Raw genomic sequence first — 56,936 nt, forward strand, 5'->3', positions numbered from 1 at the left:
GGGACGGAAGGCGGCGAGGTCGTACTCGTGCAGCACCCGTGGTCGCAGCGCGGAGGAGGTGGTGCAGCGGTCGTCCTCGTTGTTGTAGCCGAGGAAGTGCTTGAGGATCGGGGCGGTGCGCAGATAGGTCGGGTCGTCGCCGGCCATGCCGCGGCAGAAGGCGTCGCCCAGCCGGGCGGAGTGCACCGGGTCCTCGGAGTAGCCCTCCTCGTTGCGGCCCCAGCGCGGATCGCGCAGCAGGTTCACCACCGGCGCCCAGGCCTGGAGGCTGTTGCGGCCGGTGCCGACGACGGGCGGGCGGTGGTAGTGGAAGGCCCGCTGCTCGATCGAGGTGGCGGTGGCCACCGCGTGCACCAGTTCCTCGTCCCAGGTCGCGCCCAGGCCGACGGCCTGCGGAAAGGTGGTGGCCGGGCCGAGCCAGGCGACTCCGTGCAGGGTCTCGGTGCCGGTGCGGAAGGAGGGCAGGCCGAGACGCGGCACCTCGGGGGAGTACTGGTGCAGCATCGCGACGCGCTCGTCCAGGGTGAGCCGTGCCAGCAGGTCCTCGACCCGTTCGCGGACCGGTAGCGCGGGGTCGCGGAAGGGGAGCTGGTCGGCTGCTGCGGCGGTGGGCTGCGACTCGGTGGGCAGGGACGTGGAACTCACGTGGTGAACCCCTTGGGAGGTGTCAGAGAGAGGGGCGGCGCGGCCGCAGTGGTGAAGCGTTTCGAAAGTGGCACGAGGTCGGGCGTGTGTCAACCGTGTTGCCCGGACTGCCGTCGGCCGGCGCCGACAGCGAACACACAGCTTGCCGACCCGGCCAGTAGCACCGGCTTGACCTGCAGGGATGGTGAGTTGACGAAACATCCGCAGGCGGCAGAGGTCGCCGGAAATAGGTTTGTTCAGCCCCTTGTCGAATCGGTAACGCGTCGTTAGTCTCACCGCAACGTCGAAGCGCTTCAACACCTGGCTTCGCAGACTCTTGAACGTCAGACATCGGACCTCAAAGGCGAAGGGCCGCCCCACCATGAGCTTCCAGATGAACCGCAGATCCCTGCTCAGCTCCGCCGCCGCTGTGGCCGGTGCGGCGGCAGCCGCCCCCCTGCTCAGCGCCTGCGGCGGCAGCAGCGCCAGCAGCAAGGGCGGGACGAGTACCAAGACGGGCCTGCAGGCCGCACTGCCGAACTATGTCGCGAGCAGCACGCTCAAAGCGGACATACCCTCGGTCAGCGGGGCGGCCGGGTCGATGACCGACCCCGGCTTCCTCAGCTACCCGGCCACCCAGGTCAAGACAGTCTCCGGGGTCCCGGGCAAGGGCGGCAGCTACACCGCGGTCACGCCGCTGTGGGGCACGGTGCCGGACCCGGGGAACTCCTTCTACCAGGCGATGAACAAGGCCCTGGGCGTCAACCTCACGATGAAGCCCGCCGACGGCGTCAACTACGCCACCATCATCCCGACCATGACGGCGGCCAAGAAGCTCCCCGACTGGATCCAACTGCCGACCTGGTGGAACCCCAACTTCAACGTCGGCGAGCTGGTCGGCACCCAGTTGGCCGACCTGACGCCGTACCTGTCCGGCGACAACATCAAGCAGTACCCCAACCTCGCCGCCATCCCCACCGGGGCCTGGACCGACGGGGCCTGGGAGGACAAGATCTACGGCATCCCCTCCTTCTCCAGCGGCTTCGCGCTGGCCGGTACCACCTACTTCCGCCAGGACATCCTCGGCGCCAAGGGCATCACCGCGGACCAGGTGACCTCCGCCGCCGACCTCTTCAGCCTCGGCAAGGAGCTCACCAACGCCAAGGGCGGGGTCTGGGCCTTCGACGACGTCTGGACCTACCTGTTCCCCTACTTCGGGGTGCCGAACAAGTTCACCGTCACCGGCGGCAAGCTGGTCCACAAGTACGAGACCCAGGAGATCCTCGAGGCACTGGACTGGCACTACAAGCTCGCCAAGTCCGGCTACATGCACCCCGACGCGCTGGCCGGCAACAACAACGACGGCAAGACCCGCTTCTACGCCGGCAAGGTCCTGATCTCCGGTGACGGTATGGGCGCGTGGAACCTCGGTGACGCCCAGGCCGGGATCGCGGCCGACAAGAACTACCGCCGAGGCGCTTTCGGCGTCTTCGCCGCCGACGGCAAGTCCACCCCCGGCGTGTTCCTGGGCACCAACACCGCCGAGGTGAGCTACTTCAACGCCAACCTGAAGAAGGACCAGATAGAGGAACTGCTCGCGGTCGCCGACTACCTGGCCGCCCCCTTCGGCTCAGCCGAGTACACCATGGTCAACTACGGTGTCGAGGGCACCCACTACACCATGGTGAACGGCGTTCCCACCGCAACCGACGCGGGCAAGAAGTACGTCCAGCAGCAGACCTACCCGTTCCTGGCCACCTGCCCCAACGTGATCAGCAACCCGGGCGCCGACCAGGTCACCAAGGACTACGCCGCCTGGCAGGCCGCCGCCTCCCAGCATGTGTACAAGCCGGTGTTCCTCAACATGAACATCACCGTGCCGACCCGCTTCGCCACCGCGGACGCCGCCCAGGCCGTCGAGGACACCATCAAGGACTGCTACCACGGCATCAAGAAGGTGTCCGACGTGCAGGCCGCGATCTCCTCCTGGAAGTCCAGCGGTGGTACCCAGCTGGTGCAGTGGTACTCGGACAACGTCATGGCGAAGTACGGAACCGGGCAGTAGTCGGCAGACCCGGCGGAGAGAGGAAGAGCCAGTGGCAGCAACACTCGCCACCAAGCCCGACGCCACCAAACAGCGCAGGGGCCGGCGGAAGACAGTGGAGGACGGCACCCGGCCGGTGTCCGCCAAGCTGAGTTGGCGGATCAGGTGGCGCCGGGACAGGTCCCTGATCCTGATGACCCTCCCGGCTGTCGTGCTGCTGCTGGTCTTCAACTACGCACCGCTGTTCGGCCTGGTCACGGCCTTCCAGTACTACGATCCGCTGGTCGGGGTCTGGCACAGCAGCTGGGCCGGCCTGGACCAGTTCCGGATGCTGTTCCAGGACCCGCTGTTCTGGGGGGCGCTGCGCAACACGCTGTTCCTCAGCCTGGTCCAGCTGGTGCTGTTCTTCCCCATCCCGGTGGTGCTGGCGCTGCTGCTCAACACCGTGATGAACGAGCGGCTGCGCAACTTCGTGCAGTCGGTGGTCTACCTGCCGCACTTCTTCTCCTGGGTGCTGACCATCACCATCTTCCAGCAGATGATCGGCGGCGCGGGCATCCTCAACCATTTCCTGCGCCAGCACTCCATCGGGACCTGGGACTTCATGACCAACCCGCACACCTTCGCGCTGCTGATCACCTCCCAGGCGGTGTGGAAGGAGGCCGGCTGGGGGATCATCGTCTTCCTGGCGGCGCTGGCCGCCATCGACACCAACCTCTACGAGGCCTCGGCGGTCGACGGGGCCGGACGCTGGCGCCGGATGTGGCACATCACCCTGCCGGGGCTGCGCGGAGTGATCGTGCTGATGCTGGTGCTGCGCCTGGGCAACGCGCTCACCGTCGGCTTCGAGCAGTTCCTGATCCAGCGCTACGCCGTCGGCCACAGTGCGGCGGACGTGCTGGACACCTTCTCCTTCTACTACGGCATCGCCACCAACAACTACAGCTACGGCGCGGCGGCTGGGCTCTTCAAGAGCGTCATCTCGCTGCTGCTGATCCTGGGGGCGAACAGGCTGGCGCACGCCTTCGGCGAGGACGGGTTGTACCGCAAATGAGCATGGCGACGACACTGCGGCTGCGCCGCAACCCCGCTTCGAAGGCCCCGGCCCGTGCGCCCTGGGAGGAATCGCCCACCGCCGTCGGCCAGGCCGGCAAGGGCGTGGTCCTCTTCGTGGTGATCGCGGCGGTCCTGGTGCCGCTCTGGGTGGTGGTGCTGACCAGCCTCTCCACCACCGGTGCCATCGGCCGGGCCGGCGGCCTGGTGATCTGGCCGGACGGACTCACCCTGGACGCCTACCGGCAGATGCTGACCAACAGTCAGGTCACCCGGGCCCTGGTGGTGAGCCTGCTGGTCACCGTCATCGGCACCCTGGTCTCGATGGTGGTCTCGGTGCTCTGCGCCTACGGGCTGTCGCGGTCCCGGTCGATGGGGCACCGGATCATCCTGATGGTGCTGATCCTGACCATGTTCGTCAGCGGCGGCCTGATCCCCACCTACCTGGTGGTCACCGGCCTCGGCGGCTACGGCCAGTACTGGGCGCTGATCCTGCCGAGCGCCGTGTCGGTCTTCAACATCCTGGTGCTGCGTTCCTTCTACGCCAGCACCTCGGCGGAGCTCATCGACGCGGCCAAGATGGACGGCGCGGGCGACTGGCGCACCCTGTGGTCCGTGGTGCTGCCCACCTCCAAGGCCGTCACCGCCGTGATCACCCTGTTCTACGCGGTCGGCTACTGGAACTCGTTCTTCAATGTGATGCTCTACATGCCGGTGGACAGCGCGAAGTGGCCGCTGCAGTACGTGCTGCTGGAGTACGTGAACCAGGGGATGAACATGCCCGGGTCGGTCAACAACGGCTACGGCACCGGGCACGCCCAGACCGCGCCGCTGTCGCTGCAGATGGCCGTGGTGGTGCTGACCCTGGTGCCGATCCTGATGGTCTACCCCTTCATGCAGAAGCACTTCAGGACCGGGGTGCTCACCGGCGCGGTCAAGGGCTGATACCCGACAACCAGGGCCCCACCCGAAGCCGGACCGGCCCCGCGTACCTCTCCCCAGCCGTACGACGGGGCCGGTCCCACCGCACACCGCTACGCACCTGACAACCAGTCACTACGCTGCAGGAACCACACGCACAGTACGACTCGAGGGAGAGCTCCATCATGGTGACACTCGCCGAAGTGGCCAGGCACGCAGGCGTCTCGTCGAGCACCGTGAGCTATGTCATCAGCGGCAAGCGCACGATCTCCGGGGCCACCCGGAAGCGCGTCGAACAGGCCATCAGCGAGCTCGGCTACCACCCCAACGCCGGGGCCCGGGCCCTGGCGGGGAAGCGCTCGCACATCATCGCGCTGGTGGTGCCGCTGCGCACCGACGTCTACGTCCCCATCATGATGGAGATCGCCATCTCGGTGACCATGGCGGCCCGCCAGTACGGCTACGACGTCCTCCTCATCACCAATGACGAGGGCCCGGAGGGCGTTCGCCGGGTGGCCGCCAGCGGCCTGGCCGACGGCGTGGTGCTGATGGACGTCGAACTGGAGGACCGACGGATCGCGGTGCTCAAGGAACTGGACACCCATGCCGCACTGATCGGGCTGCCGGCCGACGCCACCGGCCTGGCCTGCGTGGACCATGACTTCGCAGCCGCGGGTGCGCTGTGCGCGGACCATCTGGCGGATCTGGGGCACCGCGACGTCGCCTTCATCGGCTACGGCCCCGCCGTCTACCAGCGGCACGCCGGCTACGCCGAGCGGACCCTGGTCGGGTTCCGCGAGCGCGCGGAGGAACGCGGGCTGCGGATGTTGCACCGCCCCTCCGAGGGCACCTACGAGAGCACGGCCGGGGCGTTCTCCCGCATCCTCGCCGACCGGCCCGGCACCACGGGCTTCGTGGTGCAGAACGAAGGGGCGATCGGGCCGCTGCTGAGCCTGCTGCGCACGGCCGGCCGGATCGTCCCCGAGGACGCCTCGGTCGTGGCCCTGTGCCCGGAGCCGCTGGCCGAGCAGTACTCGCCCCGGCTGACCGCGGTCACCGGACCCGCGCAGGAGCTGGGACGGCGCGCCGTGGAGCTGCTGATGCAGCGGATCGATGGCAACGAGTCGGACGAAGTCACCCTGCTGACACCCACTCTGACAGTACGTGAGAGCAGCGGTCCGGCCGGTCATCGGGTCGGCTTCGATGAAAGGACTTGATGGAGTGTCTGACCGGAACGAGGCGGGCGGCACCGTCACCAATCCCGTGATCCCAGGGTTTCACCCGGACCCCAGTGTCTGCCGCGTGGGTGCGGACTACTATCTCGCGTGCTCCAGCTTCGAGTACTTCCCCGGAGTGCCGGTCTTCCACAGCCGCGACCTGGTGCACTGGACCCAGATCGGCAACGTCCTGGACCGGCCGAGCCAGCTGCGGCTCCCCGTCGACACTCCGTCCTCCGGCGGGATCTACGCCCCGACGCTGCGGCACCACGAGGGCCGGTTCTGGCTGATCGTCACCAATGTCAGCGACGGCGGCAATCTGCTGGTCACCGCCACCGATCCAGCCGGACCGTGGTCGGACCCGATCCGGCTCCCCGGAGTCCCCGGCATCGACCCGGACCTCGTCTGGGACGAGGACGGCACCTGCTGGTGCACGGTCGCCGGGATCGCCCAGGTCCGCATCGACCCGTACACCGGGGAGACGTTCGGCCCACCGCGTCAGGTGGCGGCCAGCACACCGGGGGCCAAGGCGCCCGAGGCTCCGCACCTGTACCGGATCGGCGACTACTGGTACCTGCTCATCGCCGAGGGCGGCACCGAACGCGGCCACGGGGTCTCGGTAGCCCGCAGCCGCACACCCACCGGCCCGTTCGAGCGGTGCCCGGCCAACCCGATCCTCACCCATCGCAGTACCGACGAGCCCATCCAGAACACCGGCCACGCCGACCTGGTGCAGGCGCCCGACGGCTCGTGGTGCATGGTGCTGCTGGGCGTGCGACCGGGCGGCGGCACCCCCGGCTGGCATGTGCTCGGCCGGGAGACCTTCCTGGCGCCGGTGGGCTGGGAGAACGGCTGGCCGGTCGTCGGCGAGCTGGCGCCGGTCATGCCCGCGCCCTCGTGGCCGCTCCACCCCGGCCCCGAGCTGCCGCAGCGGGACGACTTCGACCTCAGCGAGCTGCAGCCGTGCTGGATCTCGCTGCGCGACCGGCCCGCGGAACACTGCAGCACCAAGGAGCGGGCCGGCTGGCTGAGCCTGCGTGCCCGCGGCGCCTCCCTGGACGACAACGACGTGGTGTTCGTCGGCCGACGCCAGCAGCACCTGTCGTGCCGCGCGAGCACCCGGATCGATCCGGCCGAGGGACGCGGCGGCCTCGCCGTCCGGCTGGACGAGCAGCACCACTACGAGATCGAGGCGGCCGCCGGTGAGGTGACGGTGTTCGCCCGGATCGGGCCGCTGCGCACGGAGGTCGCGTCCCGGTCGGTACCCGCCGGACCGGTGGACCTGGGCGTCCGGGTCACCGCGAGGCGGACGTTCGACGACCCGCGAACCGGGCCCGACACCGTCTCGCTCGGCGTCGAGGAACCGGACGGCGCCTTCACCGTGCTCGGTGAGCTCGACGGCAAGTACCTGTCGAGCGAGGTGGCCGGCGGCTTCACCGGCCGGGTCATCGGCATGTACGCCGCGGCCGGCACCGTGCACTTCGACTGGTTCGACTACGAGGCCACCTGACCGCTCGTCATTTCCACGCTCCCCTTCTCTTCTTCGCTTCGTCCTCTTCATGCATCGGAGATTCACCTCATGTCGCAGCACTTCCACGACCTCGGCCATGCCCTGGAGTGGCGCGCAAAGGGCGAGACCCTGCGCGTCGAGGCCTGGGGTCCGGACTCCGTACGGGTGCGGGCCACACCCGGCGGCGCGCTGCTGGAGGACCTGCCCGGCGCGCTGCTGGACGCTGCCCCGGCCGGGGCCAAGCCGGTGATCGTGATCTCCGAGCACAGCGCCACCCTGGTCAACGGCGCGGTCACGGTCCGCGTCGACGCCTTCACCGAGGGCAAGATGACGCCGGAACTCGGGGCCACCGCAGGCCAGTTGACCTTCCTGCGGACCGAGGACGGCAGTGAGCTGCTGGCCGAGGAGCCGGCCCACTTCTGGTGGCCCGGCACCCGCCTCTACACCGCCACCGGCAACGGCTACCACCGCATCGAGCAGCGCTTCCGCGCCCACGCCGGGGAGAAGCTGTTCGGCCTGGGTCAGCACACCCACGGGATGCTGGACCAGAAGGGCGCGGTCATCGACCTGGTGCAGCGCAACGCCGAGGTCACCGTCCCGCTGCTGGTCTCCGACCGAGGCTACGGGCTGCTGTGGAACTCGCCCGCCATCGGCCGGGTCGAGCTGGCCGAGACCGGCACCCGCTGGGTCGCCGACAGCGCCCGCCAGATCGACTACTGGGTGACGGTCGGTCAGCCGGCCGAGGTGCTGGCCCACTACGCCGACGCCACCGGGCACACCCCGGTACTGCCCGAGTGGGCGGCCGGCTTCTGGCAGTGCAAGCTGCGTTACCGGACCCAGGAGGAACTGCTGGAGGTGGCCCGCGAGTACAAGCGCCGGGGGCTGCCGCTCGACGTCATCGTCTCGGACTTCTTCCACTGGACCCACCTCGGCGAGTGGAAGTTCGACCCGGCCGAGTGGCCTGACCCGGCCGCCATGGTGCGGGAGTTGGACGAGCTCGGGGTGAAGCTGATGGTCTCGGTCTGGCCGTCGGTCAGCCCGGTCAGCGAGAACTACCACGCCATGCTGGACCAGGGCCTGTTCATCAACACCGAGTACGGTCCGGTCGCCCACGCCGACTGGCCGGACAAGGGCCTCGGCGCCTACTCGGCGCAGGTCGCCTTCTACGACGCCACCAACCCGGCCGGGCGCGCCTTCGTCTGGGACCGGATCAAGCGCAACTACCTCGACCACGGCATCAAGGTCTTCTGGCTGGACGCCTGCGAGCCCGAGCTCAAGCCCAACTTCCAGGGCAATCTGCGCTACCAGGCCGGTCCGGGCCTGGAGGTCGGCAACCTCTACCCGCGCGAGAACGCCCGCATGATCCACGACGGGATGCACGCGGCGGGCGAGACCGAGGTCGTCTCGCTCAACCGCTCCTCCTGGGCCGGCGCCCAGCGCTACGGCGCCGCGCTGTGGTCCGGCGACATCGGCACCGACTTCGCCTCGCTGCGCACCCAGATCAAGGCCGGCCTCAATGTCGCGCTGTCAGGCATCCCCTGGTGGACCACCGACATCGGCGGCTTCCACGGCGGCGACCCGGCCGACCCGGCCTACCGGGAGGTGCTGGTGCGCTGGTTCCAGTACGGCGCCTTCTGCCCGCTGTTCCGCCTGCACGGCTTCCGCGGCGCCGAGCAGAAACTGGAACCGGCCATGACCGGCCTGCCCAACGAGGTCTGGTCGTACGGCGAGGAGGCGTACCCGATCCTCGCCTCCTACCTGCACCTGCGCGAGCGGCTGCGCCCCTACGTCATGGAGCAGATGCGGGCCGCGGCCGAGACCGGGGTCCCGCCGATGCGGCCGCTGTTCCTGGAGTTCCCCGAGGACCGCGCTGCCTGGACGGCGGACGACTCCTTCCTGCTCGGTCCCGACCTGCTGGTCGCTCCGGTCACCGAGGCCGGGGCCCGCTCCCGCCAGGTCTACCTGCCGGCCGGCGCGGAGTGGACCTGCGCCTGGACCGGGGCGGCGTACCGGGGCGGCGAGACGGTCATCGCCGGTGCCCCGCTGGAGCGGATCCCGCTGTTCCTGCGGGACGGCGCGCAGCTGCCGATCGTGGAGGCCTGACGATGCGTCGGATCACCGAGCGGCTTGGGGGCCTTGCCTTCGGGGGCGACTACAACCCGGAGCAGTGGGACGAACAGGTCTGGAAGGAGGACGACCTGTTGATGCGTCAGGCCGGGGTCAACCTGGCCACGGTGGGGGTGTTCTCCTGGGCGCTGCTGGAGCCGCAGCAGGGGCGCTTCGACTTCGCCTGGCTGGACGCCCACCTGGACCGGCTGCACGCCAACGGCGTCGCCGTCGACCTGGCCACCCCGACCGCCTCCCCGCCGCCGTGGTTCACCCTGGCGCACCCGGACGCCATGCCGGTCACCGCCGACGGCACCCGGCTCACCCACGGCAGCCGCGACACCTACTGCCTGGCCGCACCCGGCTACCGGCAGGCGGCGCGGCGGATCGCCGCCGCACTCGCCGAGCGCTACGGCGCGCACCCGGCCGTGGCGATGTGGCACGTCCACAACGAGTACGCCACCGTCTGCTACTGCGAGCATGCCGCCGCCGCCTTCCGGGACTGGCTGCGGGCCCGGTACGGGACCCTGGACGCGCTCAACGCGGCCTGGGGCACCGCGTTCTGGAGCCAGCGCTACGGCGCCTGGGAGCAGGTGCTCCCGCCGCGCGCCACCCAGTGGCACCACAACCCCGGGCACACCCTGGACTACCGACGGTTCTGGTCCGACGAGGCGCTGGCCGCCTACCGGGAGCAGCGAGACGCGATCCGCGACCACAGCGCCCTGCCGGTGACGACCAATCTGATGCTTCCCGGCTACCAGGTCCTGGACCTGTGGAAGTTCGGCGCCGAGGTCGACTTCGTCGGTATCGACCACTACCCGGACGCGCCCGGCATCGACGCCGCAGCCGACACCGCCTTCGGCGCCGACCGGGCCCGCTCCTTCGGCGGCGGGAAGCCCTGGCTGCTGATCGAGCAGGGCACCAACACCGTGTACAGCCCGAGCGGAACGCTCCCCAAGGAGCCCGGCGACATCCTGCGGCACTCGCTCGGCCATATCGGCCGCGGCTCGGAGGGCGCGCTGTTCTTCCAGTGGCGGCAGTCCAGGGCGGGCGCGGAGCTGTGGCACTCGGCGATCGTCCCGCACGCCGGTCCCGACACTCGGATCTTCCGGGAGGCGGCGGCCACCGGCGCCGCGGTCGCCGGGCTGGGCGAGCTGGCCGGGTCGCGCGTCCACGCCGAGGTGGCCGTGCTGCACGACGCGGACGTGTGGTGGGCGCTGGACACCCGGGGACTGCCGCAGGTCGACTACCACGCCGCCCTGCGCCGGGCCCACCGCGCGCTCTGGGACGCCGGGGTGACCGCCGACTTCGCCCACCCCGAGCACGACCTGAGCCGGTACCGGCTGGTCGTGGCCCCCAGCCTGTACCTGCTCTCGGACGCGGGCGCGGCCTCGCTGCGGCGCTATGTGGAGGGTGGCGGAACGCTGCTCGTCCAGCACTTCAGCGGCGCGGTGGACGGGTCCCACCAGGCCCGGCTCGGCGGCTACCCGGGTCCGCTGCGGGAGGTGCTGGGGCTGCGGGTGGAGGAGTACCGGCCGCTGGGGGCCGGGGAGTTGCTCACCCTGTCCGACGGGTCGTCGGTGGAGGGGTGGAGCGAGCTGCTGCGGGCCGAGGGAGCGGAGGTGGTCGCCACGTACACGTCCGGGGTGATGGACCGTCAGCCTGCCCTGACCCGGCATCGGTTCGGCGGGGGGACCGGTTGGTACGCGTCCACCCGGTTGGACGACGCCGGGTACGCGGCGCTGATCGGGCGGGTGCTGGGGGAGTCGGGGGCTGATCCGGTGCTGGCCGGGCTGCCAGCGGGGGTGGAGGCGGTGCGACGGTCGTCGCCCGACGGCGGCTCGCGCAGCTGGCTGTTCCTGCTCAACCACGGGACGGAGCCGGTCGAGGTCGCCGTCCAGGGATACGACCTGCTCACGGCCGTCGATGTCGGCCCCGCCGGGCTGACCCTCCCGGCCCGCGGCGCGGCGGTACTGCGCCAGGGCTGAAGCCGTCCTGAAGATCTTCTCGTTCCGCACGTCTGGTTCCGCACGTCTTCTCAGCGTCGAGAAAGGACAGTCCATGCCCAGCCCGAAGATCTCCCGTAGAGGCCTGATGGCGGTCGGTGCTGCCGCCGTGGCCACCCCGCTGCTCTCCCCGGCAGGCCGGGCGCTGGCTGCGACCAGTGCCAACAGCAATAGTGCCCAAGGCAGTTACACCTGGAAGAACGCCCAGATAGTCGGCGGCGGCTTCGTCCCCGGCATCATCTTCAACCAGTCCGAGCAGGGGCTGGTCTATGCCCGCACCGACATCGGCGGTGCCTACCGGCTCGACCGGACGACCAAGCGCTGGGTTCCGCTGCTGGACTGGATCGGCTGGGACACCTGGGGGCACACCGGAGTCGTCTCGCTCGCCACCGACTCGCTGGAGCCCGACCGGGTCTACGCGGCGGTCGGCACCTACACCGTGGGCGGCTGGGACCCCAACCAGGGCGCGGTGCTGCGCTCCGAGGACCGCGGGCGGACCTGGAAGACCGCCGACCTGCCGTTCCAGCTCGGCGGCAACATGCCGGGCCGGGGGATGGGCGAGCGCCTCGCGATCGACCCGCATCGCAACCGGATCCTCTACCTGGGTGTGCGCGGCGGCCACGGACTGTGGCGCAGCGAGGACTACGGGAAGTCCTGGGCCCAGGTGACCAGCTTCCCCAACGTGGGCAACTTCGTGCCCGATCCCAGTGACAGCGGCGGCTACAACAGCGACAACGCGGGGGTGCTCCAGGTCGTCTTCGACCCGCGCGACGGCCGCACCGGGCGGGCGACCAAGACCGTCTACGTCACCGTCGCCGACACCGAGAACATCCTCTACCGGTCCACCGACGCCGGGGCGACCTGGGCGCGGGTACCGGGCCAGCCGACCGGCTTCCTGCCGCACAAGGCGGTCTTCGACCACGTCAGCGGCTCCCTCTACCTGGCCACCAGTAACACCGTGGGCCCGTACGACGGCTCCAAGGGCGACGTCTGGAAGCTCGACACCGCCACCGACACCTGGACCTGCATCAGCCCCGTCCCCTCCACCAGCGGCAACGACGGCTTCGGCTACAGCGGGCTGAGCATCGACCGGCAGAACCCGGACACGCTGATGGTCGCCACCCAGGTCAGCTGGTGGCCGGACATCGTGATCTACCGCTCCACCGACGCCGGCGCGAGCTGGACCAGGGCCTGGGACTTCGGCAACTACCCCGAGCGAACCTTCCGCTACTCGCTGGACATCTCCGCCGCGCCCTGGCTGGACTTCAACGCCACCCCCGCGCTCCCGGAGACCTCGCCCAAGCTCGGCTGGATGACCGAGGCCCTGGAGATCGACCCGTTCGACTCCGACCACTTCCTCTACGGCACCGGCGCGACGATCTACGGCGCCGACAATCTGACGGCATGGGACAAGGGCGGCACCGTCGCCATCTCGGTCCGGGCCCAGGGGCTGGAGGAGACCGCGGTCCGGACGCTGCTCAGCCCGCCGGTCGGGCCGCCGCTGCTGTCCGGCGTCAGCGACGTCGGCGGCTTCGTCCACACCACGCTGGACCGGGCCTACCCGATGTACGCCAACCCGACGGTGGGAGCGACCAACTGCCTGGACTACGCCGAGCTGGTCCCGACCACGATCGTGCGCTCCGGCAGCGGCGGCTCCGCCTACCTCGGACTGTCCACCGACAGCGGAGCCACCTGGACGCCGGTCACCGCCCAGCCCAGCGGCACGACCGGCCCCGGCCCGGACGAGGGCGCGGTCGCGCTCGCGGCCGACGGCGGCCGCATCGTCTGGGCCCCGAACGGAGCGGCGGTCAGCTGGTCGGCGGACAGCGGCGCCACCTGGAAGGCCTGCACCGGGATCCCCACCGGAACGGCGGTGCGGTCGGACCGGGTCGATCCGAAGACGTTCTACGGTTTCGCGGCGGGAGCCTTCTACCGCAGCACGGACGGCGGCGCGAGCTTCACCGTGACGGCGGCTGCCTCCAGCAGCGGGCTCCCCGCTGTGGGCCCGGCCCGCTTCAAGGCGGTTCCCGGGCTGCGCGGTGAGATCTGGCTCGCCGGCGGCGCGGACTCCACGGTCACCGGGGGAGGGGTCTACGGACTCTGGCGCTCCACCGACGGCGGCAGCACCTTCACCCGGATCTCCGCCGTCGAGGAGGGCGACACCATCGGCTTCGGCAAGGCCGCCCCGGGCCGCTCCTACCCCGCCGTCTACACCAGTGCCAGCATCCACGGCGTCCGCGGCCTCTACCGCTCCGATGACGCAGGCCGCCACTGGGCCCGCATCAGCGACGACCGCCACCAGTACGGCTGGACCGGCAGCTGCATCGCGGGCGACCCGCGCCTCTACGGCCGCGTGTACGTGGGGACGAACGGACGGGGGATCGTCTACGGCGACGTGGGGTGAGGGTGGGGGCGTCGGTTTGACAAACTGACTTGCCGAGGTGGCAAATGGTGGCATGGACGCGGAGGGCGATATCCCCGAGGTGCTGACCGCGGTCGGCCCGCGGCTGCGGGCGCTGCGGCGCAGTCGGAACATCACGTTGGCGCAGTTGAGTGAGACGACCGGGATCTCGCTCAGTACGCTGTCGCGGCTGGAGTCGGGGAAGCGCAAGCCGACGCTGGAGCTGCTGCTTCCGCTGGCGCGTGCGCACGCAGTGCAGCTGGACGAGCTGGTCGGGGCGCCGGAGACCGGGGACCCGCGGATCCATCCGCGTCCGTTCACCCGGCACGGTCAGACCTTCATCCCGCTGACGCGGCACCTCGGTGGACTGCACGCCTTCAAGCACATCCTCCCGGCGGGATCCGGCCCGGACGTGCGGCCGGAGCAGGGGACCCATGAGGGCTACGAGTGGCTCTACGTCCTGTCCGGCCGGCTGCGGCTCGCCCTCGGGGAGCACGATCTGGTGCTCACGGCCGGGGAGGCCGCGGAGTTCGACACCCGGACCCCGCACGGGTTCGCCAATGCCGGGGCGCAGCCGGTCGAGTTCCTCAGCCTGTTCGGGGCGCAGGGCGAGCGCATGCATGTGCGGGCGCGGCCCGGAGGGACGCGATCGACCGCATAGGGTGGGAGGCGCCGGTACCTGTTTCCCTCGGAGGTCTGCAGTCCATGAATCGTCAACTGACGCTGATGGCCGTTCACGCTCATCCCGACGACGAGGTGCTGTCCACCGGCGGGGTGTTGGCGGCCGCCGCGGCCGAGGGCATCCGCACGGTGCTGGTCACCTGCACCAACGGGGAGCAGGGCGACGGTCCCGGTGGGATCAAGCCCGGGGAGCCCGGCCATGACGAGGCGCGGGTGCGGGAGATCCGGCTGGAGGAGCTGAAGGAGTCGGTGGCCCAGCTGGGCATCTCCGATGTGGAACTGCTCGGCTACCACGACTCGGGCATGGTGGGCTGGGAGGCCAACCAGCGGCCGGACGCGTTCGCCAACATCCCGCTGGAGGAGTCCGCCGGGCGGCTCGCCGAGCTGATGGAGCGCTACCGTCCCGATGTCGTCGTCACGTACGACGAGAACGGCGCCTATGGCCATCCCGACCACATCCAGGCGCATCTGATCACCATGGCGGCGATCAAGGCGATGAAGGGGGGCAGGGCGACCGGCATTCCGGCGAAGTTCTACTACACGGCCATCTCCCGGACCCGGATCGAGGAGATGTTCGACTATCTGCGGGCCAGCGGTGCCGAAATGGGGGACTTCGAGCTGCCCGACGACTTCGGCAACGCGGACGAGGAGATCACCACGGTCGTGGACGTCTCCCCCTACGTCGAGCGCAAGCGCAAGGCGCTGGAGGCGCACGCCAGCCAGGGGGAGAACATCTTCATGCTGCGGCTGAACGAGGAGGGCCAGCAGCGGGCGTTCGGCCAGGAGGCCTTCGTCCGCCAGTTCAGCGACGTGCCGGTGCCGGAGCGGGAGGACGACCTGTTCGCCGGACTGCGCTGAGCGGACTGTGTCCAGCGTGTGCCGACTGTCCTAGCCTGGAAGGGGTGCTCGTGTCCGCGAGGGAGTGTGACGGCGATGGCTGGGACAACGGGGCGGGTGGTGGTCGGCGTCAGCGGATCGCTGGGGAACCTGGCGGCGCTGCGCCGTGCGGTGGCCGAGGCCCGGCAGAGGAGCCTGGGCCTGGTGGCGGTGCATGTGTGGGCGCCGCCCGGGGGCGAGGTCGGGTACCGGAACGCCCCGTGCCCGGAGCTGGCCAAGGTGTGGGAGGGAGCCGCCGAAGGGCGTCTGCACACCGCCTTCGCCGAGGCGTTCGGCGGCTACCCGGCGGACCTGGACGTGCGGCCGCTGGTGGTGCGCTGCGAATCGGTCGGCCGGGCGCTGTGTGAGATCGCCGGACGCCCTGAGGACCTGCTGGTGCTCGGCGCCGGCAGACGCGGGACGCTGGCCCGGCTGCACCACGGCCACGTCGCCCGGCATGTCCTGGCCCACGCCCGCTGCCCGGTCCTGGCGGTTCCGTGGATCTCCCCGTTCGCAGCCCAGCAGAGGGAGCTGCGCCAGCTGCACCACATCGGCCCGGCCGGGGCCGCCTGACGGCGCCGAATTCCGCGAAGCCGCCAGGCTCCGCGCCGTCAGCTGCGGCCGAGGACGGACAGGGCCGTGGTCCAGTTGCTCGCGATGGCCTGCTGGGCCGGGGCGAGTTGCACGGTGCCTGCACAGACCGCCTGGTAGAGCTTGTACTCGACGGTGTCCTTGTTCGCGGCCGTCTTCGAGCCCACGCTGTAGCGGGGTTCGGGCCACAGGTTGAGCGGGCTCCTGGGGTTGCCGCCGAGCGAGAGCGGGATGAGGTGGTCCTCCTCGTAGTCGGCGGTGCTGGTGTCGCTGTAGCCGTACTGGGCGATCTGAGCGACCTTCAGGGCGTCGGTGTAGCTGGTCGGCGGGCGTATCGAGCTGGAGTAGCCGCCGACGCATATCGTCGTGGAGATGGTGGACTGGGTGACGGCGGAGTTCAGGGCGCCGGGCTGGCAGGTCGGGTCGGGCAGCGGCAGGTAGGACTGCGAACAGGCGGTCGCGGCCTGCGCGGTGGTGGAGACGGTGCAGGTGACGAGTCCGGCGGCGGCCAGGACGAGGGCGGCGGCCGTGGCCGGGATGCGGTTCGAGCGGGACATGGTGAGACTCCTGCCAGTTGGTGAACGTCAAGGGCATGACGGTCCAGGCGAGTGGACTGATCACGGCGGAGCTAGGATGGTCGCGCGGGCGGGCCGCCCAGACTGCGGCCCGCCCGCGCCGTCGTGCGTCCGGTCGTCAGCAGGTGAAGTCGATGTCGGAGAAGCTGGCGTAGTGGTCGGGGGTGTAGTACTCCTCGCCGTCCTCGGCCGTGATGATGCGTCGGGCGCCCCGGGTGCTCACCCCGGGGGTCTTGACGGTGTAGGCGTGGTAGTAGCCGGTGCTCTCGGCCGGCAGCAGCGCCTCGTTGTTGTAGAAGACCTCGCCGTCCTTGCTGTACGGGTACGGGCCGCCGGCGGCGATCAGGTCGATGGTGGTGATGGCCTGGCTGGGGAGGGCCGTCTCGCAGACCCAGGGGATGGTGCCGGCCGCATGGGCGGAGCCGGCGGTCAGGACGGTGGTGGCCGCGGCGGGTCCGAGGACCAGGCTGGCGGCGAGCAGGACGCGCGTAGCGCGGAAGTTGGTTCGCATAGGTGCAGACTGGCATCTACGCGCGTCGTGCAAAAGGCGTGCGCATGACATTTTCCCCAGTGTTAACGTGATGACCTCTGATCGACTGCGCCACAGCACAAGTGACGAGTGGTCACCGTGTGCGTGTGCGTGCCTGTAGCGGACCCCGGGGTGCGGCGGCGTGGCCGCGGGGGTCCGCTACAGGCAGGCAGGCGGGCAGGCGGCTACTTGCCGATGGCGGTGAGGACTTCGCCGGCGGCGCGGGCTCCTTCGACCGCGCCGCCGTTCATGTAGCCCTGGAAGTTGTAGGAGGTGTGCTCGCCGGAGAAGTGCAGGTTGCCCTGGGCGGTGCCCTCGTAGCCGGCGTAGGTGGTGAGGTAGCCGACGGGCCAGTTGGAGTAGGCGCCGTAGGAGTAGGGGTTGAGGTGCCAGGCGGAGAGCTTGGCCTGGCCGGTCCAGGCGGCGGTGGTGCCGGGGAATATCGGTTCGATCTGGCCCAGGTAGGTCTTGGCCAGGTTGCGGGTGTAGCTGGTGGTGGTGTCGGTGAAGGCGCTGGGCGGGGTGAGGCCCTTGGCCAAACTGCCGCCGCCGTACTGGACCAGGATGCCGTCGGTGCCGGACTGGCCCCGGGTGACGTCCCACACCTGCTGGAAGGGCTGGTCGCTGAACATCTCGCCGTTGGAGGTGCCGGGCCAGGGGCCGGTGCCGGCCCAGGGCCGGGAAGTGAACTGCATGTTGAGCTTGGTGCAGTAGCCCATGGTCATGTGGGCGAGGACGCCCTGCATCATGGTGTCCAGGTCGGCCTTGGAGAAGTCGATGTGCTGCTGGAGTATCGGCAGCGGTACGGCCAGGATGGTGTGATCGGCGGTCACGGTGGCGGTGCCGCCGCCGTCGAGGGCGAAGGTCAGGGTCTGGGTCCCGTCGCTGTTGGCGACGACGGCGTTGAGCGTGTAGCCCTGCTGGACCGTGCCGGCCGGCAGCGCGGCGGCGATGGCGTGCGGGAGTTGGTCGTTGCCGCCGGTGATGTGGTAGCGCTCGTCGGAGCCGCCCCAGATGTTGAAGCTGCCCGGGTTGGCCTGCCAGGCCAGCAGGCACAGCAGCGCGTAGGAGGACTGGTTGACGGTGTCGGCGCCGTACTCGACGGCGTAGGCGACGTCGAGGAACTGGCCCAGGTTGCTGGCGTATCCGCCCGGCACACGGGTGTTGATCCAGTCGCGGACGGACATCTGGTCCAGGGTGACGTTGGCGGCGTTGTGGCTGTTCCAGGTGGGGGTGTAGCCGTTGCCGCCGTTGACGTCGTTCTGGATGGCCTGCCAGACCGGTTTGAAGTCCGTGTCGGCCTGGGCGCGGTCGTAGTAGCCGCCGCCGAACCAGAGGATCTGGTCGGCCTGGGAGCCGTAGACATGGCGCACGGGGGTGGTGGCCAGGCCGAAGCGCTGGCACAGGCTGAGGATGGCCTTGTGGCCGGTGTCGACCAGTTCGCCGCCGTACTCGGAGACCTGACTCTGGTCCCAGTAACCGGGGTTGGCGGGGGAGCCCTGGGAGTACATCCGGCCGCCGATGCGGCTGGGGTTGGCCTCGTAGACGGTGCAGGCGACGCCCTTGTCGGCCAGCGTCAGGGCGGCGTTGAGGCCGGAGATGCCCGCCCCGATGATCGCTATCCGCGGGGATGAGCTGGTCGCCTTGGCCGTCGTCGTCGTGGCGGCGTGCGCGGTGCGCGGTGGCAGGCCCAGGGTCAGCGCCGCGGTGCCGAGGCCGAGGGCGGCGGCGCGGGTGAGCAGGGTGCGTCGGGAGACGCCGGTCGGATCGGCGACGGCCTCGGCCCGCAGGCCGCGGTAGTCGTCGAGGGGGAGCCGGAGCCGGCCCGCCGCTACGTGGTCGGCGGCCAGGCGCTGGAGTGCTCGTGCTGCTTCGCTGCGTGCCATGGAGAAGTCCTCCTGGTTCGATGAGCGTATGGGGGTGAGCGGCTCGGAGCGGGTGGGGCGGAGCGGGTGGGTCAGCTGCGGGCGGGCTCGGCCGCGGCCTGTTCCGGCTCGCGTTCGGCGGTGTCCTCCATGACGATGCGGCCCATCCGCTCGTAGCGGTCGGGGTGGCGGGCGCGCATGTACAGGGCGAGGGCGATCCCGATCGCGAAGACCGCGCCGACGATCCAGGGGATGAGCTTGAAGAAGAGCGTCTTGGAGGCCGCGCCGGCGGCGGTGTCGAGGTTGGCCATCAGCAGGTAGACGGCGGCCAGCATGCCCAGGCCGCCCAGCAGCGGCGCGGTGAAGGTGCGGAACCAGTGCCGGGTCTCGGGGTGGTTGCGGCGGAAGTAGGCGATGACCGAGAACGAGCACAGCGCCTGGACGATCAGCAGCGCGAGCGTGCCCAGGATGGCGGTGAGGGTGTAGAGGCTGCCGTAGGGGTCCTGGTTCTCCGCCCAGAAGCCGACCACGATGGCCAGCGCGATGGCGGTCTGGACGAACGAGGCGATGTGCGGCGAACCGTGCCTGGGGTGGGTGCGGCCCAGCGCGGGGCTGATGAAGCCCTCGCGGCCGATCGCGTACAGGTAGCGGGCGGCGCAGTTGTGGAAGGCCATGCCGCAGGCGAAGGCGCTGGTGCACATCAGCCAGCCGAAGACGGTCACCGCCCAGTGGCCCAGGTACTGCTGGGCCGGGACCAGGAAGAGGTCCAGCGGGCTGCTGCCGGCGGCGGTCGAGGCGGACTTGGCCAGGCCGTTGCCGGACAGCGTCATCCAGGTCACGAAGGTGTAGAGCACGCCGAGGCCGATCACGGCGATCAGGGTGGCCCGGGGGATGATCCGCTTGGGGTTGCGCGACTCCTCGCCGTACATGGCGGTGGACTCGAAGCCGATCCAGGACCAGAAGCAGAAGAAGAGCCCGAGCCCGGCCGAGGGTCCGGCGAACGCCTTGAGCGGGTTGAGCGTGTGCGGCACCAGCCCGTCCGGGCCGCCGCCGTGGAACAGGATCGACCCGCTGAGCAGGGTCAGCATCAGCACCTCGCCGACCAGGAACACGCACAGCACCCGGGAGGCCACGTGCAGGTCGAAGTAGGTGAGCGCGGCGGTGACGGCGAGCATCGCCAGGGCGAAGACCTGCCAGGGCCAGTGGACGCCGAACTGGGAGGCGAAGGCGGCCTGGGCGAAGTAGGCGAAGATGCCGACGATGGAGGCTTCGAAGACCACGTAGGCCAGCACCGCGAGCAGCCCGGAGGCCATCCCCGCGACCCGGCCCAGGCCGTGCGAGATGTAGCCGTAGAACGCGCCTGCGGCGGTGATGTGACGGGCCATCGCCACATAGCCGATGGTGAACACGGTCAGCACCGCGGTCACGAAGATGAACGCGGCGGGTGCGGCCGAGCCGCTGCCCGCACCGATGATGATGGGCAGGTTGCCGGTCATCGCGGTGATCGGGGCCGCGGTCGCCAGCGCCATGAAGACGACACCGGTCAGACCGACCGAGTTCGCCTTGAGACGTTGTGTGGCGGGTGGCTCCTGGGTGGTGCCGACCTGTTCGGCAGCGGACATGGCTCTCCCTCAGAGACAGCGAACGGGCTGGTGAAGGCTCCGCACCTGCGGAGTTGGCTTAGTGTGAGGTGCGTGACCCGGGCGCAGGGATGCGCATGCTGTAGTCATAGCTGTTAAAGGCTTGACGAACTGTCGGTTAACTTCCGTGCCGCGACGGGTCGGTCAGCGTGCCCGGCCGAGTTCGCCCAGACCGGTGGCAAGGATCTCCACCAGCAGGCGGGCGTACCGCCCGTCCGGGTCGAGGTCGGGGTCGAACACCGCGACCTGCGCCCCGACAGCCCGTGGGGCGAGTACGGCGAGCAGGTCGGCAAGGTGGGCGGCGTTGATTCCGCCCGGATCAGGGCTGTCGACCGCGGGCATGACCGTGGGGTCGAGGATGTCCACGTCCAGGTGCAGCCAGTAGCCGTCGAGCTCGGCCCGGTCGAGGTGCTCGCGGATGCGCCTGCCGTGGTCGGCGGCGCCGTCGCGGACGATCTCGGAGGCGCGGATCGTCAGGCCCACCGTTCGGTCCACTTCGGCCAGTGCCTCGTCCTCGTCGCGGCATCCGGCGTGCGCCACGTCCGCGGCGCGGAAGTACGGGCCCAGGCCGTCGATGTCGGCGATCGCGGGCCAGTGCCGGCCGATGGCGGCGGCAAGGTCCTCGCCGGCCAGGGAGGCGCACGCGGAGGAGTTGCCGGGGTGACGGAAATCGGTGTGACCGTCGAGGTGCGCCAGTCCGAACCGGCCCGCTGTCCGCAGCGCCAGGCCGGCTCCGACCAGCAGGCTGCAGTCTCCGCCGATGACCAGGGGAACGTCCCCGGCTGCCCGGACCTCGGTGATGCGCCCGGCCAGCCGCCGCGCATGCTCGATGATCAGCTCCTGGTTCCGGAGTCGGCCGGGCGAGGGGTCATCGGCGTACCGGCCGGGCAGGACGACTCCGGCGTCGCGCGCGCCGAGCTCGGCGAAGCGTGCGAAGAGCCCCGCGCCGCGCAGTGCCTCCGGCGCCTTGGCGCAGCCGGGAACGGTCGTCGGCAGCGGCGGGCGCAGGCCGAGATTGCTCGGCGCGGACACCAGTGCGATCACTGGTCCACCATCCCACGAGCCCGCGCCGACGGGCAGGCGGTTGCCATGGGTAGGGGTCGATTCACCCGCGCGCTACGTCGCCCAGAGCAGCGTGCCGATGCTCGGCTACACGATCACCTACACGCTGTCGAACTTCCTGCTGCCGCTGACCGGACCGCTGCTGGTCGGCATGCTCGGCCTGCGTATGGGCGGCTGAGCGCCCGCACCCAGCCGGATAAGATCCTGGCCATCAGCTCATTGGGACGGCCTGGCCTACCTTTTTCGAAAGGGGCGGTATCGACGACCGGCTAGCCGATCGCGTAGTTCCTCACATTCCGGGCTGTCCAGCTCCGCCAGTACCTGCAGGGACTCCTCCCACGCCGTGCTCGCCTGCGCCGCGTTCCCAGCCTCGCTCTCCGCGTCGCCGAGTTGCCGTAGCAGCCTCCCCGTGTGCAGCCGATCACCGTGGAAGCGTGCCGAGGCGAGTGCGGTTGTGGTGCCCTCAACTCCTTCCGCGTATTTCCCGAGAAGCAGGTACACCTCGGCCAGGTCGCCCCGGATGATGTAGATCTGATCGCCGGCCCCGGCCTTCTCGGCCATAGCAACGGCCTCTTCCAGCAACTCGCGGGCGGCCGGCATGTCGCCCTGGTCGGAGTAGGTGAGACCGAGATTGCCGAGGCAGATGCCAAGGAGCCGGTGCTCCCCAAGGCCGCGCAGCATCTCGGCCGACTGTCTGAGGTGCGCCCTGGCCTCGGTGAACTGGCCGAAGTCGTAGTGGAGGCTACCGAGATTCATCTGGCCTACAGCCGCACGGAAATGGTCCCCCGCCCGTAGGTACGCCGCGAGTGAGCGTTCGTAGGCAGCCACTGCCTCGGGGAACTCGCGACGCAGAGAGTGTGCGATGCCGACCGAGTTGGCCAGTTTGCCCACGGCATCGTCGGAGCCGCTCGCTGTAGCGGCTGCCTCTCCCAGTTTTTGGGTCTCCAGCATGTTGTCGAGTAGATGACGCCGCATCTGGTGGATCATTTGCACATCCGCCAGCTGCCAGACCGCAGTGTGCTGCCCCAGCGTGGCGCACTGCCTTGTCAGCGCCAGCATGTTCTCCGCCTCGTCGTCGAACCAGGCCATGGCCTGTTCGGCGTCGGTGAAGGGAATCCGGTCCGAGGCATGCCACTTCAGTTCGAATTGCGCCAGGGGACGCTCCGGCATAATCAGGCGGGTGCCGGCCTCGCCGAGAGCGACGTACCAGTCGGCGAGACGGGACAATGCCTCTCGCCGTTCCTGCGGTGTCTCCTCCGCCTCCGTGCGCGATAGTGCGTAGAGGCGCACCAGGTCGTGCATCGCACAGTGGTCCTGGGAGACGGTGCCGGAGCCGGAACGTGCGACCAGATGAACGGCCTCGAGCGCCCTGAGCCTTGGTGCCGCGATCGACGCCCCATCGGTCTCGCCGAGAAGCGCCCCGACCGCCCCCGGCCCGAGTCCCGGGCCGTTGTGCAATCCCATCAACCGGAACGTTCGGGCCAACTCGGCGGGGAGCCGCCGATAGGTGTGATCGAGGGTGCGAGCGACCGCACTCTCTCCGTCCGACAGCGCCAGCCCGTCCAATAGCCTGCCGTCGGCGGCGAGTTCGTCGGCGAGCTGCTTCAGCGACAGGGTTGGCTGCTCCACGAGTCGCGCAGCGGCGATCCGGAGTGCCAGGGGCAGTCCACCGCAGAGTCGGGCCAGGGCCAGCGCTGCCTCCGGGGCATCGGCTACCCGCGTGGCACCCGCCGACCTGCGCAGCACCTCGACCGAGTCGTCGAGCGGGAGCATTCCCAGACGCACGGTTATCGCACCGGTGCGAACCACCAGGCCGCCCAGGGCATCCCTGCTGGTCACTACCGTGAGACTGCCGGGCGAACCGGGCAACAGGGACTGGATCTGCGAGTAGTCGCCAGCGTTGTCGAGGAGCAGCAGGACTCTGCGGTCGGCCAGCCAGGAGCGGTAGAGATCCTCGCGTGCCGCGAAGTCGCTCGGGATTCCGGGACCGGGCACACCCATGGCCAACAGGAACCGTTCCAGGACCCTGACAGGCGAGTCAGGGCTGTCCTGGTCGTAGCCACGCAGGTCCGCGAAGAGGGTCCCGTCGGGAAAGAGATCCTGCTTGGCGCGCGCCCACCGAAGTGCCAGTGTCGTCTTCCCGCTGCCCGCTGGGCCGGTCACCAGTAGAACACCAGGTTCGCCTGAGAGCGCCTCAATGCCGTGGTCCAGTTGCTTGAGTTCCTCTGCCCGGCCTACGAAGCCGACAGTTCCAAGCGGGAGCTGGGACGGCACAGCACCGCTGGCCCGACCGCCCTTCGTGTCGCGACGAGGTACGGGCTCCGGCTTCGGCTCCGGATCAAGCAGAGCACGATCTCCGCGAAGGATCCCTTGTTCCAACTCGGCGAACCCCGCCCCGGGATCAAGCCCGTACTCACCAGCCAGTAGCGTGCGCAGTCTGCGGGCGACAGCAAGTGCGTCGGTGCGCCGCCCACTACGATAGAGGGCCAGCATCAAACGCTCACCGAGATGTTCGCGCGCCGGATATCGGTCGAGCAGCGCGGTCAGCTCGGGGATCAGCTCGTGGTGTCGGCCAGCGGCCAACTCCATGTCGGCCAGCAACTCGTGGGCCGCGAAGCGTGTCTCCTCCAGGCGCGCGCGGGCGGGCTCGGCGAACGGCGCTTCGATGCCTGACAGGGGTTCGCCACGCCACAGGGCTAGTGCAGTGCGCAGCTCGGCGATGGACGCACTGGTCGGGCCCGTCTTCACAGCGGCCCGGGCGGCGCGGACGCTCGCGATGAAGCGAGTAGCGTCGATCGCGTCGGGCGGCAGCGTGAGCTGGTAGGCGCCGTTGATGAGCTTAAGGTGTTCACCCGCCTCGGCCGGCAGGGCCTTGCGCAGCTTGGAGATGATGTTGTGGATCTGCGCTCGCGCGGTCTGCGGCGAGCGTTCGCCCCAGAGGCCGTCGATGAACTGCTCGACCGCGACCGGCGAGCCGTTCTGGAGCAAGAGCATGGTCAGGGCTGCGCGCAAGCGCGGACCCGGAATCTGGACCTGCTGACCTTCGGATTCGATGGTCAGTGGTCCGAGCAGCCCGTATTTCATCGCCATCCCCCTCCGGCAGCCGCGGTCGCCTGTGTACGGAGCGCGGGATCGCGTGAGAAGGCGAATCGTTCGGCCTCAGTGAATCGCGAGTTCCAGGATTCTCAACCGGACATGAGAAGCTTGTCAACTGTGGGCGCCGTGAACCGGTCCGACGGAGAGGCTTGGCAGTTCGGATGCTTTCCTGTGGCGACTGCGAGGCGCGAGGCCGCCCGCGGATACGCCGTCCACGGCGGCGTCGCGCGGAATCAGTTCAGCAGGTCCCGCTGTCCGGCTCGACGGATGGCCACACTCAACGGGAGTCCCGTCGCACGGCCGCGAGCACCCGCGGTCCGTGCCTTCGCCACCAGGCGGTCAACCAGAGTCCCTGCACGCCAACGAGAATCGTCAGGACCGCGCAGCTGTCCAGGAGCTGTGGCCAGCCCAGTCTGTCGGTGAGTCCATGGATCGCGTGGACGAACAGTACGAACGTCACCTTTGTGTAGACCTGGTAGGCCAGGAACAAGGCTGCGCCCGTTCCCGCGACCATGAGCACTGCATAGGCCCTGACTCTGCGCTGCTCCCGACGTCCGAGGGCTGCCAACGGGTTCGGAGCGTTGCGGCGTACCAGTCGCGCGAGAAGGAAGTGACAGTAGGCCGATGCATCGCCGTAGAGATTGCGACACCTCAGGAGATCCTGCAGCAGGAAGTAGACGTCGGTGCGCATGAAGACCAACAATTCGCAGAGCACGGAACCGACTTCGATCAACACGACCAGCGACAGCAGCCGGTTCGCCCCTGCCGCCGTTTCCCACAGCAGACATCCCGAGGCGAGGGCCAGGTTCAACCCGATTCCAGACATATAGACCGTCACCCGGGTGCGCCTGTCACACAGCCAGACGCCGGTGACCTCGGTCTGCACGACCAGGAACTGGAGGCGAGTGCCCAATCGGATGCGGCCCCCCACGCCGGCCGCGCGAGCAGTGCACAGATGCGCCAGCTCGTGGAGGAGGATCAACGGCCATGAGAGCGCTGCCTGGCCGAGCAGGATGAGGCTGCCACTGTCGCTCCAGAAGAAGTCCCGCCAGCGCGGCAGAACTCCAGGATCTGTGATGCCCACCGTGGTGCCCGCCAGGACCAGAGCAATCACGCCTACGTGCAGCCAGGGACTCAAAGTCCAACGCAGCCCAGCTGCTCGGAGTCCCGGCAGGCTTGACCGGTCTTCGGCGGGCCCGCCGACCGATTCCCGCTCTGTCCGGGCCACGAAACCCAAGGCGGCCAGCGAGGCGACGAAGGTCTCTACCGAGACCCGTCGGCCCCGGGTTCGCTCGATCTCGGCGCCGGCGGCTGAGGGTGAGAGCCCCTGCTGCAGCAGTCTGATGGCCAGTGCCCCTTCTTCGGGCAGAGCCACCACAGGTCCCGCGTCAAGACGGCCGACCAGCCAGTCTGCTCCGTCCGGCCGGAAGGCCAACTTGTGGAACACCACTAGCCCGTCTTCAGGTATGGGATCAGTCATGGTGTTCGCCCGATCGGTCGCCGCAGATCGAGCAGTCGGGCCGTGCGGGGTGGCGCACCAGAACGTGGTGGTCCGGGGCCACCAGGTTCACTCCGCGCAAGTAGCCGACCGGTACGGACGACAACCCGGTGAGCAGCCTGATCACCTCGTAGGCCACGAGTTGTCCGCTGATGCCGGCTGTGGGCGCTATCGAACCGGCTCCGCCCAGGTAAGGCGCGGGTTCGTCTCCGCCGAGTCGATCCTCCTCCCCCCTGGCCAGGCACTGGATGCATGGGCCTCCGGGGCCGAAGACCCCGACGGTCACCAGCGGACCCTGATAGCCGCCGCCGACCCACGGGATGCCCAGGGATGCACATGCGGAGGCGGTCCAGAACCGCAGGGTCTCGCCGTGCGGTTCATCCGCGCAGAGCGCCAGCGCGTCATAGCCCTCCAGGGCAGCGAGAAGCTCTGCCTCGCTCGCGACGTACTGTGCCCCGAAGGTGACGTCCACCTCGGAGTTCACGGACCGCAGCCGCTCGGCGGCGACCTCCGCCTTGTGGCGCCCCAGATCGGCCTCGGAGTAGAGGATCTGGCGGGTGAGATTGCTCAGTTCGATCCGATCGTGATCGAGCAGGTGCACCCTGCCGACCCCGGCCGCCACTAGGCCCCAGGCTGCATGACTACCTGTGCCGCCTGCTCCGAGCACGAGAACGCCGGCTTGCTTGAGCAACTCCTGCTGCTCCCAGGCACTTGACCGGGGCGTGAGGTCGGCGTAACGGAAGAATGCCTGGTTCCGCCGGTACCGATTGCGTTCACCTTCGGTGAGCAGGACGGAGTCGTCGGCGCCGAAGTCCTCGATGTAGCCCGATGTCATCAAGTCGGCCACCAGGCGGGCAGCCGCTCCCGGAGGGAGCTGAGGGCAATGCGCCTCCACACGCTCCGCCACCATGGCAACCGTCCTCCCGCCGTCCATCAGCTCCAATGCCGCCCAGACCGCTCCGTGCGGGTCGCGGATTTCCGCGGCAATCCCACAGACTCCGCCGCCGATGCGCACGGACCCGTTCTCGAGCCGATACGGCCGATGTTCCGGCTTGACCCTCGGATATTGCATGGATTCATCCTCACGCCATTTCGCAGTCGGTGAAGAATCCGGGTAGGCCGATCTCGGCCTACCCGGAAATCTGTCATCCTTCCGGTGCCTTGTGATTGACCGTCTCGATCGCGTCGAGGATCCTGATCTCGATCAGTCCTGTCTCCTCGGCGACGATCTCGGGTGTTGATTCCTCCAGCACCTTGTTCTCGTTCTCCATGGGTTTCCCTCCTCTCCTGACTGGATTCCCCCGTGGTCGGCGGAGCCGCTCACCTGAACCTCCGCAGGACACGTCCCCTCACCAGGTGGTCCGGACATGGACCCCACTGCTTCGAGTCGTCACTGCGCGGGTTGTCGCCCAGGATCAGCAGGGTTCCCGCCGGAACCCGCTCTCCCGGGTCGACTCGCGCCTGTGCCGCGAATTCCGCAGGGACAGGCTGGCCACCCACCGCGATCGCGCGCTTCACATACCACGCGACCCCGGTTCCTTCCGATTGGGATGCCGCCCCGGGAGCCTTCCAGCCGCTGACCGGGTCTGGACGGACGACGATGACGATCTCTCCCGCCCGCACCGAATGAGCTCGGCACCGACGGGCGAGAAGACGGTCTCCGTCCTTCAGCGATGGGGCCATGCTCATGCCCTCGACGCTGATCACCAGATACTGCGAGCGCAGGAAGAAACCCCCGAGTGCGAGCGCGGAAAGGAATCCGAAAATTGCCAGAAACATCATTCATCACCCGCCTGGGAATCAGTCCGGAATTCCCATCATCGCCAGCTTCCGATCTGGCGTTCCAATCGGACGCCGAAAACATACATACAGCTACCCCAGGAATGGCAAGAGGGCGGCCGGCAATGTGACCCACGTCACCGCCGCAGTGCGGATAGGCGTTGGATAGGAAATGGAGAGTTGCTTGTCGGAATATGGATCCAGTCACCGCGGCGGCCTGCCGGAAGCGAAATCAACGGAAGCCGCGCGACACATTTTGCGCACCTGGGCATCTCGAAGAGAGTGGGGCACGTCATGGTCATCGGGCTGTACGCAGTCGGTCTGCTTCTGGTGGCGGCGGTCGCGGTGGATCTGTCGCTCACCCTGGCCGTGATTCAGAGGCTCCGCGCTCTTGAGGTGAGTCGGGCCGGCAGCCGGACGGAGCACGCGCCGAAGATCGGACACACGGTGGAAGCGTTCACGACGACCAGCCTTGTCGACCGCCCCATCACTCTCGACGACGTCGCCATGGGCGAGCGGACAGTTGTCTTCTTCATGGTCGGCTGCGCGCCATGCGCTGCCCTGATCGAATCACTGGTCGCCGGAGCGAGCCTGGGTGACCCCAATCCGATCTTCTTCGTCGTCGGCAAGCCCGACAGTCCCGAGGCGCACGAGATCGGCGAGCGGCTACGGGGGCTGGGCGAGATCGTTCTGCTCGGCGACAGGGACCGTGGGGTGCTCGACGCCTTCGGCGGCGTAGCCTCGTTCCCGCGCATCGTCCGCCTCCAGGGCGGGGTGGTCCGTGAGTCCGAGAGTGCGCCGGCTCGGCTCACGTCGTGGCGGGCGGACGGCGCGGCTGCCTCTGTGGTGACTGCGTGAAGAGCGACCGCGTTCCCCGGATCCGCGTAGCAGCGGCTGCGCTTCGACTCGGCTGGCAGGCAGCTCCTGTGCTCGCCGGGGTGCAGATGCTGCTGGCCGTCCTGGCCGGCGTGGTGCCCGCGGTCACCGGTTACCTGAGCAAGATGCTCGTCGACGATCTCACACTCCGCTCGGCCTCCGGCGCCGGGCAGGTTGGCTGGCTGGCCGGCGGAGTCGCGGCAGGCGCGGGCCTGACGGCTGTTCTCACCGCGCTTGCCGGGCTGACCACGACAGCGTCCGGACGGTCAGTCAAAATGCTCGCGCAGGACCGTCTCTACCGCCGGATCAACGGCTTCAAGGGACTGCGGCCCTTCGAGGACCCGGCCACGCAGGACTCGATCAGACTTGCCGAGCAGGCATCCCAAGACGCACCGCGGCAGGTGCTGGACTTCTCCCTCACGGCACTTCGCGCCGCCACAACCATCGCAGGGTTCCTCGGCACCGTGCTCGCAGTCTGGCCGCTGATGGGCCTGCTCCTGGTCGGCTGCGTCGCCGCCTCGTCCGCCGGACAGCTCTGGCTCGCACGGCGGCAGGTGGACTCGATGCAGCGCTCCATGGCCGATGTGCGACGTCAGTTCATCTATCGGACGCTCCTGCTCGACCGGAGGTCCGCCACGGAGATCCGGCTCTTCGGAGCGGGACCCGAATTCCACCGCAGGACCCTGGACAGCCTGCGCAACATGCTCGATGTCGAGGTGGGCAAGGCTCGCCGGGACGCTGCCACCCAGTCCGCCCTGGCGTTGCTCACGGCTGTGGCTGCGGGTGCTGCGGGGGCCGCCGTTGCAGAGCAGGTCTGGCACGGCCACCTCACGATCGGCGAGATGGCGCTGTTCACGGCGGCCGTCACCTCGGTCCAGGGGGCGCTTGCGACGATCCTTGTGCAGTTCGGCCGGACCGACCAGGCTCTCAGGCTGTTCGCCGAGTACCTCAAGATCGTAGAGGCTCCCGATGACCTCCCCGACGGCGGTCGGCGCCCGGAGCGCCTTCGGCACGGCATCACACTCGAGGACGTCTGGTTCCGCTACGGCCAGGACGAGCCGTGGGTGCTTCGCGGACTGGACCTGCATCTAACGCATGGCGAGACCGTCGGGCTGGTTGGTGTCAACGGAGCCGGAAAGAGCACGCTCATCAAGCTTCTCTGTCGCTTCTACGAGCCGATACGCGGACGCATCCTGTGGGACGGCGTCGACATCCGCGAACTGAGTACCGAGGAGTTGCGCGCTCGCATAGGCGTCACCTTCCAGGACTACATGACGTACGACATGACGGCACGGGACAACATCGGCGTCGGGCAACTCGAGCACATGTCGGATCTGGAGCGGATCCGGGCTGCGGCCGGTCTTGCGGAGATCGACGACGTGCTCATCGGACTGCCGGACGGCTACCAGACCCTGCTCAGTCGGACACTCGTCGATCCGGGCCAGGACACTGGCGTCCTCTTGTCGGGCGGCCAATGGCAGCGGGTGGCTCTGGCCCGGTCTCTGCTTCGCGACGACGCGGATCTGCTGATCCTGGACGAACCGAGCTCGGGTCTCGACGCCCTGGCCGAGCGCAGGGTGCACGACACACTCGCCCGTCACCGCGCGGGGCGCACCAGCCTCCTGGTCTCTCACCGTTTGGCGTCACTGCGAAAGGCGGACCGCATCATCGTGCTCGCAGCCGGCAGGATCGCTGAGCAAGGGAGTCACCAAGAGTTGCTCGTTCTCGACGGCCGCTATGCAGAGCTGTTCCGTACCCAGGCCGAGGGCTACCAACTGCTCGAGTCGGCCCCCGCCGGGGCGGGGCTGTGATGGGCGCGCTGCACTTGAGCTGTGCAGTCCTGCTGAGCCTGGTCTTCGGAGCGGCAGTCGTCGGCAAGGCACGGTCGCGAGAGCGCCTGCGCGCCTTCGCGGCCGAGTTGTCAGGCTTCAGCTGGTTGGCGGCGAAGCTTCGGCAAGCGACAGCCGTGGTCGTCGTCGCCGGCGAACTGGCCTCCGTGGTGCTGATCTGGACAGCGGCCCGATGGGGCGGCCTGCTGGCCCTTGCGTTGCTCCTCGCCTTCTCGGTGGCGACGGTGTCTGCCGACAGAGCTGCTGACTGCCAGTGCTTCGGGGTGACCACAGGTGAACCTGCCGGAAGCACCGGTCTGTTCCTGACCCGCAATGCCGTCCTGACAACAGCGGCAGCGGTGGTGGCATTCACCCCCCTCGCGCAACCGGTGCTGCTGACAGCCATAGCCGCAGTTCTCGGTGGCGGCCTCGCCTCAGTGCTCGCCATTCGCACTGACGACCTCGCCTATCTCCTCGCCGGGCCACATCGCCATACGTGACCTGTACGCAGCACTCCGGCTTGCGTCACGCCGGACCCCAAGCCGCCTGCCGGATCCTCCGGCAGGTCATCCAGAAGAAATGGAGTACCAGAGATGCGCGCTTTCTACCGGACCATCGGTGAGCGAATCCTTGGCAGTCTGCTGCGTGAGGAGACGGCCTCCGCCGGCTGTGCCTACGAGTGCTGGTCGCAGCCCTCGATCGAGGGCAACGGGGTCTTCGAGATCACCTGCTGCAACTACAACAACTGCACCACGCACTGCTTCTGAGCCTGATCGACCACTGTCGCAGGTGCCCAGACGCTGGAGCCCCGGACTCGTCCGGGGCTCCAGCCCTGTGTGACGGTTGCGGTGGGGAACGGGCGATGGTCACGACTTCTGTGTGAACAGAGGTGATGGCGTGCTCGTAGAGTTCCTTCGGATGCGTTCCTGCAGCGAGGTGCCGCGCACCAGCTCCATGACGATCCACGGGTACGGGGTGTCCGGCGCCTCGATGATCTGATGGATCGTCACCACATGCGGATGCTGGAGCCGAGCCAGTGCCCATGCCTCCCGCAGCACCCGCTCCCGCAGCAGAGCCGCCCTGGCGGGATCCCCCTCCATGAGCGCGGGATCCGCGGGCCGCACCTCCTTGAGGGCGACCTCGCGGTGCAGCGCCAGATCGCGGGCACGCCAGACCGTTCCCATGCCGCCACTGCCGAGCTTGTCCAGCAGTTCGAAACGCCCGTCGACGAATCGTCTGCCAGGCTCCTCATTCATCATGTCGGCAAGCCCATCCGGAAGAAGTGGTCAGCGGGACGTCGGAGAGAACGGATCATACTGAGATCGGTCATCGGCGTACGTCGCCGACCGGATCCCAGGTGCCGCACAGCCAGGGCAGCACCTCGTCGGTGACGGCCCGGTGTATCCGGCGCACCGCAACCTCCTCGTACCAGGGCGCATCCACCGTGGTGTACCAGAACGAGGGGGCGAGGCTGTCCGCCAGCGCCCGACAGGCGTGGTCCACGGCGGCGAGGGTGTGGTCGGCCGTGGCCCGGGGGTCGGTGAGGAAGTCGAGGAAGGAAGCCGCCCAGCGTATGCGATTGCGCTGCCGGGAAGTCCATGGCTGGATGTCCTGTACAGGACCGACAAATGATCCGTCGTCAGCAACCGGATCCCGCCACGCCCGTTCTCCGGCCCCGGCATCCGCCACCGCCCACCGCTCGACGCGGTCCAGCGTCTCCCGGACCTCGGGCTCCGGGTCGGCGAGGTAGGCCGCCTCCCGCACCGCCGCCAGTGCGATGCGGACCGCGAGCAGCCGGTCGTCCCGGCTCAGCTCCGTCACGCGTCTCCGCAGGCTGTCGCGGGGACCGGCGCCGGGATCGGGTAGTGGTGCCTCCAGCAGCCGGGCGGCCTGCGGGTCGGCAGCTCCGGACGGGTCCGGCCGGGGCGCCGCGCGGCGCAGCCCGTCCCGGAGCACGGCGCGGACGCAGGACTCCTCGACGACCCCGCCGCGCCGGACGGCCGGCAGAACGGAACGGGCGGGGTGACCCCACTCCTCCAGCAGGTGCAGGCAGCGCGCACGGCGCAGCTCGGCGTCGTACGAGACCGGCTCCCGGCCCAGCTCCGCCTGGAGCAGTCGCAGCGCCAGCGGTTCGTCGTGGCTGCGCAGCGCGCGGATGAGCTCGGGAAGATTCTCGTCCGGATCGGCGGCCGACGACTGTAGGGCCTTTCGTACCTCGGGGTCGGGACCGGGGAGCCGGGTGAGGGCGGCCAGGCAGGACCGCCGGACCTGGAAGAGCGGATCCCGCAGGCCGGCGAGGGCTGCATCCCGGGCGGAGACGGGCAGTTCGCCCTCCAGTCGGGCGAGCGCCTGGGCGGCGGTGACGCGCACCCGGTCCTCCCGTCGCGGATCCAGGTGCTCGGCCAGCACGGCCACCGCCAACCCGGTTCGCACGCGGCCGCAGCGAACCCGCCAGCTCGAAGAGCACACCGGCTGCGGCCTTGGGGCCGACCACGCGTACGGCGGCCAGCACGGCGGGGACGGCGCAGCTCGGCGTCGGACGGATGCGAGCCAGCGCCTCCACGCAGTGGACGACCACGCGTCCGCGGCCCTTTCCCGCGGGCTGCTCGGCAACCGCGGCGAGCGCCTCCACCAGCGCGGGAACCGCAGCCAACCCAGCGGAGACGAGCGCCGCCACCGGCTCGCACACGTCCCCGACGGCCTCCGGCAGCCACTCGGGTTCCAGGTTCCTCTCGCCCGTCCAGACCTGGACGGACGGCCCGAAGAACGGCTGACGGCTCAACAGCTCCACCCACTCCCGCACCGCCCGCCCCTGCACCACCCATCCGGTACGGCTCAGGGCCCCGTCGAGCCGCCGCAGCGAGGCGAGGTTGTCCGGTCGCGCGCTGCGCCGCAGCCGGTCCACCTCCCCACCCGCCATAGCCGTCAAGCTCCCCTGCACGCGCGGCTGTTCTCCCCGCCGAGCACCGACCTCGGTCCCGCCCCCTGCCGAACTTATAACCTCCCGTGGCTGTCGTTTGACGTTGACGTGCGGGTCAGGGGTTAGCGTCACGGCGTCTTCGTCGCGATCGTGTGCGCGAACGCGACTGTCGTGTGCCTTCGTTGAGGAGAGTTCCGATGTCCGCACTGCCCCGCTCGTCCCGCGAGTTCCAGCTTGCGGTCCTGCCTGACGGTCTGCGCGGACCGTCTGCACCTGTGCCCCGGCGACGCCCTGCCACCGTCCGGACACCCCGAGGGCATCTGCACCTCCAGCGACGGCATCATCTCCCGCCGACTGGCCGCCATCGACGCGGAGATCGCCCGCCTCACCGGCTTGCGCGAACTGCTCTCCGCGGCGGTCGCCCCGCCGCAGCGTCGTTGAATCAGCCCTGGAGCGCAGGGGGTTGGCGTCGGCGAGCCCGGTGCACGAGTGCGAGTCCGATCGTCGCCAGGATCGCGAGTGCGACGGCTCCGCCGCCCACTGCCCACGACCAGATCGCGGGGCCGGGGCGGGGAACTGCCGGTGCGGCCGCGACTGTGACGGATGCTGTCCGGCTCGGCGGCAGCGGGTGCGTTGCGGTGCAGATGTCGTCGCTGAAGGGGCTCGTGGCGTTGCTCGGATCGAACACATACCAGGTGCCGACCTGGTAGCTGCGGTCGACGCTGGTGTGCTCGTCACCGACTCCGGGGGTGCCGACCACTTCGACGCGTGCGCCTTGCAGGGTGCGTACCTGGGCGTCCCGGCCGTCCCGGCCCGTCGAGAGCACCAGGCCGGTGAACTGATGGGGCGAGGCGGAGGGCGGCGCGGCGCACGAGGCGTAGGCCGGGGCGGCTAGCGACAGTACGCATGTCATCGCTGCCGCCGCTGCGGCGATGCCTGCGCGAGCAAGTCTCTGCATGCGGGTGGGACGTTGCCCGGTGCGGTTCGGTTCCCGCGAACCGGCGCCACCGGGCGTGGCGCCATCCGTGGCGACCGACGATGAGTTCGTCGAGGTCCCGGAGCCTGTCCGCGGCCAGCCGCGCATGGCACCCCTGGCTTGGTGCTCTCCTGCCAGGAGCGTAGTTCACAGCCTGTCGAACCAGCGTTTGAGGTGAATGAAGTCGGCTTCGGTCAGGCCGCGGTGGGGGTCGACGTGGTGGAGCAGAGCGCGTTTGCCGTGGTGGGCGGAGACCCAGGCCCGGTCGGTGGCGGTGATCTCGTCGTCGACCCAGGCGAAGGCCCTGCCGGCTGCCCAGTCGACCAGTGCGCGGGATTTCCAGTGCAGCCCCACGCGGTCGTCCAGCTGGTCGTTGTCGGACGGCCCCGGCCAGATCATCACGGGCAGTTCCGGCAGCCCGAGTCGCGGTGCGATGCTTTCGTTCGCGTCGATCGTCCACGTCGTTGCCCAGACCAGATCGCAGGGAAGTGCCAGCAGTCTGGGCCCGAACGTGGGGTCGACCCTCGCCAGCGGCGGCGGGATGAGTGGACCGTCGACATCCAGGAAGAGCAGTGGGCGCACTGTGCAACCGGTCATCGTCGAATGATATGTCGGATCGACGGGTGGTCCCGGAACGGTCAGTGTTCAATCAGGAGAAGAAAGTTCACTCCACCGGGTGCAGTCACGGGAGTGAGCGGAAGCTGTGCGCGGCGGGCGTCGTGCAGTAGCCGCGATGGGCGGCTCTGTCAATCGATCAGGATTCGCGATCGATTGCGATCAGTGTTCGGCATTGGACGCGGAGCCCGTCGTCCTGCATGCTCGTGAGCATGATGCAGCGCGCACGTGCGACGAGGTCCGGACGGGGTCCGGTTGCCGATGTCGCGTGCCGCCATCGCTCGGTCGCCGGCGCGGGGCTGCGGCTGACCCAGCGCAGGGTGATCGACTTCGGTACCGCGAAGTCCACCAGCTGTCGTTGTAGCTGATTCCACCGCACGCCAGTCCGCGCCGCCGCGCTTCGCGCCGTGCCGCATGCCCTTACTGAGCTGCGCCGTGTCTCGGCCCGCACTCCGCCGCTGCGCTGCTCGTGGGGCTTTTCCTCCCGTCCGTCCGCCGCTGCTGCGGACCGAGCGGCCCCTCCTCCTTCCACAAGGACACCTTCATGACCACCGTCAGCGCAGTTCCTGACGTCTCTGTCTGGGACAATCCACCTCATCTCGATCCGCGTGGCACGATCGTGCTGTTCCCCGGGCGCGGGGAGGACCCGAGTCTGTACGAGCGCTTCGGCGCCCGGTTCGGCGCCGACGCCTACCGGGTCCGTGCCGTCGCCGACCCGTCCCGCCATCCTGACCGCGCGATCAAGCAGGTCAAGGAGATCCTGGCGGCTGATGACCTGTCACATCCGGTCGTGCTGGCCGGATCCGACGGCGGCGCGCTCTTCGCCGCGGGACTGGTCGCCAGCGGAGAGGTGACGGCGGACGCGCTGCTGCTCGCCGGGCTCCCGGTACACCGCGCCGACACCGTGGCGGCACCCAACGCGTGGGACGAGGAACTCGGCGCCCGCACGGCCTGCAGCACCCACCAGGGGCGGCTGGCCGCAGCGGACCGACTGGAGCGCGGCGCCGTGTACACGCCGCTTCCGTCGGAGTGGTTCGAGCGCGCCGACCTCGCCGCCGTCCACGTCCCCGTGCTCGCGCTGCACGGTGCGGCGGACGAGATCAGTCCGTTGTCCGAGGCCCGGGCCGGCTACGCGGCCGCTCCCCGGATCGAGCTGGTGAGCCTGGTCGGCGGTCGGCATGACGCCCTCAACGACGCCTCGCACCGCACCAGCGCGGCGACCGTGCTCCTCTTCCTGGAGCGACTCCGCCTGGGCCCCGAGGCCCCGCTCGTCGCCGTCCGCGAGAAGCTCGCCGTCCGCGAGGAGCTCCCGTCATGACCCGCTACGTGATCATCGGGGCCGGTGCGGTCGGAGTCACCCTCGCCGCGGAACTTCACGCCGGCGGCTCCGACGTCCTGCTGGTGGCCCGCGGCGGACAACTGGCAGCGCTGCGCGAGGGACGGCTGCGCCTGGTCCGGCCGGACGGGACGACGACACTGGACCTCCCCTTCGCGGCCGGGCCCGAGGAGGTGCAACTCACCGAAGGCGACGTGCTGGTCCTCGCGGTGAAGACCCAGGACGCCGAGCAGACCGTGGCGGACTGGGCCTGGCGCGCGGTGACGCTCGACGACGGGGGCCAGTCCTCGGCGGCGGAGACGCTGCCGGTGATCACCCTGCAGAACGGCCTGGAGAGTGACCGGGTCGCGCTGCGCCGTTTCGCCGATGTGCTGGGCGCGACCGTCTGGATCCCCGCCGCCTATGTCGAGGACGGCGTGGTGGTCAGCCCCGCCGCCCCGACTCCGGCGGCGCTGTGGATCGGCCGCTATCCGCACGGCGACGATCACCCCGCGCTGGCCCGGTTCGCCGAGGACCTGCGTGCCGCGTCCTTCGAGGTCCAGGTGGTGCCGGACATCGTCGGATGGAAGACCGCCAAGCTGCTCGGCAACACGGTGAACGCCCTGGACGCCCTCTACCGGAGCAGTCCGTTGCGCGACGAAGCCGCGGGGCTGCTGGCCGACGAGGCACGCGCGGTGTTCGCGCAGGCGGGTCTGCCGATCGTGGACCGCACCGAGCGCAGCACGGTGGACCTGTCCGGTTTTGTGATCCACGACATCCCCGGGCATCCGCGGGTCGGCATGTCCACCTGGCAGAGCCTGGCCCGGTCGGGCTCACTGGAGGCCGACTTCCTGAACGGTGAGGTGGTCCTGCAGGCACGACTGGCCGGGCGCACGGCACCCGCCAACTCCGCCGTCCTGGAACGGATCCAGCGCGCTGCCCGGGAGCGGACGCCGGCCGGATCACTCGGCGACGCGGACCTCGCCGCCACCCTGCCGGGACTGCGGCCGCCGGTTCTGGTGTCGGCCGAGGAACTGCGTGCGGAACTCGCGGGGGAGCGCCGCCCGGTGCTCCTGGACGTCCGCTGGGCGCTCGGCGACCCGCACGGCCGCGACCACTACCTGCGGGCCCACATCCCCTCGGCGGTCTACGTCGATCTGGACACCGAACTCGCGGCGCCGGCACAGCCGTTGGCCGGGCGGCATCCGCTGCCCACCGCTGCGGCCCTTCAGCAGGCGGCCCGCAGCTGGGGCGTGACGGCCGCGCGCCCCGTCGTGGTCTACGACGACGCCGGCGGGCTGGCCGCCGCTCGCTCCTGGTGGCTGCTGCGCTGGGCCGGTGTCGCCGACGTGCGCATCCTGGACGGCTCGCTCGCCGCCTGGCGCGGCGCCGGAGGCCGGCTCGCCGAGGGCGAGGAAGTGGCCGCAGTACCGGGCGACATCGTGCTCAGCCCGGGCCGCCTGCCGGTGCTCAGCGCCGACCGGGCCGCCGCCCTCCCGGACCACGGCGTGCTGCTGGACGCCCGCGCCGGTGAGCGCTACCGGGGCGAGGCCGAGCCGATCGACCCCCGCGCCGGACACATCCCCGGCGCGGTCTCCGCCCCGACCGCGGAGAACCTCGACCCGGACGGCCGCTTCGCCGATGCGGAGCAGGCAGCCAAGCGCTTCGCCGCCCTGGGCGTCACGCCCGGCACCGAGGTCGGCGTCTACTGCGGATCCGGTGTGACCGCGGCCCACCAGGTGGCCGCCCTCGCCGTCGCGGGTATCGACGCGGCCCTGTACCCGGGCTCGTGGTCGGCCTGGTCCGCGGACCCCCGGCGTCCGGTCGCCACCGGGCCGCAGCCCCGCCTGGAGGAGAGATGAGCACCAGCGAAGTGGCCCAGCAACTGACGCCGACCGAAGCGGACGCCGAAGCACGGGCGCCCGAAATCCAGACCCCCGAAATCCAGACCCCCGAAATCCAGACCCCCGACCCCCGGCACCGAGCCGCCACGGGCGGAGTCGAGACGATCCGACCCCTGCACCAGCGCAAGAGGCCGCAGATCCCGCGACCGGTCCGCCGTTCGGTGGGGCCGATCGGGGCACTCGCGCTGTGGTGGCTGCTCAGCAGCACCGGCGTGCTCTCCGCGGACACCCTGGCATCCCCGGCGGCGGTCTTCCGGCAGGGCTGGGACCTGACCGTCGACGGCAAACTGGGCTCGGCGATCTGGGCCTCCAGCCAGCGTGTCCTGGAGGGCTTCCTGATCGGCGCGGTCGCCGGCACCGCCCTCGCTGTCCTCGCCGGGCTGTTCCGGCTCGGCGAGGACCTGATCGACGCGACCGTGGGCATGCTGCGCGCCCTGCCCTGGGTGGGCCTCATCCCGCTGTTCATCGTCTGGTTCGGCATCGACGAGACCCCGAAGATCGCCCTGGTGGTGATCGCGGTGACCTTCCCGCTCTACTTCAACATCTACGCCGGGATCCGCGGCGTCGACTCCCAGCTGGTCGAGGCCGGAACCGTGCTCGGTCTGGGGCGCTGGGGGCAGATCCGCCACATCGTGCTGCCCGGCGCACTCCCCGGCGCGCTCGTCGGGCTGCGCTACGCCCTCGGCAGCGCCTGGCTGGCGCTGGTCTTCGCCGAGCAGATCAACGCGAGCAACGGCATCGGCTACCTGATGAACAACGCCGAGCAGTTCTTCCAGACCGACGTGATCGTGGTGTGTCTGGTGGTGTACGCGATCCTCGGCCTGATCACCGACCTGATCGTGCGGCTCGGCACCAAGTACCTGCTCTCCTGGCGCGCATCCTTCGACGGAGCCTGACGATGACGACGACTGCCGAACCGACCTCCGTCCAGGTCCGCGGCCTGGTGCGCGCCTTCGGCGAGCGCCGGGTGATCGACGGGCTCGACCTGGACATCCGCCCCGGCGAGTTCGTCGCCCTGCTCGGCCACAGCGGCTGCGGCAAGAGCACCCTGCTGCGCGTCCTGGCGGGCCTGGACCGCGACATCGAAGGCTCCGTCACCGTGCCGCGCCGCCGCGCGGTGGCGTTCCAGGCGCCCCGGCTGCTCCCCTGGAAGCGGGTCTGGCGCAATGTCGTCCTCGGCCTGCCGGGTCGGGCCGACCGGGCGCTCGCGGAACGCTACCTCGGTGAGGTCGGCCTGACCGAACGGGTCGCCGTCTGGCCCAAGACCCTCTCCGGCGGTGAGGCCCAACGGGTGTCCCTGGCCCGCGCCCTGGTCCGCGAACCGGATCTGCTGCTGCTCGACGAACCCTTCGGCGCGCTGGACGCGCTGACCCGGGTCAAGGCCCAGCAGCTGGTCGGCGAGCTGTGGACCAGGCGCAACTGCGGCGTCCTGCTGGTCACCCACGACGTGGAGGAGGCCGTACTGCTGGCGGACCGGGTCCTGGTCATGCGGGACGGCGGCATCGCCCACGAGGCCGTGGTGGACCTGCCCCGGCCGCGCGACATCGGCTCGCCCGAGTTCGTGGCGCTGCGCACCGGACTGCTCGGCCGACTCGGGGTGGGGGAACCCGAGCCCGCGCGTTCCTGACCGCGACCGGCACACCACACCCCCGTGGCGTCCCGGTCCCAGCATGCCCTTCAGCCACACCTTTTCTGAGGTTTCGTCATCATACGGAGGCCCCCGCCATGTTCCGCTCTGTCCTACGCCCGGTGGCTCTCGCCGCCGCACTCATGGCCGCGCTGGCAGGGTGCGGCAGCTCGTCCCACACCAACACCGCACGCGTCAACGCGGCCGGGAGCGTGGACCTTTCGGGGATCACACTCACCCTCGGGGACCAGGCGCACGGACTGGAGACCCTGCTCGACGCGGCCGGCGCCCTCAAGGGCGTTCCCTACAAGGTCACCTGGGCCGAGTTCCAGGGAGCCGCGCCGCTGTTCCAGGCGATGCAGAGCGGCAAGGTCGACACCGGCACCGCCGCCGACCTGCCCACACTGCAGGCCATCAGCGGCGGCTTGAAGATCAAGGTGGTCGCCGCCGCCACGGCCAACGGCTCGGGCACGGCGATCCTCACCCAGCCGGGATCGCCGGTGAAGACGGTCGCGGACCTCAAGGGCCGCACCGTGGTGGTGTCCTCGGCCAAGGGCAGCATCGCCGAGTACCTGCTGGCCAAGGCACTGGCCGACGCCGGACTGAGCTACTCGGACGTGCACGTCGAGTACCTGCTGCCCACGGCCGCGCAGGCGGCGTTCAACGCGAAGCAGATCCAGATCTGGGCGACGTTCGGGGTGTACCAGGACATCGCCGTGGAGAAGGGCGCACAGCTGCTGGTGGACGGCAGGGCCGGCCGCACCAGCGGCGTCGGGTTCATCTCCGCCGCCCAGTCCTCCATCGCCGACCCGGCCAGGAAGGCGGCCATCGCCGACTTCCTGCGGCGCCTCGCCCAGGCCTACGCCTGGACGACCACGCACGCGGCCCAGTACGCGCAGGTCTTCGTGCAGAAGAACGGTGTCAGTCCGAGCGTGGCCCGGACCGTCGTCTCCCAGGGGGCGCGTGCGCTGCAGCCCGTCACGCCCCAGGTGGTGACGGAGGTTCAGGCGGTGTCGGACCTGATGAACCACATCGGATCCCTGCCCAGCGATGTGCGGGTGGCCGGAACCGTCGACACCTCGCTCTTTCCGCACGCTCTCTCCCAGTGACACGCCTCTCCCAGTGACCGGAGGTCGCCATGCCCGTCGAGTTCATCAGCGCCACCCACACCACCAACACCACCGAGGCGACCGGCCCCGGTCGGCACGGCGGCTTCGACGTCGACTACACCCGCCGCTTCGTCCGGGCGCTGGACGACGGAGGGTTCGACTGGACCCTGGTCGCCTACAGTTCCGCCGGCGTCGACGCCGAGCAGGTGGCCCAGTTCGTGGTCAACAACTCCGAGCGGATCAAGCCGATGCTGGCCCACCGACCCGGCTTCGTCTTCCCGACCAGGGTCGCCAAGGCGCTCGCCACCCTGGACCGGATCGGCCGCGGCCGGCTGGGACTGCACATCATCTCCGGCGGCAACGACGCCGAACAGGCCCGCGAGGGCGACTATCTGACGAAGTCCCAGCGCTACGACCGCTCCGAGGAGTTCATCCAGATCCTGCGGAAGGTGTGGACCAGCACCGGTCCGTTCGACCACGAGGGCGAGTACTACCGGTTCGAGGACTTCGCCACCGACATCAGGCCCTACGGCGACACCATCCCGATCTCCGTCGGCGGCTCCTCGGCGGAGGCATACCGGGTCGGCGGGCGGCAGGGCGACATCTTCGGGCTGTGGGGCGAACCGCTCAAGGAGACCGCCGAGCAGATCGCCGCCGTCAACGCGATCGCCGACGCGGCCGGGCGCCCACGCCCCCGGATCTGGGTGTCGTTCCGCCCGATCGTCGCCGCCACCGACGAGCTGGCCTGGGCCAAGGCCCACCAGATCCTCGGCCAGGTGCAGCGCACGATCGCGGCGACCCCGGCGGGCGCACGCTACCCCGTACCGGGCGACGGGAGGCCCGCCAACGTCGGCTCGCAGCGACTGCTGGACGTGGCCGCGCGCGGCGAACTGCACGACCGCGCGCTGTGGACGCCGCTGGTCACCGCCACCAACGCGGCGGGCAGCTCGACCGCGCTGGTGGGCAGCTACGAGACGGTCGCCAAGGCGCTGCTCGACTACGTCGACATCGGCTGCGAGCTGCTGTCCATCCGCGGCTACGACCCGCTCAACGACGCCGTCGACTACGCCCGCTACGTCCTCCCGCTGGTCCGTCAGGAGCTGGCACGCAGACCGGAGGCCACCGCGCTGGCCGGCTGAACGACAGCTCCCCGCCCGCCCGTCCACACCCTCGTACCTCGTACCGGAAGGAAGAAGCATGTCCAGATCCCGTCCTGCCCTGCTGCTCGCCGCGCTCACTCTCCCGCTGGCCGCGTGCGCCTCTTCGGCGAAGTCCAGCACCGCCGCTGCCACGGCCTCCGGTGCGCAGAGCGCGGTCACGTCCGCCGACCTCTCCACGGTGACGCTGCGGGTGGGCCAGACCGGCTGGAACCAGGTGGGGGCCGCACTTCAGGTCGCGCATCTCGACAACACCCCCTACGAGGTGAAGTGGTCCGTCTTCACCGGCGGCAACAAGCAGCTCCAGGCGCTTCAGGCGGGCGCGCTGGACGTGGCGTCGAGCAGCGACATCCCGCCGGTCTTCGCGGCTGCCGCGACCACGCCCAGGTGGCGGGTGGTCGCGGTGCAGCGCACCAACACCCTGCTGCAGAACGTGGTCGTGGCCAAGGGCTCCGGAATCACCTCCATCGCCCAGCTGAAGGGCAAGAAGGTCGGCTATGTGCAGTCGACCACCGCGCAGTACTTCCTCTACAAGCTGCTGGTGCAGAGCGGCCTGAAGTGGTCCGACATCCAGGCGGTGCCGCTCACCCCGCAGGACGGCGTCGCCGCCCTGTCCAGCCACTCGATCGACGCACTGGCGAGCTACGGAAACTCGATCATCACCACGCAGCAGCAGGGCGCCACCGTCATCGGTTCCGGCCAGGAGATTCTCTCCGGCGACTTCCCCTGGGAGGCGTCGACCAAGCTGATCGGCGACGCCGCCCAGTCGGCGGCCCTGGTGGACCTGCTGGCCCGGATCAACAAGGCCTACGCCTACGTGCGCAACGGCCACCAGGCGGAACTGGCCCAGCTCACCGCGGCCGCCACCAACGAGCCGGTGAGCGAGGCCCTGAGCCAGATCGTCGCGGACGAGAAGCAGCGGCCCAGCACGGTGCAGCCCACCAGCGCCGACCAGATCAGCAAGGAGCAGGACGTGGCAGACGCCTTCACCGGCCTCGGCGCGCTGCCGGGCAAGGTCGACGTGGCCTCCTACTGGAGCGAGGCCCTCAGCACCCGGCTCACCAGCGCGCTGGCCGCGTCATGAGCACGACCGCGACCGGCCGGCGGCTGCCCGTACCGGCTCTGGACCGTCTGGACCAGGTGACGGCCGCCCTGGCGGCCACCGCCGGCGAGTACGACCGCAGCGGCGCCTTCCCGCACGCCGCGATCCAGGTCGTCCACGAGGCCGGGCTGCTCACCGCCGGGGTCGATCCGCGGTTCGGCGGCACCGGAGTGAATTCCACCGAACTCGCGACGATCCTGCTGGCCCTCGGCAAGGGTGATCCGTCCGTCGCGCTGATCGCCGCGATGACACTGCTGCCGCACGCCTTCCAGCAGCGGCAGCCATGGCCCGAGGAACTCTACGCCCGGGTGCTCGCCGAGTCGGCCGAGCGTCCCACCCTGCTGAACAACGCGCGGGTGGAGCCGGATCTCGGCTCCCCGGCCCGCGGCGGTCTGCCCGCGACGCTGGCGCGGCGGACCGGGACCGGATGGTCGGTCAGCGGGCGCAAGCGCTTCGTCACCGGCGCCGAGGGGCTCAGCTACTTCCTGGTGTGGGCGGCCACCGACGAGGAGACTCCCCGGGTCGGCACCTTCGTCGTCCCGGGCCGGTCCCCGGGCATCGAGATCCTGCCCACCTGGCAGCAGTTGGGCCTGCGGGCCAGCGGCAGCCACGACGTCTCGTTCACGGAGGTGGAGATCCCGCAGGAGAACGTCCTCGGCATCACCGAGTACGGGGTCAAGGCCGAGCAGGACAACCTGGCCGGCGGCGGGGTGCACGTCCTGGTGTCCGCGCTGTACCTGGGGGTCGCCCGCGCGGCGCAGGAGTACCTGCACACCTTCGCGCACGAGCGGGTGCCCACCAACCTGGGCCGCCCGCTCGCCACCACGGACCGGTTCAAGCAGACGGCGGGGGAGATCGAGACCCTGCTGTCGGCCGCCGAGCAGCTGGTGTTCGGGGTCGCCGACCGGCTGGACCGCGGCCTGGCCGTCCCGGGGACGGAGGCGCTGGCAGCGAAGGTGGTCGCCGTACGGCATGTCACCACCGCCGTGCAGACGGGGCTGCGGCTGCTGGGCAATCCGGGCCTGGCCCAGGCCAACCCGCTGGAACGGCACTTCCGCGACATCCAGTCGGCCGGAGTGCACGCACCGCAGGAGGACACCTCGCTGCTCACCATCGGCGCGGCCGTGCTGGCCGCCGCCGCGCCCGGCGCATGACCCCGCAGCACCGGGTGCGCCTGCCGGACGGCGAGTTCAGCACCGACCCGGACGTCATCGCCGCCCACCGGCTCGACCGCTCCGGCTGGCTGCCCAAGGGCCTGCCCGCCGGGGTGGCCTTCGCCGCCTCCGTGGCCGACGTGCAGGCGCTGCTGCGGCACGCCCAGTCGGCCGCGACGCCGGTGGTGGTCCGCGGGGCGGGCACCGGGCTCTCCGGCGGCGCGGCGGCGACCGACGGCAGCATCGTGCTCGACCTGTCCCGGATGAACCGGATCCGGGAGATCTCCGCCGAGGACCAACTCGCCGTCGCCGAGCCGGGGGTGATCACAGCCGACCTCGACCGGGCAGCCGCGGCCCGGGGCCTGCGCTACGCCCCCGACCCGGCCAGTGCCGCCATCTCCACCATCGGCGGCAACATCGCAACCAACGCGGGAGGCCTGCGCTGCGCCAAATACGGGGTCACCCGCGACTCGGTGCTCGGCCTGGACGTCGTCCTCGCGGACGGTGAGATGATCAGCACCGGCCGACGCACCGTCAAAGGTGTTGCCGGCTACGACCTCACCAGTCTGTTCGTCGGTTCGGAAGGGACGCTCGGCGTGGTCGTCGCGGCGACGCTGAAGCTACGGCCGCTGCCGGCGGCCACCGCGACCCTCGCCGCGTACTTCGATGACATCACCTCAGCAGCGGCTGCTGTCACGGCGATCACGGCAGCGGGGCTGCAACCCGCCGTCGCCGAACTGCTGGATTCGGCGACCCTGGCCGCGATCGAGGAGGCATTCGGTCCGGCCGTGAACGAGACGAGCTCGGGCGGCGCCGGAGCCATTGCGGGGGCGTTCCTGCTGGTCCAGACCGACGGTTCGGCTGCCGAGGCCGAGGCGGAGCAGATCTACCAGGTGCTGCTCCGCCATGCCACGTCGGTCTCGCGGGCCGACGGAGCGGCCGAGGCCGAGCGGCTGCTTGAAGTCCGCCGCCGGGCCCTGCCGGCCCTGGAGCGGCGCGGACGGGTACTGATCGAGGATGTCGCGGTGCCGCGCACCCGACTGGCCGAGGCCGTGGCGGAGATCCAGGAGATCTCGCGCACCTTCGCGGTACCGGTCTTCACCATGGCGCACGCGGCCGACGGCAACCTGCACCCCATCATCGTGGTCGACCGGGACCGCGAGCTGGACCAGGACGTCTGGGCGGCGGCCGACGCGATCTTCACCATGGCGCTGCGCCTCGGTGGAACGCTGACCGGCGAGCACGGCATCGGCGTGCTCAAACGGAGGTGGCTGGTGGACGAGTTGGGCGAACGGAACCTTGCTCTGCAGCGCCAACTGCGTTCCGTGTTCGACCCCGGGGGGATCCTCAACCCGGGAAAGGCCGTTTAGTCAGACGGGTCGGATCCCGGTCCCGGCGAGCAGGCCCCGGACCGCCCTGGTCGTGGTCTCCGCCAGCTGCTGCGGAGCCCCGGACCGGGTGCGCAGGTGCAGCCGCTCCGGGGTCACCTCCGGCAGGTCCGGCCGACGTTCCAGGCCCTCGGGTGGTGAGCCGACATCGGCGAGCAGCCCCACTCCGAGGCCCCCGCGGATCGCGTTCACCACCCCGGCCAGATACGCGGCCTCGACCACGACGCTCGCCGCGAGCCCGTGCTCGGCCAGCGTGCCCAGCGCGCGGCGGCGGATCGTGCAGGGGCTGTCGATGACGACCACCGGTATCGGGGCGCCCGCCGCCGGCATCCGCCAGTCCGGCGCCGCGAACCAGGACAGCGGAAGGAACCCGGCGGGCTCGCTCTCCCGTTCTCCGGGGTCGCCCATGAAGACGGCCACATCGATGCTGCCCCGGTCGAGGGCCTCGTTGAGCCGTCTGCTGCGGTCCAGCCGGAACCGCACCCCGTGCTCCGGATAGCGCGCCCGCAGGGCCCCGGTGATCGCGGGCAGGATGCGGTCGGCGGCGTGCTCGGTCGAACCGACGACGATGGTCCCCGCCTCGCGCTCGCCCAGACCGAGACGGACCAGGGCCTCGTCGTGCGAGGCGAGGATCTTGCGGGCCTCCGAGAGCAACGTCTCGCCGAGCGGCGTGAACCGCATGGCCCGCCCGTCGCGCTCGACCAGGGGGCCGCCCACGCTCCGCTCCAGGCGCCGCACATGCTGGCTCACCGCGGACTGCGACATCCCGATCGCCTCAGCCGCACGGTGGAACCCACCGCAGTCGGCTATCGAGGTGAGGGTGCGCAGGGCGGCGATGTCCAGGACGGTGGCCATGCCGCGAGGGTACCAACCCACGGTTTCGCCGGACTCGGCCGAAGGTGTGCGGCTCGCACACATGCCCGCGGAGAAAGCTGCTCGTCGCGACGGGGATCCGGGACCGGATGCACAAACCATTGTTAGGTAAGGCTTCCCTGGCCTATGTTTCTCCTGTGTGAGCCCCAGGGGCTGAGTTGACGGCCCGTCCGCGTGGAACTGGAGTACCTGTGGTGCGTAGAACTGTACGTCCCGTCCTGGCGCTGTGCGCCGTATCCCTCTCCCTGGCCGTGGCGGGGTGCGGCAGCTCAGCGGCGCCCGCCGCGACGAGTGCCGCGGGTGCGCCGGCGGCGGCCGGCGGGTCGCTCGCCGGTCAGTCGCTGACGGTCTACTCCGGGCAGCACCAGCAGACCGTGCAGGTACTGGTGAAGGACTTCGAATCGCGCACCGGGGTGAAGGTTCAGCTCCGTTCCGGCGACGAGGCGGAGCTGGCCAACCAGATCCTGCAGGAGGGAAAGGCGTCACCCGCGGACGTGTTCTACGCGGAGAACCCGCCGGCGCTGACCAACCTGGAGGAGCGCGGCCTGCTCGCGCCGGTCGACACCAAAACCCTGCAGGCGGTGTCCGCGAGCGACAGCTCGGCCAGGAGCGACTGGGTCGGGGTCTCCGCGCGCACGGCGGCGTTCGTGTTCAACACCGACAGGATGTCGGCCTCGTCCGCGCCGACCTCCGTCCGTGACCTGGCCGGAGCCGCCTGGAAGGGGAAGCTGGGGATCGCTCCGAGCGAGACGGACTTCGCGCCGATCATCACCCGGATGATCGCGAGCGACGGGCAGGCCGCGGCCAAGACGTGGCTGGAGGGACTGAAGGCCAACGCCAAGGTCTACAACAGCAACGAGGACCTGGTGGCCGCGGTGAACCGGGGCGAGGTCGCCGGCGGGGTCATCGACCACTACTACTGGTACCGGCTGCGGGACGAGCAGGGCGCGGGCAAGGTACACAGCGCACTGCACTACTTCACTCCGGGCGACCCGGGCGCGCTGGTCGACGTCTCGGGCGCGGCCGTGCTGTCCGCGAGCAAACACCAGTCCGCTGCCCAGGCCTGGCTCACCTACCTGACCAGCACTCCGGCGCAGACCATCATCGCCACCTCGCAGAGCTACGAGTACCCGCTGGCCGCCGGTGTGCAGAACACCAAGGTCTCCCAACCGCTGGCCCAGGTCGGCACGGTGGCGTCGCCCGGCGAACTCGGCGACGGCAAGCAGGCGTTGCAACTGCTGCAGGACGCCGGCCTGCTGTGAGCATTCTCAACCGCCCGGTGGGGCAGGGCCTGACGCCGATGCCGCGATTGCCGCGGTGGCGCGCACCCCGCACCCTTCCGACACTTCCGCTGCTGGTCACGGTCGTCATCGCGGTGGTGGCCTCACCACTGGTCTTCATCGTCGTGCAGGCCGGGCAGGCCGGCCTGGACCAGGCCCAACGCCTGCTGGGGCGGCCGCTGATCGCCACGCTGCTGTGGCACACGGCGAGTCTGGCCGTCGTCGTCACGCTCGGCGCGGTGACACTCGGATTCGCCGCCGCCTACCTGGTCGAACGCACCGACCTGCCGGCCCGCAGGTGGTGGACCGTCCTGCTGGCGATGCCGCTGGCGGTACCGGAGTTCGTCCACGGCTACTCCTGGGTCTCGCTCTTCCCCCAGGTCCAGGGGTACTGGGGCGCGGTACTGGTGATGACCTCCTCGCTGTATCCGCTGGTGTTCCTGCCGGTGGCCGCGACCCTGCGCCGGTTCGACGCCTCCGCCGAGGAGGTGGCCCGCAGCCTGGGCCACGGACGCTGGGTCACCCTGTGGCGCGTCACCGTGCCGCTGACCCGGCCCGCCCTGGCCGGCGGGGCGCTGCTGGTCTCGCTGTACCTGCTGGGGGAGTACGGGGCGTTCGCCATGCTGCGCTACACCACCTTCGCCACCGCCATCTTCACCGAGTACCAGCTCGGATTCGACGCGGCCTCCGCCTCCCTGCTGACCCTGGTGCTGTGCGCCCTCGCGCTGCTCCTGGTCACCCTCGACGCCCGTACCGGGCGGCGCGGCCGCCTGGTACGCCAGGGTGCCACCGCGCGCCCCGGCCCGCCCATCGCCCTGGGCCGCTGGAAAGCCCCGGCCCTGATCGGCGTGACCGCGCTGGCCGCCACCGCGCTCGGCGTACCGCTGTTCGCGCTGGGCTACTGGCTCCTGCGCGGCAGCTCCACCACCCTGCCGCCCGCCTCCATCCTCGGCGCCGCGACCACCACACTCGGCTACGCGCTGACCGCGGCCGCGGTCGCCACCGCCGCCGCGGTTCCGGTGGCGCTCTACTCCTGGCGGCGCGACAACCGCCTTGCCCGGGCCGCCGAACGCACCGCCTACCTGACCCGGGCGCTGCCCGGCATCGCGATCGCCCTGTCGATCGTCTTCTTCGCCGTCCGCTACGCCCAACCGCTGTACCAGCAGCCACCGCTGCTGGTGGGCGGATACGTGATCCTCTTCTTCCCGCTCGCGCTGACCGCGGTGCGCGCCTCGCTGGCCCAGGTGCCGCCCGGAGTCGAGGAAGTCGCCCGCTCCCTGGGCACCCGGCCCCTGCTCGTTCTGCTGCGGGTCACCGTGCCGCTGATCGTTCCCGGCCTGGGCGCCGCCGCCGCGATGGTCGCCCTGACCGCCAGCACCGAACTGACGGCCACCCTGCTGCTGTGCCCGACCGGGACGCAGACCCTGGCAACCCAGTTCTGGGCCTACACCACCGGAATGGCCTATGGCGCCGCAGCCCCCTACGCCGCCCTCATGGTCGCCCTGTCCGCACCCGCCGTCCTCCTCCTCACCCGCCGTACCCTCGGCCCCCACCGGATCGGAGACGCCTCGTGAGCGGTCTGTCCATCACCCACCTGCACGCGACGCACGGCCGTACCCCCGTCCTCAACGGTCTCGACCTCACGGTGCCGGACGGGACGCTGGCCTGTGTGCTCGGCCCCTCCGGCTGCGGCAAGAGCACCCTGCTGCGGGTCATCGCCGGCTTCCACGCCGCCAGTGCGGGACACCTCGCCCTCCGCGGGCGCACCCTCGACGACGGCCGCACACCGCTTCCCGCCGAGCGGCGCCACATCGGCTACGTGCCCCAGGACGGCGCCCTGTTCCCGCACCTCACCGTCGCCGGCAACATCGGCTTCGGCCTGCCGCGCAACGCCCGCCGCGAACGCGTCATCGAGATGCTCGACCTCGTCGGGCTCGACGGCCTGGCCGACCGCCACCCGCACCAGCTCTCCGGCGGGCAACAGCAACGCGTCGCCCTGGCCCGCGCGTTGGCCCCGCGCCCCGAACTCCTGCTCCTCGACGAACCCTTCGCAGCCCTGGACGCGGCGCTGCGGACCGAACTGCGCGCCGAGGTCGCCGCCACCCTGCGACGGGCGGGTGCCACCGCGATCCTGGTCACCCACGACCAGGACGAGGCCCTCTCCTTCGCCGACACCATCGCCGTCATGCGCCACGGCCGCATCGCCCAGACCGGATCCCCCCACACCCTCTACCACCGGCCTGCCGACCCCGACGTCGCCCGCTTCCTCGGCGAGGTCAACCTGCTGCCCGCCCTGCTGCGCGACGGCACGGCCGGCACCGCCCTCGGTAACGTGCCCCTCACCACCGACACCCCCGGTACCGGACGTACCACCGTCATGCTCCGACCCGAACAACTGCGGCTGACCACCACCGCGCCCGCACCCACGGCCGTGCGGGCGCACGTCCTGCACTGCGTCTTCCGCGGCCACGACCACCGCCTCGAACTCGCCCCTGACCCCCACCCGGACCTCCCCGACCGCCTCGTCGCCTACACCGACGACGCCCCACCCCCGCCGGGCACCCCGCTCTACCTCACCCTCCGCGGCACAGCGCACCCCGTCGGCCCGCTCGAAGAACCCGAACCCCTCGCCGAACCCCTCGCAGAGCCGCGCGCCGAACCGGCCGACGATCACTCCCATGCCGTGCAGGCACCGACACGCTGACCTCTACGCGCTCAGGCGGGGAGGGTCGCCGCGAGCGCGTCCAGCGCGGAGCCGATCCGCTGCGCGCCGGCATCGCTGAGCTGGCCCCCTTTCTGCAGGTCGGCCAAGCGGTGGCGCAGATCGGCGATCTCGTGGGCGGGGTTGCCGTCGCGCCCCTTGGCGAGTTGCCGGGAGAGGTTCCCGAGGCGGTTGCGCACGTCCTGGGCGGCGTCGGCGTCGATCTCCCCGGCGTTCTGCGCCTCGGCGACGGCACGCTGCAAGGCGTCGAAGGTGCCCTGTCCGGTCTGCGCGGCGTCCGGCGAAGGGGCGGTGCTCGCGGTGGTCGCGGGTGAGCTGGGCTGCGGCGACGTACGGGCGGGCGACACGCTCGCGGGCGGTGTACTGCGGGCCGAGGCATGGTCGGCGGGCGAGCCCGCGGCGAGTACATACCCCGTCAGACCCGTTGCGGCGAGCGCCGCCAGGACGAGTGCGGCGGCGCGTCGCCCGCCCAGGCGGTCGACCCACTGCAGCGGGCCGGTGGGCGCCGGGCCCTTGCCGGCCGGCGACAGGGCGGGCAGCCGGACGGTCCTGGCCGAAGACGCGCGGCCGACGCGCGCGAGTCGGTCGCGGGCCGCGCCTGCGTCGGTGGGGCGCTGGTCGGGGTCCTTGGCCAGCAGGTCGAGCACCAGCTCCTCCAGGCCGGCCGGAATCTCGGGACGCAACTGCCGTGGCGGAACGGGCGGTTGGTGCACGTGCTGGAAGAGGATGGCCATCGGGTCCTCGCCCTCGAACGGGGGCTGCCCGGTGAGCATGGCGTACAGGACGCAGCCGAACGCGTACAGGTCGGTGCGCGGGTTGGCCCGGCCGCCGGTGGCCTGTTCGGGGGCCATGTAGCTGCTGGTGCCGACGACGGTGGCGGTGGAGGTGAGCGCGGCGCGCGCCGAGGCGGTGGTGCGGGCGATGCCGAAGTCGACGACCTTCACGGTGCCGTCCGTGGTCAGCAGCAGGTTGGCGGGCTTGATGTCGCGGTGCACCACCCCGGCCCGGTGCGCGGCTTCCAGGGCCGCGCAGACCTGGTCGGCGATCGAGACGGCGCGTGCGATCGGGAGGGGGCCGCGGCCGAGCAGCGCGTGCAGGTCGGTGCCCTCGACCAGCTCCATGACCAGGAACGGCACGCCGTCGTCCACCCCGGCGTCGAAGAGGGTGACGATGTTCGGGTGGTCGAGGCCGGCGACGGTGAGCGCCTCCTGCGTGAACCGCGCCACGGCGGAGGCATCGCTCCAGGCGCCCTCGGCCAGCATCTTGACGGCCACCGCGCGGTCCAGCACCTCGTCGTGGGCGCGCCAGACGGTGGCCATGCCCCCGCTGCCCAGGGACTCGGTCAGCCGGTACCGTCCGGCCACTGATCGCTCGAACATGCCGAACATTATTCAGCCGACTGCCGGATTCGGGGGCCGATGGCGTGAGCCCGCACCGGACCCACGCAGCTGGATCCGCATAAGTGTTCAACACGGCTGAACTTTCAACATGTTGGTGCGCGGATCGGGCCGGAGCAGGCGTTCGTCGCCAGGTACCCGTCGCGCCGGCTTCACCAGGCCGTTGAGGGCTCATCGGATGCATGGGAAGGGGGCTCCCCTGTTCACGGGGAGCCCCCTTCAGTCATGCGTGGTCACGCGGCACCCGTTGGTGGGTGCAGCGCGGCCGAGGCCAAGACATCGCCTGCCCTCCCGTCCGCCCCCCGCGCGGCCGGGTGAACCTGCGTCTGCGTGTCAGGGGTTGATGGGGCCGTAGGCGGCGGTGAGGTACTCCAGACAGCTGTTGGTGTTGGGGCCGGCCTGGCCGTCGATGCCCTGCGAGCAGGGCGAGTCGGTCTGGAACTTCTTGACCCAGGCCTCGGTGTTCGGCCCGAAATTGCCGTCCACGGTCAGCGTGGAGCTGCCGTAGTACGCGTTGATGCCCCTCTGCAGCAGCTTCACGCAGTAGTCGCCGTTGTCGCCGTAGGCCAGATTGTGGTTGGGGACCAACTGCGAGAACAGCAGGGCGTTGTTCTTGTAGTACACCAAGGTGCAGTTGGTGGAGGAGTACGCGGGGGTGGCCGCGTTCGCGGTGGGCGCCACGGCGAGTCCGCCGCCGGCGAGAGCGACCGAGGCGAGTCCGAGGGCAAGCCGCTTGGTGATGACCTTCATGAGCGCGGGCTCCTTCTGTGCGTGGGTTGCTGAGCCACCGCGCCGTCGACGGACGTGAGGATCCGGGCCGTCGGGCGGTGCGGTTCCGATCTTGGGGGCGGCGGCCGTCGGCGCACCACACCCGGCCGCCGGGTGACGAGATTGTGGGACATCGAAGCTCTGACCTGCTGTTCTCTTGTCCCGGATGACGGTGGGACGGGCCGGGCGGCGAGGTGATCCGATCCGCGAAGACCACGGTTCGCGCGCGGCCACGCGCCGGACGAGCGACGCGTACCGACAGCCGACATGGGTGTGGGCCCCCCCCGGGGGGGGGCCCACACCCATGTCGTTCCCTGACCCCGAGACGCCTGGCTACTCGTCGCCGTGGCGCGGGCGCAGGGCGAGGGCGGGGAGGACCGCGGTGAGGGCGAGTCCGACGGCGGCGAGAGCAGCCACTGTGGTGAAGCCCAGGTCGTAGGCGTGTTGCGCGGCACTGAGGATCTCCTGCGCTGCGGGTCGGCCTAGTTGGTCGCCGACGTCCTGGGCTCCGCCGAACGACTGCTCGACCGTGGCCCGGCGGTCCGGGCTCAGGCCGGGGAGGACGGGAAGTGCCAGCCGGTACGTCGCCGTCAGGACGGTGCCCAGTACGGCCACGCCCAGGCCGGCGCCGAGTTCGAAGGAGGTCTCCTGGATCGCGGCGGCCTCCCCGGAGCGTTCGGGCTGGGCGGCACCCATGATGGAGTCGGCGCCCAGGGTCATGACGACGCCCGCCCCGGTTCCGGCCGCCAGCATCGGGCCGATGAGCGAGCCGTACTGTCCGGTGCTGCCCACCAGTGCCAGTACCGCCAGGGCGGCCGCGAAGAGGGTGAGCGCTCCGGTCAGGGACCAGCGGTTGCCCCAACGGGCCGACAGCCAGGGCGCGGTGGTCGCCCCGACGGCGTTGGCGGCGGCCAGGGGCATCAGGGCCAGGCCTGCCGTCAGCGGGGAGTAGCCCCCGACTTGTTGCAGCCACTGGGTGAGGAAGAACAGCAGGGCGATGTAGCTTCCGAAGCCGCTGATGACGCACACGGTGGCGGTGGAGAAGCGGCGGTCGGCGAAGAGGGCGAAGTCCAGCAGGGGTTCGGCCAGACGGCGCTGTCGGCGTATGAAGAGGTAGAGCAGCAGCGCGCCGCCGAGGCCGGTGAGGAGGATGGCCGCATCCACGTTCAGGTGCTCGCCGGCCTGGTTGAGCGCATACACGACGCCGGCCAGGCCGGTGATGGACAGGGCGACACTGGCCAGGTCCCAGCGGCGTGGGGTGGGGTTCCTCGACTCCGGAATGACACGGGCTCCGATGGCGAGGATCACCAGGACCATCGGTACGTTGACGAGGAAGACGGCGCCCCAGCCCCAGCGTTCGGTCACCAGGCCGCCCAGCAGGGGGCCGATGGTCGCGCCCACGCTGTGGGCTGCGGTCCACAGGCCGATGGCGACGGCGCGTTCACGCCCGTCGGTGAAGACGACCCGGATGATGGCGACGGTGGACGCCATGATCATTGCGGCGCCGATGCCGAGTGCGACCCGGGCTGCGATCAGTTCGGCGGGCGTCGTGGAGAACGCGGCTGCGGCGGACGCAAGGCCGAACACCGCGAAGCCGCCGAGCACCATGCGTCTGCGGCCGATGCGGTCGCCCAGCGTTCCGCAGGTCACCAGGAGGGAGGCGAGAGTGAGCGAGTAGACGTCGACGATCCAGAGCAGTTGCACGCCGCTGGGGTGCAGTTCCCTGCTCATGCTGGGGACCGCGACGTGGAGCACCGTCAGGTCGATTCCGCAGAGCAGCAGACTGGTGGACAGGACCGCCAGGACCGCCCAGCGCCGCTGGTACGGTCCTGGGCTCTCCACGGGCGGCGCGACGGGTACGAGCGCCCCGCTGTTCCGCATACTCGCACTATGTGTCACTACTGATTTTCCTCACAAGTATGGTCATTCACCCAGCGCATGCTCACCAGGCAGCTTCGGGAGTTGGAGGCGTGTCTGGGGCCGCTGGTACCGCGACACGCACGGTGGTTCGCCGCGCGCCCGGCCCGAGCCGGAAGTCAGAACTCCCTGAGGTTCTCCTTCAGTGTGTTGCCCGGGCTGTAGACCGAGCGGGTCAGGCCACGGCGTTGGAGGGCCGGGACGAGCCCGTCGGTGACTTCCGCGATGTAGCGGCGGTTCAGCCTCAGCAGGGGTGTGGTGAGCATGAAGCCGTCGCCGCCCACCTCCTCCATGACCTCGCCCATACGTTCGGCGACCTGGTCCGGTGTACCGACCAGGTCCACCGAGGAGACCAGTCCGCCGGCGCCGTCCACGACCAGTTCCCGCAGGGTCTTGCCGCTGCCCCACTGCTGGAACTTGTCGAGCGAGCCCTGTTCGCCGTTGGTCTCCAGTTTGTGGGGCAGCGGCTGGTCGAGATCGAACCGGGCGAAGTCGATCTCGGTGAGTGCGGAGGTCTGGGCGAGGATGTCCTGGATGAACTCCGGGGAGGACACCATCCGGGCCTGCTTGTCGCGGGCGTCCTGTTCCGTCTCTCCCAGCACGGGCGTGACGCAGAACAGCACCTTGATGTCGTCCGGGTCGCGGCCGAAGTCGTGCGCGTGTTTGCGGACGTCCTCACGGAACTGCCGCATGCTCCGGACCCCGTTGGCGATGGCGATGATCGAGTCGGCGTTGCGGGCAGCGAAGACGCGCCCGCGCGGTGAGGCGCCGGCCTGGACGAACGCCGGGCGGTGCTGCGGCGAGGGCACGGTGTTCAGCGGGCCGCGCACACGGAAGTACTTGCCCTGGAAGTGGATCGGGCGGACCTTGGTGTGGTCGGCGTAGACGCCCTTCTCCCGGTCCAGGACCACGGCGTCGCTGTCCCAGGAAGCGAAGAGCTGCTTGACCACGTCGACGTACTCATCGGCCATCTCGTAGCGCACGTGCCGCGGGGGCAGCTCGTCCATGCCGAAGTTCTGCGCCGCCAGGTTCTCGGCGCTGGTGACGATGTTCCAGCCGAAGCGCCCCGCGAGCATGCTGTCCATCGTCGAGGCCAGGCGCGCGGTCATGAACGGCGGGTACGCCAGGGTGGACAGGGTGGCGACGATCCCCAGCCGCGAGGTGGCCAGGCCCATGGCCACGGCCAGTGGTACGGGATCGTGTTTGGGCACGACCATGGCCTGCTTCAGAGCCGCCTGCGAGGAGCCGCCGTAGCTTTCCGGGACCATCAGCTTGTCCTCGATGATCACGTAGTCGAAACAGGCGCGCTCCAGGGCCTGGGCGACCTCGGTGTGGAACGTTCCGTCCCACGGCGACCCCCCGGTGCCGAAGGGCCCCTGCCAGTCGTCGGGCGTGAAGTTGAAGATGAAGGCGAGGTGGAACTTACGCGTCACGCGTCTTCCTTCCCGTGCTTCCCGCGTCGAGATCGACAGCCGCTGCACGCCGGTCCGGTCGAGAGCGGGCGAACAGCAGGCCGTCTCCCGCACGCACCATGTCGACCGCCTGCGCGACCACGTGGTGGAACAGCTTCTCCCCCAACGCGGCGCTCGACCCTGAAGTCGGCGACAGGATTCCGTGGTTGGTGGTCTGCTGTACGTCGATGGGATGCAGGTACACCCCGCTGCGGGGCGGGTGGTCGTGGTCGGGCCTGCTCTCGCCCACCAGGTCGGGGCGCAGGTACAGCATCAGGCTCGTCTCGGTCAGCCCGGCGTGCTCCGCGTGCCAGCCGGGGAACGCGGCGAACTCGGCGGCCAGCCAGGACTCCTGGACCAGACTCCACCAGCTGAAGGCGAAGATCTCCTTCTCCTCGGCCAGGCCCTCCTGCCGTACCTGGTCCAGGGCCTCGAAGATGAACGGCTCGTTCTCATAGTGCCCGTTGACCACGATCAGGCGC

At 70.2% G+C, this 56,936-nt stretch carries 49 protein-coding genes and 3 pseudogenes (2 of these 52 running past the window's edge); 31 read left to right on the forward strand and 21 right to left on the reverse strand.

What is annotated here, in order from left to right; all coding sequences use genetic code 11:
* Nucleotides 1-645: the 5' end (the start) of a glycoside hydrolase family 3 C-terminal domain-containing protein gene (locus ABH941_RS31130; protein ID WP_370132908.1), read on the reverse strand. 2,307 nt of this gene lie to the left of the window's left edge; only the first 645 of its 2,952 coding nucleotides appear in the window; it begins with the start codon at nt 643-645; its stop codon lies beyond the left edge, outside the window.
* 373 nt (nt 646-1,018) lie between these two features.
* Between ABH941_RS31130 and ABH941_RS31135 the strand changes: the two genes are divergently transcribed.
* From ABH941_RS31135 to ABH941_RS31185, 11 genes are all read left to right on the forward strand, one after another.
* Nucleotides 1,019-2,689 carry a Tat pathway signal sequence domain protein gene (locus ABH941_RS31135; protein ID WP_370132909.1) on the forward strand — a complete coding sequence of 557 codons (1,671 nt, stop codon included), beginning with the start codon at nt 1,019-1,021 and terminating at the stop codon, nt 2,687-2,689.
* Nucleotides 2,690-2,720: 31 nt separating this feature from the next.
* Nucleotides 2,721-3,722 carry an ABC transporter permease gene (locus tag ABH941_RS31140; RefSeq protein WP_370132910.1) on the forward strand — a complete coding sequence of 334 codons (1,002 nt, stop codon included), beginning with the start codon at nt 2,721-2,723 and terminating at the stop codon, nt 3,720-3,722.
* A 2-nt stretch (nt 3,723-3,724) separates the two neighbouring features.
* On the forward strand, nt 3,725-4,666 hold the full coding sequence (locus ABH941_RS31145) for a carbohydrate ABC transporter permease (protein ID WP_370132911.1): 942 nt from the start codon (nt 3,725-3,727) through the stop codon (nt 4,664-4,666).
* 161 nt (nt 4,667-4,827) lie between these two features.
* A complete protein-coding gene (locus tag ABH941_RS31150; RefSeq protein WP_370132912.1) occupies nt 4,828-5,859 on the forward strand; it encodes a LacI family DNA-binding transcriptional regulator in 1,032 nt (343 codons plus the stop codon).
* A complete protein-coding gene (locus tag ABH941_RS31155) occupies nt 5,846-7,369 on the forward strand; it encodes a glycoside hydrolase family 43 protein (RefSeq protein ID WP_370132913.1) in 1,524 nt (507 codons plus the stop codon). The genes ABH941_RS31150 and ABH941_RS31155 overlap by 14 nt, the downstream gene beginning before the upstream one ends.
* Before the next feature lie 69 nt (nt 7,370-7,438).
* The gene (locus ABH941_RS31160) at nt 7,439-9,472 is read left to right on the forward strand and encodes a TIM-barrel domain-containing protein (RefSeq protein ID WP_370132914.1); all 2,034 of its coding nucleotides are present in this window, start codon (nt 7,439-7,441) and stop codon (nt 9,470-9,472) included.
* A gap of 2 nt (nt 9,473-9,474) precedes the next feature.
* Nucleotides 9,475-11,463: a beta-galactosidase gene (locus tag ABH941_RS31165; protein WP_370132915.1), complete on the forward strand. Its 1,989-nt coding sequence runs from the start codon at nt 9,475-9,477 to the stop codon at nt 11,461-11,463.
* Between the two features lie 73 nt (nt 11,464-11,536).
* Nucleotides 11,537-13,885: a WD40/YVTN/BNR-like repeat-containing protein gene (locus tag ABH941_RS31170; RefSeq protein WP_370132916.1), complete on the forward strand. Its 2,349-nt coding sequence runs from the start codon at nt 11,537-11,539 to the stop codon at nt 13,883-13,885.
* Between the two features lie 52 nt (nt 13,886-13,937).
* A complete protein-coding gene (locus tag ABH941_RS31175; protein WP_370132917.1) occupies nt 13,938-14,543 on the forward strand; it encodes a helix-turn-helix domain-containing protein in 606 nt (201 codons plus the stop codon).
* A 44-nt stretch (nt 14,544-14,587) separates the two neighbouring features.
* Nucleotides 14,588-15,421 (forward strand): PIG-L family deacetylase, encoded by an 834-nt coding sequence (locus ABH941_RS31180; protein WP_370132918.1) that lies wholly within the window; start codon nt 14,588-14,590, stop codon nt 15,419-15,421.
* A 75-nt stretch (nt 15,422-15,496) separates the two neighbouring features.
* Nucleotides 15,497-16,012: a universal stress protein gene (locus ABH941_RS31185; protein ID WP_370132919.1), complete on the forward strand. Its 516-nt coding sequence runs from the start codon at nt 15,497-15,499 to the stop codon at nt 16,010-16,012.
* Between the two features lie 38 nt (nt 16,013-16,050).
* Here the strand turns inward: ABH941_RS31185 and ABH941_RS31190 are convergent, their stop codons facing one another.
* The 5 genes from ABH941_RS31190 to ABH941_RS31210 all read right to left on the reverse strand — a co-directional run bounded on the left by ABH941_RS31190 (nt 16,051) and on the right by ABH941_RS31210 (nt 21,683).
* Nucleotides 16,051-16,587 (reverse strand): hypothetical protein, encoded by a 537-nt coding sequence (locus tag ABH941_RS31190; RefSeq protein WP_370132920.1) that lies wholly within the window; start codon nt 16,585-16,587, stop codon nt 16,051-16,053.
* A 136-nt stretch (nt 16,588-16,723) separates the two neighbouring features.
* Complete coding sequence (locus ABH941_RS31195) at nt 16,724-17,116, reverse strand: ribonuclease domain-containing protein (protein WP_370132921.1); 393 nt, start codon at nt 17,114-17,116, stop codon at nt 16,724-16,726.
* A 203-nt stretch (nt 17,117-17,319) separates the two neighbouring features.
* Nucleotides 17,320-19,020 (reverse strand): flavin monoamine oxidase family protein, encoded by a 1,701-nt coding sequence (locus tag ABH941_RS31200; protein WP_370132922.1) that lies wholly within the window; start codon nt 19,018-19,020, stop codon nt 17,320-17,322.
* A gap of 71 nt (nt 19,021-19,091) precedes the next feature.
* A complete protein-coding gene (locus tag ABH941_RS31205; protein WP_370132923.1) occupies nt 19,092-20,621 on the reverse strand; it encodes an APC family permease in 1,530 nt (509 codons plus the stop codon).
* Nucleotides 20,622-20,783: 162 nt separating this feature from the next.
* Nucleotides 20,784-21,683 (reverse strand): arginase family protein, encoded by a 900-nt coding sequence (locus ABH941_RS31210; RefSeq protein ID WP_370132924.1) that lies wholly within the window; start codon nt 21,681-21,683, stop codon nt 20,784-20,786.
* On the opposite strand from ABH941_RS31210, the pseudogene ABH941_RS31215 reads away from it, so the two are divergent.
* Nucleotides 21,646-21,879 (forward strand): annotated as a pseudogene (locus ABH941_RS31215) (hypothetical protein); the annotation flags it as partial. The gene ABH941_RS31210 and the pseudogene ABH941_RS31215 overlap by 38 nt on opposite strands.
* 56 nt (nt 21,880-21,935) lie before the next feature.
* Here ABH941_RS31215 and ABH941_RS31220 read toward each other — a convergent pair.
* The 5 genes from ABH941_RS31220 to ABH941_RS31240 all read right to left on the reverse strand — a co-directional run bounded on the left by ABH941_RS31220 (nt 21,936) and on the right by ABH941_RS31240 (nt 28,077).
* Entirely contained in the window at nt 21,936-24,791 is a 2,856-nt protein-coding gene (locus ABH941_RS31220; RefSeq protein WP_370132925.1) for a BTAD domain-containing putative transcriptional regulator, read from the reverse strand.
* Between the two features lie 283 nt (nt 24,792-25,074).
* Nucleotides 25,075-26,277 carry a hypothetical protein gene (locus ABH941_RS31225; protein WP_370132926.1) on the reverse strand — a complete coding sequence of 401 codons (1,203 nt, stop codon included), beginning with the start codon at nt 26,275-26,277 and terminating at the stop codon, nt 25,075-25,077.
* Nucleotides 26,270-27,310 carry a ThiF family adenylyltransferase gene (locus ABH941_RS31230; protein ID WP_370132927.1) on the reverse strand — a complete coding sequence of 347 codons (1,041 nt, stop codon included), beginning with the start codon at nt 27,308-27,310 and terminating at the stop codon, nt 26,270-26,272. Before ABH941_RS31230 ends, ABH941_RS31225 begins: the two co-directional genes overlap by 8 nt.
* Before the next feature lie 130 nt (nt 27,311-27,440).
* Nucleotides 27,441-27,566, reverse strand: a complete 126-nt coding sequence (locus ABH941_RS31235; protein ID WP_370132928.1) for a hypothetical protein — start codon at nt 27,564-27,566, stop codon at nt 27,441-27,443.
* A gap of 49 nt (nt 27,567-27,615) precedes the next feature.
* Nucleotides 27,616-28,077 carry a S26 family signal peptidase gene (locus ABH941_RS31240; RefSeq protein WP_370132929.1) on the reverse strand — a complete coding sequence of 154 codons (462 nt, stop codon included), beginning with the start codon at nt 28,075-28,077 and terminating at the stop codon, nt 27,616-27,618.
* A 291-nt stretch (nt 28,078-28,368) separates the two neighbouring features.
* Here ABH941_RS31240 and ABH941_RS31245 point away from each other — a divergent pair, with 291 nt between their 5' ends.
* The 4 genes from ABH941_RS31245 to ABH941_RS31260 all read left to right on the forward strand — a co-directional run bounded on the left by ABH941_RS31245 (nt 28,369) and on the right by ABH941_RS31260 (nt 31,546).
* Nucleotides 28,369-28,932 carry a hypothetical protein gene (locus ABH941_RS31245; RefSeq protein WP_370132930.1) on the forward strand — a complete coding sequence of 188 codons (564 nt, stop codon included), beginning with the start codon at nt 28,369-28,371 and terminating at the stop codon, nt 28,930-28,932.
* A gap of 113 nt (nt 28,933-29,045) precedes the next feature.
* Nucleotides 29,046-30,761, forward strand: coding sequence for an ABC transporter ATP-binding protein (locus ABH941_RS31250; protein ID WP_370132931.1), 1,716 nt, complete (start codon nt 29,046-29,048; stop codon nt 30,759-30,761).
* Nucleotides 30,761-31,279, forward strand: a complete 519-nt coding sequence (locus ABH941_RS31255; RefSeq protein ID WP_370132932.1) for a MauE/DoxX family redox-associated membrane protein — start codon at nt 30,761-30,763, stop codon at nt 31,277-31,279. The genes ABH941_RS31250 and ABH941_RS31255 overlap by 1 nt, the downstream gene beginning before the upstream one ends.
* A gap of 93 nt (nt 31,280-31,372) precedes the next feature.
* Complete coding sequence (locus tag ABH941_RS31260; RefSeq protein WP_370132933.1) at nt 31,373-31,546, forward strand: hypothetical protein; 174 nt, start codon at nt 31,373-31,375, stop codon at nt 31,544-31,546.
* Between the two features lie 126 nt (nt 31,547-31,672).
* Here ABH941_RS31260 and ABH941_RS31265 read toward each other — a convergent pair.
* Both ABH941_RS31265 and ABH941_RS31270 read right to left on the reverse strand, forming a co-directional pair.
* Nucleotides 31,673-32,038 (reverse strand): annotated as a pseudogene (locus ABH941_RS31265) (protein kinase); the annotation flags it as partial.
* A 67-nt stretch (nt 32,039-32,105) separates the two neighbouring features.
* Nucleotides 32,106-33,212 carry a hypothetical protein gene (locus ABH941_RS31270; RefSeq protein ID WP_370132934.1) on the reverse strand — a complete coding sequence of 369 codons (1,107 nt, stop codon included), beginning with the start codon at nt 33,210-33,212 and terminating at the stop codon, nt 32,106-32,108.
* A gap of 47 nt (nt 33,213-33,259) precedes the next feature.
* On the opposite strand from ABH941_RS31270, the gene ABH941_RS31275 reads away from it, so the two are divergent.
* Together ABH941_RS31275 and ABH941_RS31280 are read left to right on the forward strand one after the other, a co-directional pair.
* Nucleotides 33,260-33,553: a hypothetical protein gene (locus ABH941_RS31275; RefSeq protein ID WP_370132935.1), complete on the forward strand. Its 294-nt coding sequence runs from the start codon at nt 33,260-33,262 to the stop codon at nt 33,551-33,553.
* Nucleotides 33,554-33,933: 380 nt separating this feature from the next.
* Entirely contained in the window at nt 33,934-34,140 is a 207-nt protein-coding gene (locus ABH941_RS31280) for a hypothetical protein (protein ID WP_370132936.1), read from the forward strand.
* 1 nt (nt 34,141) lies between these two features.
* On the opposite strand, the gene ABH941_RS31285 is transcribed toward ABH941_RS31280, so the two are convergent.
* Complete coding sequence (locus ABH941_RS31285; protein WP_370132937.1) at nt 34,142-34,657, reverse strand: hypothetical protein; 516 nt, start codon at nt 34,655-34,657, stop codon at nt 34,142-34,144.
* A 165-nt stretch (nt 34,658-34,822) separates the two neighbouring features.
* Nucleotides 34,823-35,272, reverse strand: coding sequence for an HAD domain-containing protein (locus ABH941_RS31290; protein ID WP_370132938.1), 450 nt, complete (start codon nt 35,270-35,272; stop codon nt 34,823-34,825).
* A gap of 562 nt (nt 35,273-35,834) precedes the next feature.
* On the opposite strand from ABH941_RS31290, the gene ABH941_RS31295 reads away from it, so the two are divergent.
* From ABH941_RS31295 to ABH941_RS31340, 10 genes and pseudogenes are all read left to right on the forward strand, one after another.
* A complete protein-coding gene (locus ABH941_RS31295) occupies nt 35,835-36,608 on the forward strand; it encodes an alpha/beta hydrolase (RefSeq protein WP_370132939.1) in 774 nt (257 codons plus the stop codon).
* Nucleotides 36,605-37,525, forward strand: a pseudogene (locus tag ABH941_RS31300) (ketopantoate reductase family protein); the annotation flags it as partial. The gene ABH941_RS31295 and the pseudogene ABH941_RS31300, both read left to right, overlap by 4 nt.
* 81 nt (nt 37,526-37,606) lie before the next feature.
* Entirely contained in the window at nt 37,607-38,467 is an 861-nt protein-coding gene (locus ABH941_RS31305; protein WP_370132994.1) for a sulfurtransferase, read from the forward strand.
* On the forward strand, nt 38,464-39,405 hold the full coding sequence (locus ABH941_RS31310; RefSeq protein WP_370132940.1) for an ABC transporter permease: 942 nt from the start codon (nt 38,464-38,466) through the stop codon (nt 39,403-39,405). The genes ABH941_RS31305 and ABH941_RS31310 overlap by 4 nt, the downstream gene beginning before the upstream one ends.
* A 2-nt stretch (nt 39,406-39,407) precedes the next feature.
* Entirely contained in the window at nt 39,408-40,136 is a 729-nt protein-coding gene (locus ABH941_RS31315; RefSeq protein WP_370132941.1) for an ABC transporter ATP-binding protein, read from the forward strand.
* 98 nt (nt 40,137-40,234) lie between these two features.
* Nucleotides 40,235-41,245, forward strand: a complete 1,011-nt coding sequence (locus ABH941_RS31320; RefSeq protein ID WP_370132942.1) for an ABC transporter substrate-binding protein — start codon at nt 40,235-40,237, stop codon at nt 41,243-41,245.
* A 29-nt stretch (nt 41,246-41,274) separates the two neighbouring features.
* Nucleotides 41,275-42,384, forward strand: a complete 1,110-nt coding sequence (locus tag ABH941_RS31325) for an LLM class flavin-dependent oxidoreductase (RefSeq protein WP_370132943.1) — start codon at nt 41,275-41,277, stop codon at nt 42,382-42,384.
* Between the two features lie 58 nt (nt 42,385-42,442).
* Complete coding sequence (locus ABH941_RS31330) at nt 42,443-43,486, forward strand: ABC transporter substrate-binding protein (protein ID WP_370132944.1); 1,044 nt, start codon at nt 42,443-42,445, stop codon at nt 43,484-43,486.
* On the forward strand, nt 43,483-44,658 hold the full coding sequence (locus tag ABH941_RS31335; RefSeq protein ID WP_370132945.1) for an acyl-CoA dehydrogenase family protein: 1,176 nt from the start codon (nt 43,483-43,485) through the stop codon (nt 44,656-44,658). The genes ABH941_RS31330 and ABH941_RS31335 overlap by 4 nt, the downstream gene beginning before the upstream one ends.
* On the forward strand, nt 44,655-46,028 hold the full coding sequence (locus tag ABH941_RS31340; RefSeq protein ID WP_370132946.1) for an FAD-binding oxidoreductase: 1,374 nt from the start codon (nt 44,655-44,657) through the stop codon (nt 46,026-46,028). Before ABH941_RS31335 ends, ABH941_RS31340 begins: the two co-directional genes overlap by 4 nt.
* Here ABH941_RS31340 and ABH941_RS31345 read toward each other — a convergent pair whose 3' ends face one another.
* Entirely contained in the window at nt 46,029-46,901 is an 873-nt protein-coding gene (locus ABH941_RS31345; RefSeq protein ID WP_370132947.1) for a LysR substrate-binding domain-containing protein, read from the reverse strand.
* A 212-nt stretch (nt 46,902-47,113) separates the two neighbouring features.
* On the opposite strand from ABH941_RS31345, the gene ABH941_RS31350 reads away from it, so the two are divergent.
* The 3 genes from ABH941_RS31350 to ABH941_RS31360 are packed head-to-tail and all read left to right on the forward strand — an operon-like array spanning nt 47,114 to nt 50,903.
* The gene (locus ABH941_RS31350) at nt 47,114-48,181 is read left to right on the forward strand and encodes an extracellular solute-binding protein (RefSeq protein WP_370132948.1); all 1,068 of its coding nucleotides are present in this window, start codon (nt 47,114-47,116) and stop codon (nt 48,179-48,181) included.
* Nucleotides 48,178-49,773: an ABC transporter permease gene (locus ABH941_RS31355; protein ID WP_370132949.1), complete on the forward strand. Its 1,596-nt coding sequence runs from the start codon at nt 48,178-48,180 to the stop codon at nt 49,771-49,773. Before ABH941_RS31350 ends, ABH941_RS31355 begins: the two co-directional genes overlap by 4 nt.
* Nucleotides 49,770-50,903: an ABC transporter ATP-binding protein gene (locus ABH941_RS31360; protein ID WP_370132950.1), complete on the forward strand. Its 1,134-nt coding sequence runs from the start codon at nt 49,770-49,772 to the stop codon at nt 50,901-50,903. The genes ABH941_RS31355 and ABH941_RS31360 overlap by 4 nt, the downstream gene beginning before the upstream one ends.
* Before the next feature lie 11 nt (nt 50,904-50,914).
* On the opposite strand, the gene ABH941_RS31365 is transcribed toward ABH941_RS31360, so the two are convergent.
* The 5 genes from ABH941_RS31365 to ABH941_RS31385 form a co-directional block, all read right to left on the reverse strand.
* Complete coding sequence (locus tag ABH941_RS31365; RefSeq protein WP_370132951.1) at nt 50,915-52,300, reverse strand: protein kinase; 1,386 nt, start codon at nt 52,298-52,300, stop codon at nt 50,915-50,917.
* 351 nt (nt 52,301-52,651) lie between these two features.
* A complete protein-coding gene (locus ABH941_RS31370; protein WP_370132952.1) occupies nt 52,652-53,068 on the reverse strand; it encodes a peptidoglycan-binding protein in 417 nt (138 codons plus the stop codon).
* Between the two features lie 351 nt (nt 53,069-53,419).
* Nucleotides 53,420-54,967, reverse strand: a complete 1,548-nt coding sequence (locus tag ABH941_RS31375; RefSeq protein ID WP_370132953.1) for an MFS transporter — start codon at nt 54,965-54,967, stop codon at nt 53,420-53,422.
* 155 nt (nt 54,968-55,122) lie between these two features.
* Nucleotides 55,123-56,436: an NtaA/DmoA family FMN-dependent monooxygenase gene (locus ABH941_RS31380; RefSeq protein WP_370132954.1), complete on the reverse strand. Its 1,314-nt coding sequence runs from the start codon at nt 56,434-56,436 to the stop codon at nt 55,123-55,125.
* Nucleotides 56,426-56,936: the 3' portion of a creatininase family protein gene (locus tag ABH941_RS31385; RefSeq protein ID WP_370132955.1), read on the reverse strand. It continues 347 nt past the right edge of the window; only the last 511 of its 858 coding nucleotides appear in the window; its start codon lies beyond the right edge, outside the window; it ends in the stop codon at nt 56,426-56,428. Before ABH941_RS31385 ends, ABH941_RS31380 begins: the two co-directional genes overlap by 11 nt.

Origin of the sequence: Streptacidiphilus sp. EB103A (assembly GCF_041261405.1) — a bacterium.
Lineage (GTDB): Bacteria > Actinomycetota > Actinomycetes > Streptomycetales > Streptomycetaceae > Streptacidiphilus.

Bases quoted from the DNA above. Each gene is read 5' to 3' on its own strand.
- ABH941_RS31135 (WP_370132909.1), top strand. From the start codon at position 1,019: ATGAACCGCAGATCCCTGCTCAGCTCCGCCGCCGCTGTGGCCGGTGCG.
- ABH941_RS31145 (WP_370132911.1), top strand. From the start codon at position 3,725: ATGGCGACGACACTGCGGCTGCGCCGCAACCCCGCTTCGAAGGCCCCG.
- ABH941_RS31150 (WP_370132912.1), top strand. From the start codon at position 4,828: ATGGTGACACTCGCCGAAGTGGCCAGGCACGCAGGCGTCTCGTCGAGC.
- ABH941_RS31155 (WP_370132913.1), top strand. From the start codon at position 5,846: ATGAAAGGACTTGATGGAGTGTCTGACCGGAACGAGGCGGGCGGCACC.
- ABH941_RS31160 (WP_370132914.1), top strand. From the start codon at position 7,439: ATGTCGCAGCACTTCCACGACCTCGGCCATGCCCTGGAGTGGCGCGCA.
- ABH941_RS31165 (WP_370132915.1), top strand. From the start codon at position 9,475: ATGCGTCGGATCACCGAGCGGCTTGGGGGCCTTGCCTTCGGGGGCGAC.
- ABH941_RS31170 (WP_370132916.1), top strand. From the start codon at position 11,537: ATGCCCAGCCCGAAGATCTCCCGTAGAGGCCTGATGGCGGTCGGTGCT.
- ABH941_RS31175 (WP_370132917.1), top strand. From the start codon at position 13,938: ATGGACGCGGAGGGCGATATCCCCGAGGTGCTGACCGCGGTCGGCCCG.
- ABH941_RS31180 (WP_370132918.1), top strand. From the start codon at position 14,588: ATGAATCGTCAACTGACGCTGATGGCCGTTCACGCTCATCCCGACGAC.
- ABH941_RS31185 (WP_370132919.1), top strand. From the start codon at position 15,497: ATGGCTGGGACAACGGGGCGGGTGGTGGTCGGCGTCAGCGGATCGCTG.
- ABH941_RS31190 (WP_370132920.1), bottom strand. From the start codon at position 16,587: ATGTCCCGCTCGAACCGCATCCCGGCCACGGCCGCCGCCCTCGTCCTG.
- ABH941_RS31195 (WP_370132921.1), bottom strand. From the start codon at position 17,116: ATGCGAACCAACTTCCGCGCTACGCGCGTCCTGCTCGCCGCCAGCCTG.
- ABH941_RS31200 (WP_370132922.1), bottom strand. From the start codon at position 19,020: ATGGCACGCAGCGAAGCAGCACGAGCACTCCAGCGCCTGGCCGCCGAC.
- ABH941_RS31205 (WP_370132923.1), bottom strand. From the start codon at position 20,621: ATGTCCGCTGCCGAACAGGTCGGCACCACCCAGGAGCCACCCGCCACA.
- ABH941_RS31220 (WP_370132925.1), bottom strand. From the start codon at position 24,791: ATGGCGATGAAATACGGGCTGCTCGGACCACTGACCATCGAATCCGAA.
- ABH941_RS31225 (WP_370132926.1), bottom strand. From the start codon at position 26,277: ATGACTGATCCCATACCTGAAGACGGGCTAGTGGTGTTCCACAAGTTG.
- ABH941_RS31235 (WP_370132928.1), bottom strand. From the start codon at position 27,566: ATGGAGAACGAGAACAAGGTGCTGGAGGAATCAACACCCGAGATCGTC.
- ABH941_RS31240 (WP_370132929.1), bottom strand. From the start codon at position 28,077: ATGATGTTTCTGGCAATTTTCGGATTCCTTTCCGCGCTCGCACTCGGG.
- ABH941_RS31245 (WP_370132930.1), top strand. From the start codon at position 28,369: ATGGTCATCGGGCTGTACGCAGTCGGTCTGCTTCTGGTGGCGGCGGTC.
- ABH941_RS31255 (WP_370132932.1), top strand. From the start codon at position 30,761: ATGGGCGCGCTGCACTTGAGCTGTGCAGTCCTGCTGAGCCTGGTCTTC.
- ABH941_RS31260 (WP_370132933.1), top strand. From the start codon at position 31,373: ATGCGCGCTTTCTACCGGACCATCGGTGAGCGAATCCTTGGCAGTCTG.
- ABH941_RS31285 (WP_370132937.1), bottom strand. From the start codon at position 34,657: ATGCAGAGACTTGCTCGCGCAGGCATCGCCGCAGCGGCGGCAGCGATG.
- ABH941_RS31290 (WP_370132938.1), bottom strand. From the start codon at position 35,272: ATGACCGGTTGCACAGTGCGCCCACTGCTCTTCCTGGATGTCGACGGT.
- ABH941_RS31295 (WP_370132939.1), top strand. From the start codon at position 35,835: ATGACCACCGTCAGCGCAGTTCCTGACGTCTCTGTCTGGGACAATCCA.
- ABH941_RS31310 (WP_370132940.1), top strand. From the start codon at position 38,464: ATGAGCACCAGCGAAGTGGCCCAGCAACTGACGCCGACCGAAGCGGAC.
- ABH941_RS31315 (WP_370132941.1), top strand. From the start codon at position 39,408: ATGACGACGACTGCCGAACCGACCTCCGTCCAGGTCCGCGGCCTGGTG.
- ABH941_RS31320 (WP_370132942.1), top strand. From the start codon at position 40,235: ATGTTCCGCTCTGTCCTACGCCCGGTGGCTCTCGCCGCCGCACTCATG.
- ABH941_RS31325 (WP_370132943.1), top strand. From the start codon at position 41,275: ATGCCCGTCGAGTTCATCAGCGCCACCCACACCACCAACACCACCGAG.
- ABH941_RS31330 (WP_370132944.1), top strand. From the start codon at position 42,443: ATGTCCAGATCCCGTCCTGCCCTGCTGCTCGCCGCGCTCACTCTCCCG.
- ABH941_RS31335 (WP_370132945.1), top strand. From the start codon at position 43,483: ATGAGCACGACCGCGACCGGCCGGCGGCTGCCCGTACCGGCTCTGGAC.
- ABH941_RS31340 (WP_370132946.1), top strand. From the start codon at position 44,655: ATGACCCCGCAGCACCGGGTGCGCCTGCCGGACGGCGAGTTCAGCACC.
- ABH941_RS31345 (WP_370132947.1), bottom strand. From the start codon at position 46,901: ATGGCCACCGTCCTGGACATCGCCGCCCTGCGCACCCTCACCTCGATA.
- ABH941_RS31365 (WP_370132951.1), bottom strand. From the start codon at position 52,300: ATGTTCGAGCGATCAGTGGCCGGACGGTACCGGCTGACCGAGTCCCTG.
- ABH941_RS31370 (WP_370132952.1), bottom strand. From the start codon at position 53,068: ATGAAGGTCATCACCAAGCGGCTTGCCCTCGGACTCGCCTCGGTCGCT.
- ABH941_RS31375 (WP_370132953.1), bottom strand. From the start codon at position 54,967: ATGCGGAACAGCGGGGCGCTCGTACCCGTCGCGCCGCCCGTGGAGAGC.